At 69.6% G+C, this 55233-nt stretch carries 58 protein-coding genes and 1 tRNA gene (2 of these 59 running past the window's edge); 21 read left to right on the forward strand and 38 right to left on the reverse strand.

Translation table 11 applies throughout. The features are described 5' to 3' along the window. A protein-coding gene (locus AB1K54_RS10255) for a glycogen/starch/alpha-glucan phosphorylase (RefSeq protein WP_371202646.1) crosses the window boundary here: on the reverse strand, positions 1–1672 show its 5' portion. The gene continues 845 nt to the left of window position 1, outside the view; only the first 1672 of its 2517 coding nucleotides appear in the window; the start codon lies at positions 1670–1672; the stop codon falls past the left edge of the window. Between the two features lie 232 nt (positions 1673–1904). Between AB1K54_RS10255 and AB1K54_RS10260 the strand changes: the two genes are divergently transcribed. From AB1K54_RS10260 to panB, 3 genes are read left to right on the forward strand one after another with little or no spacing between them, the layout of a single operon-like run. Continuing rightward, positions 1905–2699, forward strand: a complete 795-nt coding sequence (locus AB1K54_RS10260; protein WP_371202647.1) for a DUF2520 domain-containing protein — start codon at positions 1905–1907, stop codon at positions 2697–2699. Further along, entirely contained in the window at positions 2696–3550 is an 855-nt protein-coding gene (gene panC, locus AB1K54_RS10265; protein WP_371202648.1) for a pantoate--beta-alanine ligase, read from the forward strand. Before AB1K54_RS10260 ends, panC begins: the two co-directional genes overlap by 4 nt. Then, complete coding sequence (gene panB / locus AB1K54_RS10270) at positions 3547–4416, forward strand: 3-methyl-2-oxobutanoate hydroxymethyltransferase (RefSeq protein WP_371202649.1); 870 nt, start codon at positions 3547–3549, stop codon at positions 4414–4416. Before panC ends, panB begins: the two co-directional genes overlap by 4 nt. 42 nt (positions 4417–4458) lie before the next feature. Here the strand turns inward: panB and AB1K54_RS10275 are convergent, their stop codons facing one another. From AB1K54_RS10275 to AB1K54_RS10295, 5 genes are all read right to left on the reverse strand, one after another. Further along, entirely contained in the window at positions 4459–5172 is a 714-nt protein-coding gene (locus AB1K54_RS10275) for an NAD(P)H-hydrate epimerase (protein ID WP_371202650.1), read from the reverse strand. Beyond that, complete coding sequence (locus AB1K54_RS10280; RefSeq protein WP_371202651.1) at positions 5165–6214, reverse strand: YihY/virulence factor BrkB family protein; 1050 nt, start codon at positions 6212–6214, stop codon at positions 5165–5167. Before AB1K54_RS10280 ends, AB1K54_RS10275 begins: the two co-directional genes overlap by 8 nt. Positions 6215–6469: 255 nt before the next feature. Further along, positions 6470–7309, reverse strand: a complete 840-nt coding sequence (locus AB1K54_RS10285) for an A24 family peptidase (RefSeq protein WP_371202652.1) — start codon at positions 7307–7309, stop codon at positions 6470–6472. A gap of 158 nt (positions 7310–7467) precedes the next feature. After that, a complete protein-coding gene (locus AB1K54_RS10290) occupies positions 7468–7755 on the reverse strand; it encodes a DUF1905 domain-containing protein (RefSeq protein ID WP_371202653.1) in 288 nt (95 codons plus the stop codon). Between the two features lie 241 nt (positions 7756–7996). Continuing rightward, positions 7997–8830, reverse strand: coding sequence for a glycosyltransferase family 2 protein (locus tag AB1K54_RS10295; protein WP_371202654.1), 834 nt, complete (start codon positions 8828–8830; stop codon positions 7997–7999). Positions 8831–8925: 95 nt separating this feature from the next. On the opposite strand from AB1K54_RS10295, the gene AB1K54_RS10300 reads away from it, so the two are divergent. Next, positions 8926–9543 (forward strand): GNAT family N-acetyltransferase, encoded by a 618-nt coding sequence (locus AB1K54_RS10300; RefSeq protein ID WP_371202655.1) that lies wholly within the window; start codon positions 8926–8928, stop codon positions 9541–9543. 122 nt (positions 9544–9665) lie between these two features. Here AB1K54_RS10300 and AB1K54_RS10305 read toward each other — a convergent pair whose 3' ends face one another. The 4 genes from AB1K54_RS10305 to AB1K54_RS10320 all read right to left on the reverse strand — a co-directional run bounded on the left by AB1K54_RS10305 (position 9666) and on the right by AB1K54_RS10320 (position 13929). Next, a complete protein-coding gene (locus tag AB1K54_RS10305) occupies positions 9666–9839 on the reverse strand; it encodes a hypothetical protein (protein WP_371202656.1) in 174 nt (57 codons plus the stop codon). A gap of 80 nt (positions 9840–9919) precedes the next feature. After that, the gene (locus AB1K54_RS10310) at positions 9920–10933 is read right to left on the reverse strand and encodes an aldo/keto reductase (RefSeq protein ID WP_371202657.1); all 1014 of its coding nucleotides are present in this window, start codon (positions 10931–10933) and stop codon (positions 9920–9922) included. A gap of 177 nt (positions 10934–11110) precedes the next feature. Next, the gene (locus AB1K54_RS10315) at positions 11111–12010 is read right to left on the reverse strand and encodes an LLM class flavin-dependent oxidoreductase (protein ID WP_371202658.1); all 900 of its coding nucleotides are present in this window, start codon (positions 12008–12010) and stop codon (positions 11111–11113) included. Beyond that, a complete protein-coding gene (locus AB1K54_RS10320; protein ID WP_371202659.1) occupies positions 12007–13929 on the reverse strand; it encodes an LLM class flavin-dependent oxidoreductase in 1923 nt (640 codons plus the stop codon). The genes AB1K54_RS10315 and AB1K54_RS10320 overlap by 4 nt, the downstream gene beginning before the upstream one ends. A 134-nt stretch (positions 13930–14063) precedes the next feature. Between AB1K54_RS10320 and AB1K54_RS10325 the strand changes: the two genes are divergently transcribed. Beyond that, positions 14064–14570, forward strand: coding sequence for a MarR family winged helix-turn-helix transcriptional regulator (locus tag AB1K54_RS10325; RefSeq protein WP_371202660.1), 507 nt, complete (start codon positions 14064–14066; stop codon positions 14568–14570). A gap of 135 nt (positions 14571–14705) precedes the next feature. On the opposite strand, the gene AB1K54_RS10330 is transcribed toward AB1K54_RS10325, so the two are convergent. Beyond that, positions 14706–15653 carry a L,D-transpeptidase gene (locus AB1K54_RS10330; protein WP_371202661.1) on the reverse strand — a complete coding sequence of 316 codons (948 nt, stop codon included), beginning with the start codon at positions 15651–15653 and terminating at the stop codon, positions 14706–14708. Between the two features lie 207 nt (positions 15654–15860). Here AB1K54_RS10330 and AB1K54_RS10335 point away from each other — a divergent pair, with 207 nt between their 5' ends. The 5 genes from AB1K54_RS10335 to AB1K54_RS10355 all read left to right on the forward strand — a co-directional run bounded on the left by AB1K54_RS10335 (position 15861) and on the right by AB1K54_RS10355 (position 22768). Then, the gene (locus tag AB1K54_RS10335) at positions 15861–16895 is read left to right on the forward strand and encodes an LLM class flavin-dependent oxidoreductase (protein WP_371202662.1); all 1035 of its coding nucleotides are present in this window, start codon (positions 15861–15863) and stop codon (positions 16893–16895) included. 264 nt (positions 16896–17159) lie between these two features. Continuing rightward, complete coding sequence (locus tag AB1K54_RS10340) at positions 17160–19793, forward strand: LuxR C-terminal-related transcriptional regulator (protein ID WP_371202663.1); 2634 nt, start codon at positions 17160–17162, stop codon at positions 19791–19793. Positions 19794–19958: 165 nt separating this feature from the next. Beyond that, the gene (locus AB1K54_RS10345; protein WP_371202664.1) at positions 19959–20657 is read left to right on the forward strand and encodes a hypothetical protein; all 699 of its coding nucleotides are present in this window, start codon (positions 19959–19961) and stop codon (positions 20655–20657) included. 87 nt (positions 20658–20744) lie between these two features. Next, positions 20745–21386 (forward strand): signal peptidase I, encoded by a 642-nt coding sequence (locus tag AB1K54_RS10350; protein WP_371202665.1) that lies wholly within the window; start codon positions 20745–20747, stop codon positions 21384–21386. Next, the gene (locus AB1K54_RS10355; protein ID WP_371202666.1) at positions 21383–22768 is read left to right on the forward strand and encodes an RCC1 domain-containing protein; all 1386 of its coding nucleotides are present in this window, start codon (positions 21383–21385) and stop codon (positions 22766–22768) included. The genes AB1K54_RS10350 and AB1K54_RS10355 overlap by 4 nt, the downstream gene beginning before the upstream one ends. A gap of 31 nt (positions 22769–22799) precedes the next feature. Here AB1K54_RS10355 and AB1K54_RS10360 read toward each other — a convergent pair whose 3' ends face one another. Beyond that, complete coding sequence (locus tag AB1K54_RS10360) at positions 22800–23435, reverse strand: TetR/AcrR family transcriptional regulator C-terminal domain-containing protein (RefSeq protein ID WP_371202667.1); 636 nt, start codon at positions 23433–23435, stop codon at positions 22800–22802. Between the two features lie 67 nt (positions 23436–23502). On the opposite strand from AB1K54_RS10360, the gene AB1K54_RS10365 reads away from it, so the two are divergent. Further along, on the forward strand, positions 23503–24462 hold the full coding sequence (locus AB1K54_RS10365; RefSeq protein WP_371202668.1) for a zinc-binding alcohol dehydrogenase family protein: 960 nt from the start codon (positions 23503–23505) through the stop codon (positions 24460–24462). Here the strand turns inward: AB1K54_RS10365 and AB1K54_RS10370 are convergent. The 8 genes from AB1K54_RS10370 to AB1K54_RS10405 all read right to left on the reverse strand — a co-directional run bounded on the left by AB1K54_RS10370 (position 24459) and on the right by AB1K54_RS10405 (position 32044). Then, positions 24459–24908, reverse strand: a complete 450-nt coding sequence (locus AB1K54_RS10370; protein ID WP_371202669.1) for a DUF2809 domain-containing protein — start codon at positions 24906–24908, stop codon at positions 24459–24461. The genes AB1K54_RS10365 and AB1K54_RS10370 overlap by 4 nt on opposite strands. 64 nt (positions 24909–24972) lie before the next feature. Continuing rightward, a complete protein-coding gene (locus AB1K54_RS10375; protein WP_371202670.1) occupies positions 24973–25698 on the reverse strand; it encodes a VIT family protein in 726 nt (241 codons plus the stop codon). A 234-nt stretch (positions 25699–25932) separates the two neighbouring features. Beyond that, positions 25933–26292 carry a MarR family winged helix-turn-helix transcriptional regulator gene (locus tag AB1K54_RS10380; RefSeq protein WP_371202671.1) on the reverse strand — a complete coding sequence of 120 codons (360 nt, stop codon included), beginning with the start codon at positions 26290–26292 and terminating at the stop codon, positions 25933–25935. 203 nt (positions 26293–26495) lie between these two features. Continuing rightward, on the reverse strand, positions 26496–27716 hold the full coding sequence (locus AB1K54_RS10385) for an acyl-CoA dehydrogenase family protein (protein ID WP_371202672.1): 1221 nt from the start codon (positions 27714–27716) through the stop codon (positions 26496–26498). A 19-nt stretch (positions 27717–27735) separates the two neighbouring features. Then, positions 27736–28404 carry a phosphotransferase gene (locus AB1K54_RS10390; protein WP_371202673.1) on the reverse strand — a complete coding sequence of 223 codons (669 nt, stop codon included), beginning with the start codon at positions 28402–28404 and terminating at the stop codon, positions 27736–27738. After that, positions 28401–29177 (reverse strand): SDR family NAD(P)-dependent oxidoreductase, encoded by a 777-nt coding sequence (locus tag AB1K54_RS10395; RefSeq protein WP_371202674.1) that lies wholly within the window; start codon positions 29175–29177, stop codon positions 28401–28403. The genes AB1K54_RS10390 and AB1K54_RS10395 overlap by 4 nt, the downstream gene beginning before the upstream one ends. A 285-nt stretch (positions 29178–29462) precedes the next feature. Continuing rightward, the gene (locus AB1K54_RS10400) at positions 29463–30992 is read right to left on the reverse strand and encodes a class I adenylate-forming enzyme family protein (RefSeq protein ID WP_371202675.1); all 1530 of its coding nucleotides are present in this window, start codon (positions 30990–30992) and stop codon (positions 29463–29465) included. A 5-nt stretch (positions 30993–30997) separates the two neighbouring features. After that, positions 30998–32044 (reverse strand): phosphotriesterase, encoded by a 1047-nt coding sequence (locus AB1K54_RS10405; RefSeq protein ID WP_371202676.1) that lies wholly within the window; start codon positions 32042–32044, stop codon positions 30998–31000. Between the two features lie 35 nt (positions 32045–32079). Between AB1K54_RS10405 and AB1K54_RS10410 the strand changes: the two genes are divergently transcribed. The 5 genes from AB1K54_RS10410 to AB1K54_RS10430 all read left to right on the forward strand — a co-directional run bounded on the left by AB1K54_RS10410 (position 32080) and on the right by AB1K54_RS10430 (position 37431). Next, a complete protein-coding gene (locus AB1K54_RS10410) occupies positions 32080–32718 on the forward strand; it encodes a TetR/AcrR family transcriptional regulator (RefSeq protein WP_371202677.1) in 639 nt (212 codons plus the stop codon). A 260-nt stretch (positions 32719–32978) separates the two neighbouring features. After that, positions 32979–33953, forward strand: coding sequence for an aldo/keto reductase (locus tag AB1K54_RS10415; RefSeq protein ID WP_371202678.1), 975 nt, complete (start codon positions 32979–32981; stop codon positions 33951–33953). 149 nt (positions 33954–34102) lie between these two features. Then, a complete protein-coding gene (locus AB1K54_RS10420) occupies positions 34103–36430 on the forward strand; it encodes an MMPL family transporter (protein ID WP_371202679.1) in 2328 nt (775 codons plus the stop codon). A 109-nt stretch (positions 36431–36539) separates the two neighbouring features. Further along, positions 36540–36995: a MarR family winged helix-turn-helix transcriptional regulator gene (locus tag AB1K54_RS10425; protein WP_371202680.1), complete on the forward strand. Its 456-nt coding sequence runs from the start codon at positions 36540–36542 to the stop codon at positions 36993–36995. 277 nt (positions 36996–37272) lie between these two features. Next, positions 37273–37431 (forward strand): hypothetical protein, encoded by a 159-nt coding sequence (locus tag AB1K54_RS10430; RefSeq protein WP_371202681.1) that lies wholly within the window; start codon positions 37273–37275, stop codon positions 37429–37431. A 230-nt stretch (positions 37432–37661) separates the two neighbouring features. On the opposite strand, the gene AB1K54_RS10435 is transcribed toward AB1K54_RS10430, so the two are convergent. Genes AB1K54_RS10435 through AB1K54_RS10455 form a run of 5 tightly spaced genes read right to left on the reverse strand, consistent with a single transcriptional unit; the run spans position 37662 to position 41114 of the window. Beyond that, entirely contained in the window at positions 37662–38042 is a 381-nt protein-coding gene (locus AB1K54_RS10435; RefSeq protein WP_371202682.1) for a hypothetical protein, read from the reverse strand. A 10-nt stretch (positions 38043–38052) separates the two neighbouring features. Continuing rightward, entirely contained in the window at positions 38053–38778 is a 726-nt protein-coding gene (locus tag AB1K54_RS10440; protein ID WP_371202683.1) for an HNH endonuclease, read from the reverse strand. After that, positions 38778–39671, reverse strand: coding sequence for an NgoMIV family type II restriction endonuclease (locus tag AB1K54_RS10445; RefSeq protein WP_371202684.1), 894 nt, complete (start codon positions 39669–39671; stop codon positions 38778–38780). The genes AB1K54_RS10440 and AB1K54_RS10445 overlap by 1 nt, the downstream gene beginning before the upstream one ends. Beyond that, positions 39668–40636 carry a DNA cytosine methyltransferase gene (locus AB1K54_RS10450; RefSeq protein WP_371202685.1) on the reverse strand — a complete coding sequence of 323 codons (969 nt, stop codon included), beginning with the start codon at positions 40634–40636 and terminating at the stop codon, positions 39668–39670. Before AB1K54_RS10450 ends, AB1K54_RS10445 begins: the two co-directional genes overlap by 4 nt. Before the next feature lie 25 nt (positions 40637–40661). Then, the gene (locus AB1K54_RS10455; RefSeq protein WP_371202686.1) at positions 40662–41114 is read right to left on the reverse strand and encodes a very short patch repair endonuclease; all 453 of its coding nucleotides are present in this window, start codon (positions 41112–41114) and stop codon (positions 40662–40664) included. 302 nt (positions 41115–41416) lie between these two features. Between AB1K54_RS10455 and AB1K54_RS10460 the strand changes: the two genes are divergently transcribed. Further along, the gene (locus tag AB1K54_RS10460; protein ID WP_371202687.1) at positions 41417–41554 is read left to right on the forward strand and encodes a hypothetical protein; all 138 of its coding nucleotides are present in this window, start codon (positions 41417–41419) and stop codon (positions 41552–41554) included. A 94-nt stretch (positions 41555–41648) separates the two neighbouring features. Here the strand turns inward: AB1K54_RS10460 and AB1K54_RS10465 are convergent. Further along, positions 41649–41722: transfer RNA gene (locus tag AB1K54_RS10465), tRNA-Pro, on the reverse strand. 208 nt (positions 41723–41930) lie between these two features. On the opposite strand from AB1K54_RS10465, the gene AB1K54_RS10470 reads away from it, so the two are divergent. From AB1K54_RS10470 to AB1K54_RS10480, 3 genes are read left to right on the forward strand one after another with little or no spacing between them, the layout of a single operon-like run. Beyond that, the gene (locus AB1K54_RS10470) at positions 41931–42512 is read left to right on the forward strand and encodes a GNAT family N-acetyltransferase (protein ID WP_371202688.1); all 582 of its coding nucleotides are present in this window, start codon (positions 41931–41933) and stop codon (positions 42510–42512) included. A gap of 55 nt (positions 42513–42567) precedes the next feature. Then, the gene (locus tag AB1K54_RS10475) at positions 42568–43266 is read left to right on the forward strand and encodes a lysoplasmalogenase family protein (RefSeq protein WP_371202689.1); all 699 of its coding nucleotides are present in this window, start codon (positions 42568–42570) and stop codon (positions 43264–43266) included. After that, entirely contained in the window at positions 43263–43622 is a 360-nt protein-coding gene (locus tag AB1K54_RS10480; protein WP_371202690.1) for an RNA-binding S4 domain-containing protein, read from the forward strand. Before AB1K54_RS10475 ends, AB1K54_RS10480 begins: the two co-directional genes overlap by 4 nt. A gap of 22 nt (positions 43623–43644) precedes the next feature. Here the strand turns inward: AB1K54_RS10480 and AB1K54_RS10485 are convergent, their stop codons facing one another. Further along, positions 43645–44547, reverse strand: a complete 903-nt coding sequence (locus AB1K54_RS10485; RefSeq protein ID WP_371202691.1) for an NUDIX domain-containing protein — start codon at positions 44545–44547, stop codon at positions 43645–43647. A gap of 139 nt (positions 44548–44686) precedes the next feature. On the opposite strand from AB1K54_RS10485, the gene AB1K54_RS10490 reads away from it, so the two are divergent. After that, positions 44687–45136 (forward strand): GNAT family N-acetyltransferase, encoded by a 450-nt coding sequence (locus tag AB1K54_RS10490; protein WP_371202692.1) that lies wholly within the window; start codon positions 44687–44689, stop codon positions 45134–45136. Between the two features lie 20 nt (positions 45137–45156). Here AB1K54_RS10490 and der read toward each other — a convergent pair whose 3' ends face one another. The 11 genes from der to recN form a co-directional block, all read right to left on the reverse strand. Further along, positions 45157–46680, reverse strand: a complete 1524-nt coding sequence (gene der, locus AB1K54_RS10495) for a ribosome biogenesis GTPase Der (protein ID WP_371202693.1) — start codon at positions 46678–46680, stop codon at positions 45157–45159. Next, positions 46670–47431, reverse strand: coding sequence for a (d)CMP kinase (gene cmk, locus AB1K54_RS10500; protein ID WP_371202694.1), 762 nt, complete (start codon positions 47429–47431; stop codon positions 46670–46672). Before cmk ends, der begins: the two co-directional genes overlap by 11 nt. Beyond that, on the reverse strand, positions 47424–48554 hold the full coding sequence (locus AB1K54_RS10505; protein ID WP_371202695.1) for a prephenate dehydrogenase: 1131 nt from the start codon (positions 48552–48554) through the stop codon (positions 47424–47426). The genes cmk and AB1K54_RS10505 overlap by 8 nt, the downstream gene beginning before the upstream one ends. After that, positions 48551–49366: a pseudouridine synthase gene (locus AB1K54_RS10510; protein ID WP_371202696.1), complete on the reverse strand. Its 816-nt coding sequence runs from the start codon at positions 49364–49366 to the stop codon at positions 48551–48553. Before AB1K54_RS10510 ends, AB1K54_RS10505 begins: the two co-directional genes overlap by 4 nt. 79 nt (positions 49367–49445) lie before the next feature. Then, a complete protein-coding gene (scpB, locus tag AB1K54_RS10515; protein ID WP_371202697.1) occupies positions 49446–50060 on the reverse strand; it encodes an SMC-Scp complex subunit ScpB in 615 nt (204 codons plus the stop codon). Continuing rightward, positions 50050–50904, reverse strand: a complete 855-nt coding sequence (locus AB1K54_RS10520) for a ScpA family protein (protein ID WP_371202698.1) — start codon at positions 50902–50904, stop codon at positions 50050–50052. The genes scpB and AB1K54_RS10520 overlap by 11 nt, the downstream gene beginning before the upstream one ends. Then, complete coding sequence (locus tag AB1K54_RS10525; protein WP_371202699.1) at positions 50888–51778, reverse strand: ParA family protein; 891 nt, start codon at positions 51776–51778, stop codon at positions 50888–50890. Before AB1K54_RS10525 ends, AB1K54_RS10520 begins: the two co-directional genes overlap by 17 nt. A gap of 117 nt (positions 51779–51895) precedes the next feature. Then, positions 51896–52819, reverse strand: a complete 924-nt coding sequence (gene xerD, locus AB1K54_RS10530; RefSeq protein ID WP_371202700.1) for a site-specific tyrosine recombinase XerD — start codon at positions 52817–52819, stop codon at positions 51896–51898. Position 52820: 1 nt separating this feature from the next. Then, entirely contained in the window at positions 52821–53399 is a 579-nt protein-coding gene (locus tag AB1K54_RS10535) for an NUDIX domain-containing protein (protein WP_371202701.1), read from the reverse strand. Continuing rightward, positions 53392–55092 (reverse strand): CTP synthase, encoded by a 1701-nt coding sequence (locus AB1K54_RS10540; RefSeq protein ID WP_371202702.1) that lies wholly within the window; start codon positions 55090–55092, stop codon positions 53392–53394. Before AB1K54_RS10540 ends, AB1K54_RS10535 begins: the two co-directional genes overlap by 8 nt. Positions 55093–55109: 17 nt before the next feature. After that, positions 55110–55233, reverse strand: partial view of a DNA repair protein RecN gene (recN, locus tag AB1K54_RS10545; RefSeq protein WP_371202703.1) — the 3' portion only. It continues 1622 nt past the right edge of the window; the window shows 124 of its 1746 coding nt (coding positions 1623–1746); its start codon lies beyond the right edge, outside the window — the gene reads right to left on this strand; it ends in the stop codon at positions 55110–55112.

Genomic DNA, 55233 nt, shown 5'->3' on the forward strand with positions numbered 1-55233 from the left:
CACGCGCGAGCAGCACCTCGGCGAGGCGCTGCTTGTTGTGCGCCTTGACGGCGGCGAACTGTTCACGGAACTCGGGGTCGTCGGCGTACGCCTCGAGCCCGCGCAGGCGCTCGAGGTCGACGGTCCACCCCGCGCCGAGCGACTCGCTGAACAGGGTGGCGAGGTCGGGGTTCGCCAGACGGATGAAGCGCCTGGGCGTGACGCCGTTGGTGACGTTCGTGAACTTTTCGGGCATCATATCGGCGAACTCGTGCAGCAGCTGGTCGCGCAGAAGCTGCGAGTGCAACTCGGCCACGCCGTTGACCTTGGAGCCGGCGACCGTGGCGAGGTAGGCCATGCGCACCGCGCGGTAGGGCTGCTCGGCGATGATCGACATGCTGCGGACGCGGTCGGGGTCGCCTGGGAACCGCTCCCGCACCTGGTCGAGGAACTCGTCGTTGATGCGGAAGATGATCTCGAGGTGCCGCGGCAGGAGCCGCCCGATCAGGTCGACGGGCCACACCTCGAGGGCCTCGGGAAGCAGCGTGTGGCAGGTGTACGCGAAGCACTTCTGGGTGATCGCCCACGCGGCATCCCAGGTCATCTTGCGCTCGTCGACGAGCACGCGCATGAGCTCGGGAACGGCGATGACGGGGTGGGTGTCATTGAGCTGGAAGATCACGCGCTCGTCGAGAGTGTCGAGCGGGTAGTCCGGGGCGAGCACGTTCTCGAGGAAGTCGCCGATCGACGCGGCGACGAAGAAGTACTGCTGCTGCAGGCGCAGCTCCTTGCCCTGCGGGGTCGAGTCTTCGGGGTAGAGCACCTTGGAGATGTTCTCGGCGAACGTCTGGGCGCGCACGGCCTCTTCGTAGTCGCCCGAGTTGAACACGCGCAGGTCGAAGCGGTTGGTCGCGACCGAGCGCCACAGGCGGAGGGTGTTGACGCGGCCGTTGTGGTAACCCGGCACCATGTAGTTGTAGGGCACGGCCAGCACGTCCCAGCTGTGCACCCAGCGCGAGCGCGTCTGGCCGTCGGTGTCGACGTATGTCTCGGTGTGGCCGCCGAAGCGGATGGTCTGGGATGCCTCGGGGTGCGGCATCTCCCACGGCGAGCCCATCGACAGCCACGAGTCGGGCTGCTCGGACTGCTGCCCGTCGACGAAGGTCTGGCGGAAGATGCCGTACTCGTAGCGGATGCCGTACCCGATGCTCGGGATGCTCATCGTCGCGAGCGAGTCGATGAAACACGCGGCCAGGCGCCCGAGGCCGCCGTTGCCGAGGCCGGGCTCGACTTCGAGCTCGCGCAGCTCTTCGAGGTCGAGGCCGCACTGCGCCATCGACTCGGAAGCCACGTCGAACAGGCGCGAAGCGAGCAAGTTGTTGTCGAGCTGGCGACCGAGGAGGTACTCGGCCGACAGGTAGCACACGCCCTTGGCCTGCGTCTCGTGCTGCAGCCGCTGATCGTCGAGCCAGCGGGCCATGAGGTAGTCGCGCACGGTGAGCGCGAGTGCGAAGTACTGGTCGTTCTTGCTCGACGACGACAGGGCGACTCCCCGGTCGAAGTTCAGGTTCTGGAGGAACCTGCGCACGAACCCGGTGACGGATGCCGGCGGGGCGCTGACCGGTGCGATGGCCAGGGGGTGCGTCGCGTCGCGCGGGTGGGTCGGGTCGGAGAATGCAGTGTGATCTTCCACGGTTACGACCGTACCGATTCATCCTGCGGGTTTGGTGCGCTCAGCCCCGTGAACCCCTACGTTTTACACGCCGTTGATCAGCCGGGATGCCCCACGAAACCCGCGCCTTCGCCCCCCGCGCCGGACCTGACCGCGCGGAGGGCGCACACGGGAGTGCGAAGCTCCCGCTCTGCGGCGCGGTAGCGTGGAGGGTCGCGTTCCGCGACGTCACGCACCTCTGCTTCACGCCGACATGTCCGACTCCGCTGCACCTCGCCCCACCGCACCGCTGCCACGACCGATCGGCGGGGCGGTCCTGGTCGTCGGCGCGGGACGCCTGGGCACGGCCGTCGCCGCACGGCTGCGCGAGGCGGGGGTCGGCGTCGACGGACCGGTCGGGCGCGGAGCGACGGGCGACGGCTTCCACGTCGTGCTGCTGGCCGTGCCCGACGCCGCGATCACCGAGGCGGCGCGACTCATCGCCCCAGGCCCCGTCGTCGGCCACCTCTCGGGCGCGACCGGCCTCTCAGCCCTCGGCACCCGCGACGCGTTCAGCCTGCACCCGCTCATGACCGTCGCACGAGCGGATGCCTCGTTCCGGGGCATCCCCGCGGCGATCGCCGGCTCGACTGAGCGGGCGCAGTCCGTGGCGATCACCCTTGCGCACGCCCTGGGCATGACCGTGTTCGAGGTCGCCGAGGCCGACCGCGCCGCATACCACGCGGCCGCATCGATCGCGTCAAACTTCGTCGTGACGCTCGAGGAGGTCGCAGCCGAGTTGGCGGCGACCTGCGGTGTGCCGCGCGAGGCTCTCGTGCCGCTCGTGCGAGCGACCGTCGACAACTGGGCCGAGCGCGGTGCCAGCGCCTTGACCGGGCCGATCGTGCGCGGCGACGACGAGACCGTCGCACGCCAGCGCGCGGCCGTCGCCGACCGCATGCCCGTCCGGCTCGCACTGTTCGACGCGCTCACCGCCGCCACCCGCGAGGTGGCCGCGCGCCCGCCGCGCACCGAACACGCACTGCACGCCGAGGGAGCACTGGGATGAGGACCGTCCGCACCGTCGCGGAACTGCGCGCGCTGCTGAAGCCCGCGCGCCCCGGCAGCATCGGCTTCGTGCCGACGATGGGCGCCCTGCACGAGGGCCACCTCTCGCTCCTGCGCGCCGCGCGAGGCGGAAACGACACCGTCGTGCTCTCGATCTTCGTCAACCCCACGCAGTTCACCGAGGCATCCGATCTCGTGGCCTACCCGCGCGACGAAGCCCGCGACCTCGCGCTCGCCGAGACCGAGGGCGTCGACGTCGTGTTCGCGCCGGATGCGGCCGAGATGTATCCCGACGGCTTCGCCACCACCGTCAGCGTGCGCGGCACGATCGCCGAGTCGCTCGAGGGCGCGCACCGCGGGCGCGCGCACTTCGACGGCGTCGCGACGGTCGTCACGAAGCTGCTGCTGGCGGTGCTCCCCGACGTCGCGTACTTCGGCGCAAAGGACGCACAGCAGGTCGTGGTGGTGCGCCGCGCGGTCGCCGACCTCGGCCTCCCCGTGCGGATCGAGGTGTGCCCGACCTCGCGCGACCACGACGGGCTGGCCCGTTCGAGTCGCAACACGCGCCTGAGCGCGCTCGAACGGACGCGTGCGCTCGCGATCCCGCGGGCGCTGAAGGCGGTGCAGGATGCCGCGGCCGAGGGTGTCGTCGACGCCGACGCCCTGCGGGAGCGGGCACTCGACGGGCTGCCGGGCGACGGGCTTGCCTTCGAGTACGTCGCGATCGTCGACCCGCTCACGTTCGAGCAGGTCGAGACCGTCGAGCGCGAAGCGATCGTCGCCGTCGCGGCCCGCGTCGGCGACGTGCGCCTGATCGACAACATACGCATCGAGCCAGGAGGCAGACGATGACCCGCGCGAAGACGACGATCCCCCGCCTGGGCGAGATGAAGGCGAAGGGCGAGCCGATCGTCATGGTGACGGCGTACGACTACCCGTCGGCACGCGCCGCCGAACGCGCCGAGGTCGACGTCGTGCTGGTCGGCGACTCCGGCGCACAGGTCGTGCTGGGCTACGACTCGACCGTGCAGGTCACCCTCGACGAGATGCTGACCCTCGCGCGCGCGGTGCGGCGGGGCATCCGTCATCCGCTCATCGTGTGCGACGTCCCGTTCGGCTCGACCGAGATCTCCAACGAGCAGGCGGTCGCGACGGCGCTGCGCTTCGTCAAAGAAGCCGGCGCCGATGCCGTGAAGCTCGAGGGCGGCGGACCCGCGCGCCTCAGCCGAATCCGCGCGGTCGTCGACGCCGGTGTGCCGGTCGTCGCGCACGTCGGTCTCACACCGCAGACGGCGGTCGCGCTGGGCGGGTTGCGCGCGCAGGGGCGGACGGCGCAGTCCGCGGCCCGCTTCGTGCGCAAGGCGCTCGCGGTGCAGGATGCCGGAGCCTTCGCCGTCGTCGTCGAGGCGGTGCCGAGCGAGGTCGTCGCGGTCGCGCTTCCCCTGCTGCACATCCCCGTCATCGGCATCGGGGCTGGCCCCGCCGACGGCCAGGTGCTCGTCTTCCACGACCTGCTCGGCATCACCGAGGGCCGCACGGCCGCCTTCGTCAAGCGCTTCGCCGCCGTCGGCGACGCGCAGGTCGCCGGCGTCGCCGCGTACGCCGACGAGGTGCGCCGCGGGGTCTTTCCGGCGCACGAGCACCAGTACAGCGCGGGTGCCGACGCCGTCGAGGCGGCCCGCTCCGCGCTCGACGCCGAGGCGCCGCCGCAGGACTGACGACCTCGTTCGGCACGTGACGCGGACTCCGCTCCCCGCGTCTCAGGTCAACGGGCCGGCGGCGGGCGCGACGATCACCCGGTCGACGGATACCACCGCCCGCATGTCATCGCGCGCGAGACCCGGGCCCAGCCCCAGGTCGACCAGCACGAGCTCGCCGCACAGCTCGGGGCCGCGCCCGCCGACGAGCCCGGCCTTGACGGCGCCGAAGGTCACCGTCACCGACGCCGGAAGCACGACGTCGTCGCCGGTGGCGCCGGTGTCGGGCTGCAGTCCACTCGGCAGGTCGACCGCGATCACGCGCGTCGCGCCGGCGCGTGCCGCCGGCAGCAGCGCCTCGACGACCTCGCGCGCCGCGCCGCGCAGGCTCGGGTCGGCCGACGTGCCGATGCCGAGGATCCCGTCGAGCACGAGATCGGGAACAGACGCCGCCGCCTCGCTCACCGGAACCACGCGCGCACCGGCGGCCTGCGCGGCGGCCAGCCCTTCGGCGTGCCCGGAGCCGCCCGTGAGCACGATGACGACCTCGACGTGCCCGGCGCCGCCGCGCAGCAGGTGGGAGGCGGCGAACAGCGCATCCCCGCCGTTATCCCCGCGGCCTGCGAGCACGAGCACGCGATGCCCGCCCGCGAGCTGCTCGGACGCGACGCCCGCCAGCGCCGCCGACGCGCGCGCCATGAGCGGCTCGCCCGCCGCGAGCAGCGGCAGTTCGGCTGCGCGCACCTCGGCGGCGGTGTAGACCGGGACCTCAGGCATCCGCTCGCTCCTTCGCCGCGTCCTTCGCGGCCTTCTGCCCGGCGCCCGTGCGCTCTTTCCGCTCTGCGTCGCGGGCGAGGTCGAGCTCGGCGGTGGCGACGGCGACGGCGTCCTCGGCGCGCCTGACGCGGCGCTGCGCGAACGTGCCGGCGCCGTACTTCGCGCGCATGCGGTCGGTCGCCTCGGCGACGCCGACGACGATGTAGGCGCTCGCCAGCAGGATGACCTGGGCTGACAGGTTGAACCACAGCAGCAGCGCGATGAGCGACGCGAACGACGCGAGCAGGGGGTTGGTCGCCGCACCGCGCACGAACAGTCCGGACAGCTGCTGCAGCACCGTCAGGCCCACGGCGCCCAGCAGAGCCCCGCTCCACAGGGACCGCACGGGGATCCGCCGCATGCCCGACAGCAGCCGGAACAGCGCCGCGATCACGACCGTGTCGAGCGCGAACACGACCAGAGCGGCAAGCCCCCGCGCGGCGATCTCGATGAGCGGATGCCCCGGCGCCAGCCCGAGCCAGTCGGCGACGGACTCGAGCCCGACGGTGCCGTAGAACGTGATCGCCGCTGACAGCCCCACCGCCGCGCCGAAGCCCAGCGCGATCGCCAGGTTGCGCAGGATCGCCCACCACCAGTCCAGGTCGTCGGCCACCTTGTCGGCGAGCACGTGCAGGGCCGCGCGCAGCGATCCGATCGCACCGATCGCCGCGCCGACGAGTCCGATGAACGACAGCACGCCCGCGAGGGTGAGACCGTACGGCACCGTGATCTCGGCGGTGTCGATGAGGCCGTCGTCTCCGACGAGCCCCGGGATGGCGGCATCCACCGTATCGATCAGCGTCTGCCACGCGACCGGGTTGCCCGCCAGCCACAGGCCGGCCATCGAGAAGCCCAGAAGGACGCCCGCGAAGACGCTGAACAGGGCGCGGTAGGTGATCGAGCCCGCCCACGCCGGCCCGCGATGCTCGGTGTAGTGCAGGAGCGTGCGAACGAGCTTGAGGGTCAGCGCCCACGCGATGATCCGCTGAATCAAGGCCGGCATGCGTCAAAGGTAACGGTGACGGATGCCGCGCCGAGCGCCCTTGCGTGCGGGGGCGCATCTGCGGCGCGCGCGCCGAGTCGCCGACGGCTTGCGAGCCCCGACGTGGCCGGGCAACGGCAGTTCACCAACGACACGAGGGCGGGCGCAGGGCCCATGGTCACCTCGACGGCGCGAACCGCCTCTTCGGCGATCTCGCACCCGGCGATGGTCTTGGCCGCCATGTCAGTGACGCTCGCTCCTGTCATGACCCCTATGTCATGAGCCATAGAGACCTCCGTAGAATCGGCCGACGATCTCGCCGGTGATGATGCCGGTCCAGGCGCCCGCGAGCATCCAGGGGCCGAAGGGGATCGCGGTGCGACGGCTCGCTTTGCGGCTCGCCAGCAGGACGACGCCGTAGACCCCGCCGAGAAGGAACGCCGCGAATGCTCCGACGGCGAGCGCCGCCCACCCGACCCACCCGAGGTAGAGACCGACGACGCCGGCGAGCTTGACATCGCCGCCGCCCATCCCGTCGGGCCGCACGAGACGCAGTACGAAGTAGAAGACGTACATCGCCGCCATGCCGATCCCGGCGCGCAGCAGACCCCACCAGTCCGCGCCGAGCACGCAGGCCAGCGCCAACAGCACCGCCGCAACGGGGTAGCTCGGCAGCACGATCGCGTTCAGCAGGCGATGCGTGTCGAGGTCGATGAGGGTCAGCACGATGCTGATGGCGGCGAAGTAGAGGAAAGCGACGATGACGGCAGCGAGGCTCCACGCCCCGGTCCCGGTCGGTGAGCGGGTCGAACCGTCGCCGGCAACGAAGAACCACGTCACGCCCGCGAACGCCACCCCTGTGATCGCCTCGATGATCGGATACCGCGCCGAGATCGACGCATGGCAGTTCGCACAGCGACCCCGCAGAGCCAGCCACGAAACCACGGGAACGCTCTGCCACCACCGCACCGGGGCATCGCAGTGCGGGCAGCGGCTCTCGCGCATGAGCGAGACGCCCGCCGGCACGCGGTACGCGACGACATAAAGGAACGAGCCGATCACGAGACCGAACAGGCCCGTGACGACGATGAGGTAGATCAGGCCAGAGGTGAGCACATTCAATCTTCCGTCTGAGAGAGCATCACTCCCACCCGCACGAAGCCCTCCTCATGCTCGCCCAGCCGTCTCACCGATATCGAGCGATGCGTGCGGATGCGGCGCCGTCGCGCTCGGCCGGGCCTGGCTCGGCCGGGTCGCGCCAGGCGCAGGCTCAGTCAACCGTCTCGATCCGCACGACGCACACATCCCCCAGTTCCAGGCCCTCGGCATCGCGCACCGCCTTCTTCAGCGGCAGCGAGTACGTGTCGCCCCCCCGGAAAGATCGACGTCGACCACTGCGTCGCCCCGATGCGAGCACGCACGCGCACCGAGCCGAAACCTCGCGGCACGCGCGGAATCTCGCGGATGTCGGCGCTCAGCTCTGCGGGCACCGTGACGAACAGCCATCCGTCGTCGGCGCGCACCTGCCACCGCCAGATCTCGGACTCGAACTCGAACCACATGACGGTCATGCTAACGACGGCGTCCGACACTCGCCGTGCCGGGTGAGATGCCAGTGAGGTGTCGGCGGCATCGGCCAACAGCTTCGAGCTCACCGTCGCCTCCGGCTGCATGACGCCGTACTTCGAGCGCCGTCACCCGTCATGCCCGGCGCGAGTTCGCCGGAGTCGACTCAAAGCCTGAAACAGTCGCTGTCTCCGTCTCCGTCGAGGTGCCCAAGCGGAAGCAACGACTGCCGTTGTCTCAGCGCCCGGCGGCGGCGGCCCAGCCGTCGTCGTCGCGCCAGGCCTCGGCATCGGCCGTCCACGACTCGACCGGCTCGGGCGTCCACACCGCCGTCGCGCTGCGCTGCTCGGCATTGCGATACCAGCGCGTTCCCTCGGGCCAGCTCGTCGCGAAAGTCGGCACGACGCGCCACACGCGCTTCCACAGCCCACGCTGCGTCACCAGCGGGCGCGACGAGACCGGCATGCGCAGCTGCGGGTCGTACCGCACCCCGTCGGACGCGCGCAGCCGGATCGACAGGTCGAGGTCGTCGTGGATGCGCGCGTTCGTGCGATCGACGCGGTCGCGCACGCGCTGCCACACGGCCGCGCGCATCGCGAAGTTCGAGCCGAACACCAGCGGGATGCCGAGGAACTTCTTGATCCAGTAGTGGCCGCCGCCGATGTACCAGTGGTCGCCGAGGTAGTGAACGAGCGGGGTCGATCCGTAGAACTCCGAGCCGCCGGTGAGCACCCCCAGCGTCGGGTCGGCCACGAAGGCCCGCACCAGCCGCGCGATCCAGTCCGGGTGCGGGCGGGAATCGGCGTCGAGCCTCGCGATCAGGTCGGTGCCCTCCATCGCCTCGTCGTAGCCGCGAGCCGCAGCGGGCCACACACCCACGAGCGGCTCGTCGATGACCTCGGCGCCGAAGCGGCGGGCGACGGATGCCGAGGCATCCGTGCTGCCGTTGTCGACGACGATCACGCGGTCGGCGGGATGCGTCTGCACCGCGAGAGCCTTCAGGCACTCCTCGAGGAAGTCCGCATCGTCACGACACGGGACGACGACCGTGACGCGCATCTGGAGGGGCACCCGTTCACCATACTCCCGTTGCCCAGGGCGAAACGGGCGGCGCGCTCGCCCCTCGCGGGAGCCTTCGGCAACAGCCGCCGGTGTACCGTGACGCTATGCGCGAACTGCCTTCCGACCAGCCTATTCCGGGCCAGAGCGCGCTGCGCGTCGTGCCCGCGAACGAGGCGTCGTGGGACGACATGCAGGCGATTCTCACCGGAACCGCCGGCCGGTGCCAGTGCGAGAGGCAGCGCCTCGGCGACCACGATTGGTGGCATATGCCCGAGCGCGAGAGGGGCGACCTCTTGCGGGCCGAAACGCACTGCGGCGACCCGCGCGCGACCGAGACGATCGGCATCGTCGCCTACCTCGGCGACGAGCCGGCCGGCTGGTGCGCGGTCGACCGCCGCAGCGTGTACGGACGTCTGCGCGGCTCGCCGGTGCCGTGGAAGGATCGGCCCCACGAGCGCAAGGACGACGACACCGTGTGGGCGATCGCATGCCTCGTCGTGCGCAAGGGCTTGCGCCACCGGCACCTCACCTACGACCTCGTCGCCGCGGCCGTCGACCACGCCCGCGCGCGGCGCGGCCGCCGTCGAGGGTTACCCGCTCGTCACCGGCGGCAAGGAGGTCATCTGGGACGAGATGAGCGTCGGCGCCGTCGGCCCGTTCGTCGCCGCAGGATTTCAGGAGGTCTCGCATCCGACCAAGCGCCGCCTGGTGATGCGGCTTGAGCTCTGACCCGGGCAGGCGAACGCTCCTAGCTCACGGCGTGCTCTCCGGCGATGATGCGCGCCACGTGCTCCCCTATGAGGACCGCGGTGGCGAACGGGCCCCGCGACGGCACATCCGGCTCTCAGGCCTCCCCCGGCTGCGGAATGCCGTCCATGAGGAATGCCTGCACGATCTCGACGATCACCACCGCCTCGAAGTAGTTGCCGGGGCAGTCCTCGTCGTCGTCGGGACAGCTGCAGGGATAGTTGAGGTCGAGGAACCGGGTGATCGCGCTCAGCAAGCGGTCGTCGGACATGGTGACTCCTTCTCTCGGGACGGCGCGCACGCCGGACCGCCGCACGACGCGGGCTGATCAAGAGAAGAAGCGAGTCGGTGTCACCAGAGCGGGTGGATGGCTTCACGCAGATCGCGGTCGTAGACCCCCCGCACCACCGCGTCGAACGCGGACACGTCGAAGCCGCCGTCGACCTGCGCCGCGGCAGAGTCGAGAAGGGACGCGGCATCGGCATTCGACGCCGCCTGCCGCACGTTGCGCGCGCCCGGGATGACGCTCGTCACGCCCGGCCGCGAGGCGATCCACGCGAGCGTCGCCGCAGGAAGCGCCACCCCGTCGGGCAGGGCGGCAGCGAGTTCGGCGGCCGCGGCGAGGCCCACCTCGTAGTCGACGCCCGAGAACGTCTCTCCGCGGTCGAACGCCTCGCCCTGCCGGTTGTACGAGCGGTGGTCGTCGGCGGCGAAAGCCGTCGCGGGCGTGTACGTGCCGGACAGCAGCCCCGAGGCGAGCGGAACCCGCGCGAAGATCGCGACGCCCGCCGCAGCCGCCGCGGGAAGCACCTCGTCGAGGGGCTTCAGGCGGAATGGGTTGAAGATGATCTGCACGTTCGTCACGTTCGGCCGAGCGATCGCGGCGAGCGCCTGCGCGCACGTCTCGACCGATACGCCGTACGCGGCGATCGCGCCCTCGGCGACGAGGGCGTCGAGTTGGTCGTACGTGGCATCGGCCTCGATCACCGACGTCGGCGGGCAGTGCAGCTGCACGAGGTCGAGGGTGTCGACGCCGAGGTTGCGCCGCGACCGCTCCGACCACGCGCGGAAGTTCTCGCGCGAGTAGTTCTCGTCGGTCTGCGCCAGACGCCTGCCCATCTTGGTGGCGACCGTGATGCCGTGACCCGGGCGCGCCGCCAGGAACCGCCCGATGATCGACTCGCTGCGCCCGTCTCCGTACACGTCGGCGGTGTCGAAGAGGGTCACGCCGTGAGCGACGGATGCCGCGAGCACGGCCGTCGCGTCGTCTTCGGTGACCGCGCCCCAGTCCGCTCCGAGCTGCCAGGTGCCGAGTCCGATCACCGAGACGGCGCCGCCGGTGCGGCCGAGGGGTCGTTGCTGCATGGCATCAAGCATGCCACCTGCAGAACTCCTCCGATCCGGCGCGGGGGGCGGCGAATCGGCCGCGGGCGGGCCCCGCGGGCCCGTTCTGGCGGAGTTCTGCAGGCGCCCGGCGGGGCGGGCGGGGGGCGCGGGGTGGGCGGGGAGGGCGGGGCGGGGCGGGGCGGCCGGCCGGTGGGGTCACGCGCGCTCGCGCGCGACGACCTCCCGCACCGCGGGCGCGACTTCGGCCGCGTACCGTTCGGTCATCGCGACGTCGTCGCCGCCGATGAGGAAGGTGTCGATGCCGTGCGTGAGCGCCATGTCGGACATCTGGTCGATCCACGCCTCGACCGGGCCGTTCAGCAGCCCCCGGGTGGCAGGCGAGAAGTCCACGCGCATGAAGTTGACGAGCCGCTTCACATCGGACGGGTCGCGCCCCGACTCGATCGCGGCTGCGTCGATGCGCGCGTTCATCTCGGGCATGCCCGCCAGCCCTCCCGGCACATACTCGATCGTGGGCAGCCACCCGTCGCCGACCGAGCCGGTGAGCGCCAGCATGCGCGGCTTGTACGCGCCGATCCAGACGGGGATCTCGTGCGCCGGCCGCGGCCCGCGCTTCGCGCCGACCGCCGAGTAGTACTTGCCCTCGATCCGCACGCCGCCGCGCTCGTCGGCATCCCACAGCGCGCGGATGATCTCGATCGCCTCGCGCAGCGCGTCGACGCCCTGGCCCGGCGTCAGGCGGCGCCCGCCCATCGCGACGATGGCGTCCCAGAACGCGCCCGCGCCGATGCCGAGCTCGAACCGTCCGCCGCTGAGGATGTCGACGGATGCCGCCGCTCGCGCCATCACCGCCGGCGGCCGCAGCGGCAGGCTCGCGACGTTGGCGCTGACGTGCACGTTCTCGGTGCGCGCCGCCACGAACGCGAGCAGCGTCGAGGTGTCGAGGAAGGCGGGCTGGTACGGGTGGTCCTGGAACGACACGAGGTCGAGCCCGGAGCGGTCCGTCGCCACCGCCAGGTCGAGCACGTGCCCGGGATTCTGGGCGGACGGCGTGACGAAGGTGCCGAAGCGAAGGTCGTTTCCGTAGTCGGTCATGCGATGGCCTCTCTCGCGATCCCGCGGATGAAGGATGCCCCCGCCGGCGCCCGCGTGAGGGTGTCGTCGTCGGGGTCGATGTTGAAGTTGTCACGGAACACGTTGGCCGGATCGTACCGGCGCTTGAGCTCGTGCAGGCGCCGCAGCACCGGCGCGGGGAACGCCTCGCGCAGCTTCTCGGGCGTGCGCTCGGTCTCGAAGCTGAGGTAGAGGCCGTCGAAGTGGCGCTGCAGCGGATCCCACACGCGGTCGAGCCGCGCGTCGTCGCCGCCCATCGCGGCCACCTGGAACGCCGGCGACCGGTGGCTGTACGCCATCTCGCCCGGATCGACATCGCCGATCGCCCCGCCCATCGCGCGCAGCTCGAAGAAGTAGACGGCGCCGGTCTGCAGCATCCGTGCCGCATCGCGCGCGAACTCGGGGGTGAGCTCGAGCACGAACGCCGAGCGCGAATGGGGCTCGCCGAACCCGTGCTGCCCTTCGGGCCCGATGTCGGCGGCGCTGCCCATGACGCCCGCGTACGAGGTCATGACGACCTGCTGGCGGGTGAGCATGCCGAGCTCGAGGAACGGCGTGAGCCGCTCGACGACGGTGTCGGCATCGGGATCGTCGACGATCGCGAACAGCTGGAGGCTGTACATGCCCTGCTGCGGCTGACCGGTCACGAGGAACACCGTCGTGTCGCGCGGCGCCGCGCTCGCCAGCTCGCCGTAGCGCAGCAGCGACTGCTCGAGGTCACCCGTCGCGAACGACAGCTGCGCCCAGCCGACCTCGCCCACCTCGTCGACCTCGAACTCGAACGCGGTCGCGATGCCGAAGTTGGCGCCCGCCCCGCGCACCGCCCAGAACAGGTCGGGGTGCTCGGTCGCTGTCGCCCGCACGAGGCTGCCGTCGGCGAGCACGACCTCGACGGCGCGCAGGTGGTCGATCGTGAGGCCATGGTGCCGTGAGAGCAGCCCGATGCCGCCAGCGGTCGCGAGTCCGCCCACGCCCACTCCCCCGTAGTCGCCCGAGCCGAGCGCCCATCCGTAGGGCGTGAGGGCCTCGGCGACCCGCTTCCACGTCGCACCGGGCCCGATCCGCACGAGCCGCCGCGCGGCGTCGAGCACCTCGATGGCGTCCATCGCGCCCACGTCGATCACGATGCCGCCGTGGTTGGTCGAGCGCCCGCTGATGCCGTGGCCGGCGCTGCGGATGCCGAGCTCGACCTCGGGATGCCGCCGTGCGAACGCGAGCGCGTCGGCGACCTCGGCCGGCGTGCGCGGCCGCAGCACGAGGCCCGGCGCGCCGCCGCGCAGGTACGTCGACGAGACGCTGCGGTGCTCGTGGTCGCCCGGCTCGACAGCGCGGCCCGCGAGCGAGGCGGGCACGCCGTCGTAGTCGATCCCCGCGACGCGCTTCGCGCGCACCGCTGCGGGCCGGCGCCGGCCGGCACCGACGCGCTCGGGCACGAACGCGGCCACGCGGTCGACGTCGGCGATCGTCTCGACCGGCACGACGACGGGGCGGGTCGTGTGCGGGGCCACAGGCTGAGCGGATGCCGCAGCCAGCGCCTCGACCTCGGCGGGGCCTGCGCCGCGCGGCGCGAGGACCCAGGCCGAGGCATCCGTCATCATGCGGCCTCGCGAGAGCGCGTCGATGCTGTCGAGCGCCTTCGCGCGGACGGCCGGATAGGGCGCCTCGACGTCGGTGGGGTCGGGATCGGGCACCGCGGGGGTGGCGAGCCCGATCGCGATGCGGCTGGTCGCGCCGGCGAGCCACGCGGCGAGCGTCCACGGGTCGAGGGCGGTGCCGCCCGTGCCCTGCACGACCACGAGGTCGAGTCCGCGCTCTTCGGCGCGCTGCGCGAGCGCGGTCGCCTCACGCGGGTGCCGCTGGGCGATGGCCGTGTCCACGGCGATGCCGAGTTCGATGTCCATGGGTCCCTTCCGCCCGCGCTCCGCGCGCGGGCCGCGTCGACTGCTGGCGACGCACCAGGGTTATAACGTGGTTGTGAAGATCGTATTCCCGACAGATCAGTTCTGGCACAACCGATCTGGCGTACCATGGACTCATGACCGCCCTGTCGTCCTCCGCTGCCGCACCGCGGCAGCCGCACCCCACCGAGGATTTCGGGTGGGCGCTGGGCGTGCTGCTGCGCGAGTACCGCGACCGCGTCGCGCCGATCCTGGCCGACTTCCCGCAGGGCGAGCGCGGCTACCAGACGCTCTCCGAGGTCGTCGTTCACGGCGACCAGCCGAGCCAGCTCGCGCTCGCCAACCGCCTGGGCATCGACCGCACCGTGATGACGTACCTCGTCGACGACCTCGAAGACGCCGGCCTCGTCGCCCGCCGCGCCAACCCCGAAGACCGCCGCCAACGGCGCATCGTGCCCACCGGGCAGGGGCACGACACGCTCGCCGAGCTGTGCGTGCGGGTTGTGGGCGCCGAGGCGCTGACCCTCGCGTCGCTGACCCCCGACGAGCGCGTCGTGTTCCGCCGCCTGCTCATCAAGGCCGCGTCCGGCGGCGATCCGTCGCTCGACCCGTGCGAGGTCGCCGACGAGCTCGCGCCGCGCTGACCCCCGCCCGCCTGCAGAACTCCTTCGATCTGAAGAGCCAGCGGGTCTACGACGCCTGAACCCCTCCGCTTCGGCGCCGATCTGGAGGAGTTCTGCAGGAGGCCGCGCGCGCCAGGCGACCGCGCGCCGCCGCGGCTACGGGTTCACGATGATCGGCGTGCCGAGCGGAAGCTGTGCGAGCGTGTCGATCGCGGCGGCGTCAAGCCGCAGGCATCCGTTCGAGATCGGCCCCGAGTGGTCGTCGTGGTAGTGGAACGCAGTGATCGCGACATCCGCTCCGCCGAAGCCGTCGAGGGTCGGCGACTGCACGCCGAAGTACACGATCGGATGCCCGCGCGTGTAGGCGAACTCGGGCACCACGGCGGTGTACATGATGAACGTGCGGCCGAGCGGGGTCGGCGTCTCGGACGTGCCCCATGCGAAGTCCGTCGAGACGAGCTGGCGGTCGGCGCCCCGCACGATCTCGATCGTGTGCGCCGAGATGCTCACCTCGACACGTGCGTCGGATGCCGCAGTCTCGACGTCCTGCACGCGCAGCCATCCGGCGGCCTGCGCCGGATTGCCCTGGGACGGCACCGCCTGACGGCCGGTGAGGAGCACCTTGACCCAGTTGTCCTGCCGCTCCACGACCGGAAGCGTCGTGCCCTCGTAGGGGAACTCGCGCGGCACATACCCGACCGGGGCGCCCGCGGGGTCGGCGAACACCGGGGCGCCGATGCCCGTCGCCCGCACCGTCTCCCCCGCGAACGCGCCGAACGGGGCGTCGTCGACCAGAAGCGCCGGCAGCACGGTGAACACGTTCACCTGCGGCAGGGTCTGCACGTCGTAGGCCGTCGTGTTCGCCGGGTAGCCGAACACGGTCGGGGTGGGTGTCGGCGTGGGGGCCGGGGCCGCAGTGCGCGTCGGGGCGACCGTCGCGGTGGGGGTCGGCGCCGCGAGCGGCGGCGTCGTGCGGATCCACACGGTGAGCACCACAGCGCACAGCACCGCCGCGATCGCGATCGCGATCCACGCCTGCAGGCTCAGTCGCCACGGCGCGCCGCCCGGCTCCGCCGGGGCGGGCTCGTCGCGCGGATCAGCCATGTCTCCATGGTCGGTGCGCGCTGCGGATGACGCAACTTCGGGCCCCGCCCGCGCGGGTCGGCCGCGACCGCCCCTGCCCCCGCGCGCGGCGCGATACTGGGTGTTGCGGCCGAGGCCGGGCCCACGCGCCCCAAGGATCCACGCAACGCGTCAGCGATGCCAGGAGTGGGCGTGGGGACCGCTCGTCGCCATCACGAGAGGAACCCCATGACCGGCATCGAGTTCGGGCTGGACACCTTCGGCGACGTGCCCGAGGACGACCGCGGCGGCATGCTGTCGTACGGCGCAGCGATCCGGCAGGTGGTCGACGAGGCTGTGCTGGCGGACCAGCTCGGCGTCGACGTGTTCCTCGTGGGCGAGCATCACCGGCCCGAATACGCGATCTCGACCCCCGAGACGGTGCTCGCGGGGATCGCGACGCGCACGTCGCGCATCCGCCTCGGGTCGGGTGTCACCGTGCTCAGCTCGGACGACCCCGTGCGCGTGTTCCAGCGCTTCGCGACGCTCGACGCCCTCTCGAACGGCCGCGCCGAGGTGATCCTCGGGCGGGGGTCGTTCACCGAGTCGTTCCCGCTGTTCGGCTACGACCTGCGCGACTACGAGGTGCTGTTCGAGGAGAAGATCGCGCTGTTCGCCGAGCTGCTCAACGAGACGCCGGTCACCTGGCAGGGCACGACCCGCGCCGCGCTCACCGACGCCGACGTGTTTCCCAAGACCGACTCCGGACGCCTGCGCACGTGGGTCGGCGTGGGCGGATCGCCCGAGTCGGTCGTGCGCACCGCGCGCTACGGATTCGAGCTGATGCTCGCCGTCATCGGCGGCGCCCCCGACCGCTTCGCGCCGTACATCGACCTCTACCGCCGAGCCGCGGAGCAGTTCGGCACGACCGCGCACCCGGTGGGACTGCACTCCCCCGGGTTCGTCGCCGACACCGACGAGGAGGCGAAAGAGACCGTGTGGCCGCGGTTCAAGGTCATGCGCGACCGCATCGGGTCCCTCCGCGGCTGGCCGCCTGTCACGCGCCTCGAGTACGACCGCGAGGTCGCCGGCGGCTCGATGTACGTCGGCTCGCCCGAGACCGTCGCCCGCCGCATCGCCCGCGCCGTCCGCACGCTCGGCGTCGGCCGGTTCGACATGATCTACACGAGCGGCACGGTCCCGGTGTCGGCGCGGCTTCGCGCGGTCGAGCTGTACGGCACCAAGGTGATCCCGATGGTGCGCGAGCTGCTCGCCGAGGGATGAGAGCACCAGCGCGCACCTCGTCGTCGGCGAGGCGCAGGAGCTCCCCGCGCGTGCGCCTGCCCACGCCCGCGCGCGCAAAAGGGGGTCGAGTTCGACCTCGCCGCGCTCGTGGATCCTGACGCGCTCGGCACCTCCACAGAGGGCGCCGCCGACCACTGCGCGCCGATGACACCTGCAACGCGCAGCTCGCGATCCCGATGAGTGGGAGTCGGGCAGTGCCGTCAAGACAGTGACTGCGGGCAAGGCACGGGATAGGTTGGCACCGTGGAGTCGTTCTCTCGGAGTCGGCTGAGCACCGACGCGCTCGAGTATCTGCGCGCCGGAACGAGTGTGAACGTGCGCGGGTTGCCCGGCTCTGGCCGCACGGCGGCTCTGACTCAAATTGCCGCTTCCCTCGAGGCGGTCGGCTGGACCGTCGTGCGATTGCGCGGCATTGCGGCGCTGTCGGATCGGCCGCTCGAGGTGATCGCCTTCGCGGGGCTGCTGGGGCAACCGGCCGCGCGCCAGACCACGGCACTGACACAGGCGATCACGGGGCTGCAGGCGGCCCTCAACGGCCCGCGGTGCGTGGTCGCCATCGACGACTGCGATCTGCTCGACGCCGCCTCGATCAGCGCGGTGGGAACCGCGCTCGACGGCCGCTCCATTCCCTTGCTGTCGTCGGCGTCGACGGCGCGGGCGGCGCAGGACATGTCGCTCGATGCGATCGTGCGGCCCGGAGTGCGGCTGGTCATGCCGCCGCTCGGATTCGACGCCTCGTACGAGATCGTGCAAGAGATCTGCGACCACGGTTCGGTGTCCACCGACACGGTCGCCCGCATCCACTCACGCGGCGGCGGGCTTCCTGGTCTGGTCCACGCGATCGCCGACATCGGCGTGCATGAGGGGCTGCTCACCCAGGACAACGGCGTGTGGAGTGCAGGAACGCGGCTGTGGTCGCCCCGGCTCGCCTTCGCCGTCGAGCCCTTCCTGCAGGGCTTGGGCCCCGAAACGCTCAGCGGGCTGATCAAGCTCTCGCTCGTCGGCGCGATCGACGTCTCGGTCGCGAAAAGCCTCGTCGGCTGGTCAGAGCTGGAAGAGCTCGACGATCGCGGACTGCTGACGTTCCTCACCGGCGCAGACCAGGTGTCGATGAGCGTCTACCCCCCGCTGCTGGCCGAGCACCTGCGCAACGAACGGGCCGGCGCACGTCGGTTGCGAATCCTCGACGAGATCAACGAGGCGCTCGCAAGGTCCGAGTTCACCTCCGGTGAGCTCGGTCGCCAGCTGCCCGACCTGCACCGCGCGGCCGCACCTCTCACGTCGATCCGGGACCGGGGCGCCTTCATGACCAGCAGCGGCGGCGATCCGCACGATCTCGAAAACCGAGCGGCCGCCGAAGCAGTGCTGAACCGCCTCGTTCACGAGAAGCTCCTCAGCGAGACCCTCGACCGCCGCGCCGCGCTCGAGCGGGACCGCGACGCGAAATCCGCGCTGGAGTACGTGACCCTGCTGATGGTGCAAGGCGCTGACGTCGAGGCGATCGACGCCGTCCTCGCCGAGGCGATGCGGGGAACGACTCCTCAGGATCGCGTCAGGCTCACGGCGGCGCGCGCGCTGCTGTGGGCGCTCGGCGCGCTCGACCCCGACAAGGCCTCCGAGTTGCTCGACGCGCAGCTGCCGCTCGCCGGAGCGTGGGCACCCGCTCTCGAAGCGCGTCGCGCACAGATCCGGCTGCAGTTCACCGGCGCCCCCGCCGCACCCCATCCGCTCCCCCAAGCCATCGTCAGCCCGCTCGTGCTCGACGAGGTTCGACTGACGCGCGCCCAAGAGCTCATCGCGATCGGCCGCCCACGTGCCGCGATCGCCGAGCTCGACCTCGTGCGAACCGACGCGGCGCGCGTGGCGACGCGGGTAAGCGTCTTCCACGCCGTCGCACTCGCGGTCGCAGGCGACCTCGACGGCGCCGAGGCGGCCGCGCGCCGGAACTACGACGACGCGCTCGCCCGCCTCGACCTCGCGCTGCTGACCGGGCATGGCTACGTCATCGCGCTCGTGCACTCCCTGCGCGGCGATGACGCGCGGCTGCGCGACCACCTCTTGCCGCTGCTTTCCTTGGGGTTCGCGCCCCTTTGCTTCCTGCCGTTCCAGCTCGGCATCATCGTCTCCGCCACGCGCTTCGCCGCCCGCCTCGGCCAGCCGGCCACCGCGCGCTCCCTGGCCGATCAGGCCGAGGCGCTGGGGCTGCACCTCGGGCCGCACCCGGGGATGCTCGCCGCCCAGGCCCGGGCCCACGCCGAGGTCGCCGGCGGCGGCGATCCGTCGGCCGCGGCCGACGCGCTCTGGACCGCCGCAGAAGACGCGTACGAGCGGCGCTATCTGATCACCGCGCTGCTGGCCGGCGTCCAGTCGATCAAGCTCGACGCCGTCCCCCAGCGCGCGGAAGCGATGGTGCGCTGGGCCGAGGATGCCGAACCCGACGGTCTTGCTGCGATGCTCGCCGATTTCGCCGCTGCGACCGTCGCCTCCGATCCGTATGCGCGGCTGGCCAGCGCGAGCAGACTGCGACGCAGGGGCTTTGCCGGATTGGCGCTCTCCCTGCAGGTCGCCGCCGCCACCGACCTCGCCGACCGCGACCCCGAGCGCGCCAACGTCGAGATACGCCGCGCCTGCACCCTCGCCACCCAGCTGGGGGGCGAATATCCCCGCTACACCGCGGCGCTCACAAGCCGAGCTCTGCTCACCGGCCGCGAGCGTCAGGTCGCGGAGTTGGCAGTCGCAGGGCTCACCAACGGCGAGATCGCCGGCCGCCTCCAGCTCAGCGTCCGCACGGTCGAGAGCCACCTGTATCGGGTCTTTCGCAAGCTCGGCGTTCAGGACAGGCATGACCTCGCCGCCGCGCTGCACTCGCTGACATAGCGAATCCACACTGAGGGCGGCGCATCCGCTCTTAATCCGGTGCGGGGCGCCACCCAAGCCCCGCACTGAGAGGCGCGCTCTACGGCTCACCAGGTGAATCCTGGGGAGGCGTCATCAGACGCAACCCACCGACCCGGTGGTTCCGTTGCGAGAGAGCGTGAAGCAATGCCCGACAACACCACGCAGACCAGCCCCGTCATCATAGAGGAGCCGCGTCGGCGCCGACGCGCCGCCGCATTCCTGGGGATCGGGGCTCTGGGCGCCATGGCACTCATCGGCGTGACCATGGCCTCGTTCACCGACGCGGAGTACGCGGCCCTCAACGGCTCAGGCGACGGCTACGCAGTCGCGGCATGGAACATCCAGATCAGTGCCGACGGCAACGCCTGGGTCGACACGACCTCCCCCAGCACCCCCGGACAGCCCGACAACCTGCCGATAGACGTTCAAGCTCCCATCGACTTGGCCATCGCCGGCGCCGACGCCCTCGTGCCCGGCGACGCGGCAACGAACGTGACTGCGACGCTGTACGTGCGCAATGAGGACACCAGCGCGCGCAATGCGCAGCTCCTCAAGTTCCGGCTCCTTGAAGACTCGACCGCGACCGACACCGCACTGCGCGACGCTCTGCGCTTCACCGTCTCGGACGGCCAGTCGACCTTCGCTAGCCTCAGTTATTCGGCGCTCTCGACGGGAGTCGCGCTGTCCCAGCCGGTCATCGCACCCGGCAGCGTGGTGACCTATACGATCACCGTGTCGCTTCCCGATCAGGGCTCCGCGACCCAGAACGCCGCGCTGCAGGGGCTGCGCGCGAATCTGCTGGCCGCCATCGACGGCGTCTCGACCGTCGCAGCCGCAACCTGATCGATGGCGGCCGGACCGCGCCCTCGGGCGTGGTCCGGCCGCCATCGTGTGCTCCATAGGCCAACCGTGCGCGCAAAGGATCCCGCAATGCCCGTCATACGTCGCCTGCAGGACACCCTCTGCATCGCCGTCGCCGTCGTCGGGGCCGCATCGATCGTGGTCATCGCCGTCTTCCTCGTCTTGGGTCTGCAGCCCGCCCTGGTGGTCTCGGGGTCGATGGAGCCCGCGCTCCCCGTCGGCGCGATCGTGGTGACTCGGGAGGTCCCCGCCTCGCAGTTGCACGTCGGGGACATCATCCAGGTGCCGCGGACCAGCGACGCCAGCGTCGTGACTCATCGCATTCACTCCATCGAGCGCTCCGGCACGGGCTACGCCGTCGTTCTCAAGGGCGATGCGAACGAACTCGCGGACGTCGAGCCGTATGTCATCGAGTCGGCCCGTCTTTATCGCACGCACATCCCTCTCGTGGGCTACGCGGTGGCCTGGGTCAAGGAGTACCCGCTCGTCTGCGGCCTCCTGCTGGTCGGGGTCCTCGTGCTCTGCTTCTGGGGCCGAGGACACCGGGTGAGTGTTCGCACCCCAGACGGCGAGACGAACCACGGACTGACCCGGCGCGAGGCAGACGAGATGGTCGCCGCCTTTCAGGCCGAGCAGGACGGTGCGGTCGCTCCCCAGCACGGATCCGCCGACGCGCCCGGCGGATCACCCGGCGACCTCGTGCGCCCATGAGCAACCCGACAACCTTCAGGGTACGCCTGAGCGTCGCCGTCTCGGCGGCGATCGGGGCGCTCGGCGCGGCTCTGTTGAGCGCGGCGGTCCTCGTTCCCCTGACGAACGCCGCCTATGCCGACGCCGAATACGCGCGACTGGATCTCGTCGTCGGCGCGGTGCCCATTGACGACGTCGAGATCGTCAAGCTCGCCGGCGGATCCGATCACGTGCTCGCGCTTGCCGCGGACGGCACCGTGTACAGCTGGGGATACAACACCTCCGGACAACTGGGACTCGGCGACACGACGATCCGCACGACCGCCCAGAAGGTCACCGCGCTGTCGGGGAGGCAGATCGTCGACATCGCCGCCGGCGCGTACAACTCGTTCTTCCTCGACAGCGACGGGACTGTTCATGCCGTCGGCCAAGGGACATACGGATCGCTGGGTCAGGGCAACCAGGCCATCAGCTTGACGATCGTCACCGTGCCGATTCCCGAACCGGTCGCCTCGCTCGCCGCCTACCGTAACGTCGCCGGGGCCGTCACCAGGAGCGGCAATGTGTGGGCGTGGGGCGAGAACTTCAACGGCGCAGCCGGCTACACCAACGGTGCCACCTTCAGCAGCACACCGTTGAAGCTGAATGTCGAACACGTCCGGCAGGTGTCCTTCGGCTACCACTCCGGCATCGCCGTGACCGAGGACGGCCGCGTCTACACCTGGGGCCGCAACACCGACGGCGAACTCGGTGCGGGCTTCAGCGGGGCCGGCACGTCCGCCGTCGAGGGGTCGACGGGAGCACACATCGTCGCCAACGGCAATCAGCCGGGGTTCTACGCCATCGCCCCCGGCGCTGCCGCCGTCGGCGGCGTCTTCCCCGCTGTGACGGGTGTCCGAGCGGTGAACGCGGGCTTCACGACGATGTCGCTCATTCTGGACGACGGCAGGCTGTACACCTGGGGGCGGGAGGACTCGGGCGAACTCGGCAACGGCGGCGTCGCCAACGAGGTAGGACCGAATCGCCCCACCCGCATCGCCCTCAACATCACGAACGCCCTTCGGTACCTCGGCACCGGCTTCAACAACTGGGGCGTCCTGACAGAAGACGGACACATCTTCATGTGGGGCAACCCGCAGAGCAACGGCGGCAACGCCGAAGGAAGCGACGCGGGCACCGTCCTGGTCGCTCCGACGGCCTCAACCGTGCTGCTCGGCCCGTACCGCGAGGCGCTGAACGTGCAGCGCGAAGGCACTTCCAACGCCGTGCTCGCCGTCAGCGCCGACGGCACCATCGTGTCAGGGGTCGGCTCGCGCCAGTACGGCAAGCTCGCCGACGGGCACACGAGCCCGCCCGCCACGACGAGCCCCGCGGTCTGGACCAAGCCCAATCCGGCGGGCTGAGGATCGCGATCGTCTGAGCGACCGCGCGGCGTCAGGCGTCCGCGCCCGATCCGGCCTCGTCGAGCGGGATGCCGAGGGTCAGCCGCACTCCGTCGCGATAGAGGTCGTCGACCGTGCGGCCCGCGGCGAAGTACTCGGTGACGCCCTGGATGGTCGTCGGGAACCGGCGGCGAAGCTCGTCCAGGTCGAGCTCCGGCTGCGCAGAGGAGGCGTTCGTGCTCTGCTCTTCGAGGACGAAGCCGACGGTGTAGCGCTCGATGGTGAGCACGGTGAGGCGCGCGCGGTGCAGACCGACGCCGTGCGCGACGAGCCTCGACATCGCCCGCTCCGAGAAGTCGGCGCGGCGCAGCGAGTCGCGTGACGCCGACACGATGCGGGCGCCGTCGCGATGGGCGAGCATCGCCCGCCGCAGCTGCGCGGCCGCAGAGAGCAGCCACTCCCGCCAGTGGCCGCCGGCGTCCGCGACGGTGGTCGTCGAGAGCGCGTCATCCATGATGGCGTCCGCGAGCGCGTCGAGCAGCTCGGCCTTGCTCTGCACATGCCAGTACAGCGTCGGCGCCTGGACGCCGAGTCGCGTTGCGAGCTTTCGCAGGCTCAGTGCGTCGAGCCCATCCGTGTCTACGAGGCGAAGGGCCTCGTCGATCACCTGCTGCCGATTCAGTGGCATCCGTCTCCTCGCATTGCGCGACACGACCTAAACTAGCCCTCTAACAGCGTTAGAGAAGGAGTGTGCGATGAAAGCAGCAGTCGTCGATCGAGCGGGGGGAATCCCTCAGCTTCGCGATCTGCCCGACCCCGTACCGCGCGAAGGCGAGGTGCTGATCGCCGTCGAGGCCGTCGCCGTAGAAAACGTCGACCGCGCGATCGTCGCCGGCACCCACTACACGGCCGCGGCGTTCCAGGCCGCGCTCCCCGCGATCCCGTGCTTCGACGGCGTCGGGCGCCTGCCCGACGGAACCCTGGTCGGGTTCGGCGGCCTGCAGCCTCCGCACGGAGCACTGGCCCAGTTCGTCACGGTGCCGGCCGCCTACGCGCCCCCGATCCCGGAAGGAATCGAGCCGACCGCCGCGGTCGTCCTCGCGTCGGCGATCAGCGCGATGTGCATGCGGGTCGCAGCCGGGCTGGAGGAGGGCGAGACCGTGCTCGTGCAGGGCGCGACCGGCGTCGCGGGGCGGCTCGCCGTCCAAGTGGCGCGGCTGCTCGGGGCCGGGCGGATCGTCGCCACCGGCCGCGACGACGCCGCGCTCGCCGACCTCCAGCGGCTGGGCGCCGACGAGGTCATCAGCACCGCCGTCACCGACGACGAACTCGTCGACGCCTATCGCCGGCACCGCGGCGACGGCTACGACGTGGTCGTGGACTACCTGTGGGGCAGGCCGACCGAGATGCTCGCCCGAGCCCTCACCCCCGAGAGCTTCGTCATGCCCAAGCCCACGCGCCTCGTCCACGTCGGCGAGTCGGCGGGATCGAGCATCCGACTCTCCGGCGACGCCCTGCGCACGTCGGGCCTGGAGATCTACGGCGCCGCACGCAACCTGGCGACCGGCATGCAGGCCGCGTACGCGCAGGTCGTGGAGTGGATCCGCTCCGGCGACCTCGTCATCGACGTCACCACGATGCCGCTCAGTCGCATCAGCGAAGCCTGGCAGCGCACCGATCTGCGCGGCTCGCGCCTGGTGATCGTGCCCGACTAGAGAGGGGCGGATGCCTCGTGCTCGTCGACGCGGGAGCGCCGGATCCTGCGCCGCCACGCGCCGATCGCCGCGTCGGCTGCCACGAGCAGTCCGACAGTGACCACGTACACGACGAGATCGCGCGCGTCGAACGCGGTGCCGAGCACGAGGAGCACGGGCGGGAACACCGCACCGAATGCGAGCGGCATGCCCGTGAGCTGCAGCAGTTCGATCCCCACGCACCACGCCGCTGCGATCGCACCCGCAGCGAGCGCTGTCAGGCGCGGCCTGATCACGACCGCCACCGCGTACGCGGCCGCGGCGTACAGCGCGTCCCCCGCGATGTCGCTCGCGGACCCGCCGGGAACGACAGCATGCACGCTCAGACCGGCCGTCACCACAAGCGCGAGCGCGACGAGCGCCGTCGCGCGACGGGCGATCCGATGCCGCACCCTCGTTGTCGCCATCCCCCCAGTCTCGCGCCTCGGGGCGGCCATCAGAGCATCGCGGCTCGCCGGCGAGGCGAAGGACTCAGCCGAACCCCGTCCCGAACAGGGACCCCACCAGGAACGTGGCCCCCAATGCCAGAGCGCCGCCGATCGTGGTGCGCACGACGGCCCTCCAGCGGGACGAGCCTCCGATCCACGCCGCCGTGTACCCGGCGACCGCCAGTGCCGCCAGCACCGCCACGAACGTCCACACGATGCGCACGGGGTGCGGCAGCAGCAGGATCGTCAGCATCGGCAGGACGGCGCCGATGGTGAACGCGAGCGCCGACGCGAGCGCCGCGTGCCAGGGGCTCACGACATCGTCCTGGTTGATGTTCAGCTCGATCGACAAGTGCGCCTTGAGCGCGTCGTGCTGGGTCAACTCGAGCGCGACCTGCCGCGCCGTGTCGGGCTGCAGCCCTTGAGCCCGGTAGAGCCCCACCAGCTCTTCGAACTCGCCGTCGGGATCGACCTTGAGCTCACCGCGCTCCTTCTCGATGAGCGCCTTCTCGCCGTCGCGCTGGCTGGACACCGACACGTACTCGCCGAGCGCCATCGAGATCGCGCCGCCCACGAGCGCGGCAGCCCCCGCGAGAAACACAGGCGGCACTGCCGCGGTGGCCCCCGCGACGCCGACGACGACCGCGGCAGTCGACACGATGCCGTCGTTGGCCCCCAGCACGCCGGCTCGCAGCCAGTTCAGACGCTGCGCGAGTCCACCCGCGTGCGGCTCGACCAGGCGCGCCCCGCTCTGCTGTGCTCCCGTCATGTCTCCACGCTAGGTCGCAAAGCGCGGGTCCGCCAGCAAGGCAAGGCGATGCGAAGCGACGCGACGCCTCTGGGACGAAGCGGATTCTCGCAGAAGCAGATCACGGCCAGGCTCAGCCGGCGCACACGGCGAACGGCTCGATCCTGTCCGGCGCCGAAGCCGGACGTCCCCTCGCGCACCGTGGGCGAGGCGTTGAACAAGCCATGGCAGCGAGACCCAACGCTCCCGCGCTCCTCAGCGGTCCATGTGCGCGAGATGATCGAAGAGAGGCAGCGGCAGGCGCGAATGCGGTCCGAAGAATCCCTCATCCGCCGCCTCGACGGCGCTGTTTGCGGCCTGCGCCTTCTCAATGCCCGCAGCAGTTGCCATCACGCGACGGGCGCGACCATCGGCGGGGTCGACGTGTCTGTCGACGAGGCCCTTCTTTTCGAGCGTGCACACGTTCGCGAAGATCGACCCTCTTTCCGAGGAGACGGAGATGTACAGCGCCGACACGCCGGGGGTGCCAGCCGCGAACTCAAGGCCCAGCGACACCCAGGAGGAAACGAGATCGTGAAGGATCGCTTGTTCGCTCATCGCGATGTCATCTCCCATCGGTTCAGCAGCAACGTGTCAATTCGGCTAGCCGAGGTCGCCGTGGGCCGTGGCGAACCGACGGGTCGGAGCACCGAGAAGCCGCATGGTCGGCATCGTGACAGTCAACTCGACGGGTCGAACTCGAGTCCAGAGTCATTTGTTGCAGGCGATGGCCGGGTTGTGTGGTGGGGGCCGGTCGCGGTTTGCGCACGACACCAGCGTCACGCTCTGGCGACTCGGCGGATCTCGGCACGGCCGAGCGCATGAAGGTGGACTTCGTCGGGGCCGTCGGCAAGACGCAGGGTCCGGATGGCCGCGTAGTCGCGGGCAAGCGGAAAGTCCTGAGAGACGCCCGCGCCGCCGTAGGTCTGGATCGCTTTGTCGAGGATCCACTGGACAGTGCTGGGCGTGGCGATCTTGATGGCCTGGATCTCGGTGTGCGCACCCCGGTTGCCGACGGTGTCCATGAGCCAGGCGGTCTTGAGCACGAGCAGGCGGAGCTGCTCGATCCGCACGCGCGACTGCGCGATCCATTCGCGCACGACGCCCTGCTCTGCGAGGGCTTTGCCGAACGCCACGCGGGAGGCGGCGCGCTCGGACATGAGTTCGATGGCCCGTTCGGCGACGCCGATGGAGCGCATGCAGTGATGGATGCGCCCGGGTCCGAGGCGCGCCTGAGCGATCGCGAAGCCGGCCCCCTCCTTACCGATGAGATTGGTGACGGGAACGCGAACGTCTTTCAGCTCGATCTCGGCGTGGCCGCCGTGCTCGTGATCGTCGTATCCGAAGACCTCCATCGCCCGCTTTACGGTGAGGCCTGGCGTGCCGCGGGGAACGAGCACCATCGACTGCTGGCGATGCCGGTCGGCCGAGGGGTCGGTCTTGCCCATCACGATGAAGATGGCGGCGTTGGGATTCATGGCGCCGGTGGTCCACCACTTGCGTCCGTTGATGACGTATTCATCGCCGTCACGGACGATGCTCGTCTCGATGTTGGTGGCATCGGAGGAGGCGACGTCGGGCTCGGTCATGGCGAAGCCGCTGCGGATCGCGCCGTCGAGCAGCGGGTCGAGCCACGTCCTTTTCTGTTCGGGGTTGCCGAACTCAGCCAGCACCTCCATGTTGCCGGTGTCGGGCGCCGCGCAGTTGAAGGCAGCGGCGGTGAGCGGACCGGCATATCCGGTCATCTCGGCAAGCGGTGCATACTGCAGATTGGTCAGACCGGCACCGCGCTCGCCGGGGAGAAAGAGATTCCACAGACCGCGCCGTCGAGCCTCGGCTTTGAGCTGGACGAACGCAGGCACGGTGTCCCACGCCCAGCGGTCGTCCTGGGCGTCGAGCTGTTCCTCGAAAGCGGCGGTTGCGGGTGCGACGAACTCGTCAGCGAAGGCGCGGACCTCCGCGATGAGCTGCTCGGTCTTGTCGTCGTGTGCGAAGTGCATCTGGCGGACCTCTCTCGTGTTACTGGTCGAGCGCGGACAGACCCGCGTCGAGCATGGGATGGATGGCCTCGCCGATCCCTTCGAAGCCCGTTCCCACGGTCTCGCCCCGCAGGTGGCGGAAGCGGATGCCTTCGATGATGCCGGCGAGTTCTAATGCGGCCAGGCCGAGGTAGAAGCCGAGTGGGTCAGGTCGCGTCGGCTGGCATCTTCGTATCGCGCGACGATCTCGGCCTCGGTGAGCCAGCCGGGGGCGTTCGCGACATCCGTCACCGTTTCGACGTCTGTCCAGTCGGCCATGCGCTGATAGGTCAGCATGAGTCCTGCCACGGCGGGGTCGATGGCGTGAAGATGCGCCATCACGTCGATGAACTGCTCCGAAAGGGCTCTCGTGCGGTCGGCGCCGAGGGGCGCGAGCCCGGCCGCCCGTCGCATGCAGCGCCGACATCGTGCGGTACTCGCGTGCCATGTCGTGGGCCGTCGCGAGGACATGGCCGAGCGGAGGGCGACGCAGCACCCAGGACGATGCGCCGTCGCTGCTCTCGGAGGTGAGGTTGGACTTGCCTCCGGCCAGACGCCGGGCAGTGAGATCTGCACCGGATCCGACGTGCTCGGTCAGCCAGGGCGCCAGTCGGTCGAGGTCAAGGCCCGGCAGACCGTGGCGCTGAGTGGCGCTCGTCGTGCCTCTCATGCGGTGTCGATCCTCTGCTGCAGCCGGTTCATCTGCGTGAGCCAGAGGTCGGTGTCGGAGGCGCGAGCCGTGTAGTAGCCGGCGACCTCGGGGTGCGGCAGGATCAGGAACCGATCATCGAGCAGCCCCTGCCACACGGCCTCAGCCACGTCCTCGGTGGCAAGCGCGGAGTCGCGAGTGAGCAACTCCTGCAGCGGACCGGCCTGCTCGAGCATCGCGGTGCGCACGCCTTGGGGGCAGATAGCCTGCACCACGAGTCCACGGTGACGGTACGTGGCAGAGAGCCACTCCGCGAACGCAAGAGCGGCGTGCTTCGAGACGGAGTACGTCGCCGAACCGAGCATTGTCAGCAGCCCCGCCGCCGAGGCTGTGACGACGAACCGGCCCACGCCGTTTTCGAGCCACGACGGCACGAGCAGGCGCGCTGCCCTGACGTGCGCCATGACGTTGACCTCCATGACGGCCTTCCAGTCGTCCTCCGTCGCATCCAGGCCGACGCCGCGTTCTATGCCCGCATTGCCGAACCAGATGTCGATGTGCCCCAGCTGAGCGCGAGCCGCGCTCACGAGCTGTGCCACCCCGTCCTCGGAGGCGGCATCCGCGACGACGGCGTGCCCCGAGACAGCATCGGCGACGGCCCGCACCTCGTCATCGAGCAGATCGGCGACGACGACGCGCGCCCCTTCCGCGGCCAGGCGCTCTGCGAGTGCACGACCGATACCGCGTGCGGCACCGGTGACGACGACGCCCTTGCCCTCGACGGGATTCTTCATGTCACACTCCCTGCGTCAGGGTCAGACCACCGTGGATGGGCACCGTCTGCCCGGTGATACAGTCGGCCTCGCCGGAGAGCAGGAAGACGGCTCCCGCGTCGTCCTCCGGGACTCCGAGACGCTTGGATCGATGATCGCGCCGCAGGACGAGCGATCCCGGCCCGGCCGATGCCGCGGGTGGCTCCCGCCACCACGGCGGTCTTGTCTTCGAACGCGCCCGGCATGGATCCTCCTCTTATCGTGGTCGGGGTGGTCGGGGTGGTCGAGGTGGTCGGTCGACTGGGGTCAACGACGCGGGAGGCCCCAGTGGATGCCGTCCCGCAGCCGGTGCTTGAGGACCTTGCCGCCGGCGTTCCGCGGCAGCGGCCCGGTGTGCACCGCGACGTACTGCGGGACCTTGTAGTCCGCCAGGCGCGTTCCGAGATCGGACAGCACCTTCTCCACGTCGAGGTCGTCGCCGGCGGGCACGATCACGGCGCCGACCTTCTCGCCCATCACCTCGTCGGGGACGCCGAGGACGGCGGCTTCGAGGACTCCGGGCGTGCCGAGCAGTGCGGCTTCGACCTCGACGCTGGCGACGTTTTCCCCGCCGCGGTTGATGAGGTCCTTGACGCGGTCGACGAGCCGGATGCGTCCTTCCTCGTCGACCGTGACGACGTCGCCGGTGCGGAACCAGCCGTCGGTCAGTGCGGGATCGGCACTGCCCCAGTATCCGGCGAGCACATTCGGGCCGCGGACGAGCAGCTCGCCGTGGTCGGTCCCGCCGACGGGATCCAGCGCGATGTCGATGACCGGGACGGGGAAGCCGATCGAGTCCGCGTGCTCCGCGGCGTCGCGGTCGGGGAGCACGCTGATGAGCGATGCCGTCTCCGTCATGCCGAAGCCGTTGAACACCCGCGCCCACGTGAACGTCGCACGCAGCGCCTCCACCAGGCTGGCGGCGATCGGCGCGCCGCCGTATCCCACCAGACTCACGCCGCTGACGTCGGCCGGGCTGTTGGCGAGCCGCCGCACGAGCAGGTTGTAGACGGCCGGAACCGTGACGATGAACGTGATCCGCTCCGACGTCAGCGCCGCGAGGAAGGCGTCCAGATCGAGCCCTGGGAGGATGACCGACGTGCCTCCCAGATAGGCCGCGGTGAGCAGCTGCGAGTTGCACCCGGTGACGTGGAACAGCGGAACGGAGATCAGGGTGCGCAGGTCTCCGCTCTTGTCACGCGGGATGTCGAGGGCCCGCACCATGGTCTCGGCGTTGCTGAGGAACGCGTGGTGGGTGGTGGGTGCCGCCTTCGGGTGACCGGTCGTGCCGGACGTGTAGAAGATCGCGGCCACGTCATCCGGCCTGGCTCCCGCGTGCACGTAAGGCTCTCCCGAAGGAAGCGGAGCTGTGGGTCCGAGCACGATCCGCACGTCGGCGATCCGCAGCGCGTAGTCGACCTCTGGCTCGGCGAAGCGCGTGTTCACCGCCACCGCGATGCCTCCGGCGAGCAGGGTCCCCCAGAACCCGACCACCCAGTCCACGCCGGCGGCATACCGCAATGCGACGCGGTCGCCCGGCTCGAGGCCGACGGCGAGCAGCCCGCCGGCGACGCGAGATGCCCTGTCGAGGAGCCCGGCGTAGCTGAGCCTCTCGCCGCCGAGCTCGACGACGGCCTCGACGTCGGGGGTCGCGGCGGCCCAGTGCGTGAGCACGTCGATCAGGCTGGCCGGCAGGTCATCGTAGTGGCGGATGCCGTCGGCGTCCTCGTGGGTGTCTTCGAGGCCGAACGGGTTGAGCGGGCTGCGCGGCAGCGGCCGGATCGCGGTCGAGGTCATCGCCCTCACTCCCCTACCAGGTATCGCCGCGGGTTCTCAACGAGCATCGTGGCGATCGCGTGTTCGCCGACCCCCTGCTCGCGCAGCATCGGCAGCACGTCGTCGTGGATGTGCGTGTAGTGCCAGTTGGGCAGCGCCGCCTCCCGGGTCCCCGGGGGGAGCCAGTCGATGTGGCAGGACGCGTCCTGAGACAGCATCAAACGGTCGGCGTATCCCTCGTCGACGAGCGTGGCCACGGTGGCGATGCGCTGATCGTCGGGCAGGAAGATGTCCAGACCGAACCGATCCATTCCCAGATACGAGCCGCCGTCGATCACCCGATGCAGGTAGTCGAGGTCGGCAGTGTCGCCGCAGTGGCCGATCACGAGCTTCGCCGGGTCTATGCCGGCCCGAGTGAACCATTCCTGAGCGACCAGGCCGGTGCCGTGCGGCGCGCTCGAGTGGACGGTGATGGGTGCGCCGGTCTGCAGACTGGCCTCGGCGACGGCGGCGAAGATCCGCTCCACCCCCGGGGTGAGGGTGTCGTCGATCGCGCACTTCAGGAACCCCGCCTTGACAGCCGTGCCCGCGATGCCCTCGGTGAGGTCTTTGACGAACATGTCCACCATCGCCTCGGGACCACCCAGCAGCGTGCCCGGTCCGTGGAAGTGGAAGAAGAGCGGCACGTCGTTGTACGTGTAGATGCCGGTCGCCGCGACGATGTTGATATCCACCTGGCTGTTGATCTCGATGACGCGCCGGATGTCCCGGCCGTGGCCGATGACGGTCGGATCAAGGATCGAGTCGACTCCCTTCTCCTTGAGCGCCCTGAGACGGGCAACGGCATCGGTGACGCGGCTCGCCTCGTCCCACAGTTCCGGATAGTTGCTCTCGATCTCTTCGTCACGCACGAACACGTGCTCATGAACGAGCGTCGCGCCGAGGCCGTCTGCTTCGATCGGCCCGCGCACTGTCTCGATTCCACTCATGGAAGTCCTCCTGACATCATTGGCAGATGAGACACATTGAGCATCTGTCTCACATCTTGAGAGTAAATGCGTCGCGCCCGACATGCAAATCTGGACTCGGTCTGGGGGCGAACGGGCGCATGGCGGACTCGAACGACGAGGTGCCCAAGTGCGCGTTCTTCGCCGCGGGAACAGCGACAATGAGTACCGTGCCCTCGCCGAAACACCAACTCCGCGTCACCGATGACGAGATCGTCGACCGTGCTACCGCGCTCTATCTGGCTGCGCGCCCGATCGACATGTCCTCACTCGCGGCAGACCTGGGGCTTTCACGCGCCACCCTCTACCGCCGCGTCGGAAACCACGAGGATCTGCTCGGCACGGTGCTGTCCGCCCAGACCGAGGCGACGTTCCGTAGCGTGAGGCGGCCGCGGGACGTGCACGGGTTGACGGCCGTCACCACCACGCTCGAGGCGTTCATCCACGCGATCATGGCGTCGGCGCCTGTCCGCTCGCTCATCGAGCGGGACGCTGCGCTGTTCATTCGCGTCGTGATGGGCCGCGGTCCCGTGGAGGACAGTGCCTCCCGGATGATCGCCGAACTGCTCGAGGAAGAATTGAGCGGTCAGCTGGACGCTGACCCTGCACTGCTCGCGCGTGCGATCGTCCGGCTGTCGGACGCGATGATCTACACGCATCTGCTCGGCGACAGCGAGCCGGAAGTGGACGAGGCGGTGACCCTCGTGAGGATGCTGCTCGACGCCGCCGTGGGCCGTTAGTCAGTCGAACAGGTCGGGATCGGTGCGGGAGATCTGTGCGCGCGGTTGGCCTCTCGTGGATATGACGGCGTTGGGCAACGGAGTCTTGCCGCCGCAGGCCGTGCTCACTTGAAGCGCTACTTGGGGTTGCCTAGGCAGTAGGAGCCTTGACCTCTGACTCGATCGGACTCGAACCTCAAGAACGGACGAGCATGCGCTCGGACGCGGCAGGTCAGAACGGCTCCGTTTGTTTAAACAGAGCTCTGGTATATCATCGAACTATGCTTCATGAAGAAAACGCGGCCTCTCGCCACCTTGGGTCATTGGCCGTCTCCGCAGTGGGATTAGGCTGCATGCCACTGACCATGAGCTACGGAGCCAGCCATCGACGGCATGCGGGTTCCGTCATCGGCGGGGCCCTTGACCTTGGCGTGACGCACTTCGACACCTCCGACATGTATGGCTCGGGTGCGAACGAGCGCGTCGTCGGCGCGGCCTTGGGTGGCGACCGACGCAACGTGACGCTTGCAACGAAGACCGGCATCAGGGCTATCGCCGGAATTCCCTACCGCGTGACGGGAAGCCCGAAGTACATTCGCCGAGCGGTGGAACGAAGCCTGCGCCGTCTTCGGACCGACTGGATCGATCTGTATTACCTGCATCGCGTCGACCCTCAGGTGCCGATCGAGGAGAGCATTGGGGCGATGAGCGAGCTTGTCCGAGCCGGCCTGGTTCGCGAGGTCGGGGTCAGCGAGGTGGACGGCGATCAGCTTCGACGGGCTCATGCAGTGCATCCGCTTGCGGCGGTGCAAATGGAATGGTCACTGTTCGAGCGCGGTCTGGAGCGAGAGTTGCTTCCCGCCGCTCGCGATCTCGGCGTAGCGGTCACGGCCTACGCGCCGCTCGGGCGCGGCATGTTGACCTCGACGGTATCGAATCCAGCGCGCCTGGGCACATTCGACATCCGCAGAACTCTTCCCCGCTGGCGAGGCGCGAGCCTGCCCCGTCACCTCACTGCTGCCACGGAGATCAATCGCATCGCGCAGACGTTCGGGGCCTCCTCGGGTCAGCTCGCGCTCGCATGGCTCCTCGCGCAGGGCGACGATGTTGTACCCATTCCAGGGACTACGAATCCGGTTCATGTCGAACAGAACGTTCGGGCTACGCAACTGCGCATCGACTCCGCAACCCTGCGACAAGTCGCGGACATCGCTGCTGATGCGAGCCACGGAAACACGCGACTCGATCATCGATGACCGGCGCGCGCTCTTCATCTGCGCGGGAGCGGGGTTCACCATTTCCTGCCTCTGCGTCGAGATGCCCGACCCCGCACACGCCGCGGGCTCTTTTACGACGCTAGAGAACGTCTCCTTCCCCATGACTACAAAGGCATCCAACTAGAACCATGTCGAAAACTACCTCGACCTCGTCTCCAGCCCGCCGAGGTTTCGGCCGCGTCGCCGCTGCTCTGATCGCCACGTTCTGGGTCGTGCTCACGATCGTCGGCGCTCTGGGAGCCTCAAAGATCGAAGATACCCTCGGCGACGTGGGGTGGGCACCCCACGGCGCACAGTCAGAGATTGTCACCGAAGGAACCAAAGAGGGGTTTGTCGGAACAGGCCTGACTTCCCTGACAGCAGTTGTCACCGATGTGGAGCACACCTCGGATGACCCTGTTTTCGAGCAGCGATCAGCAGACGTAGCAGCTTTCATCGATACGGAGCTCGAGCTCGACGTATCCTCGCACATCGGCTATGCCACCGCGGGCTCTGGTCGTGACGGGTTCCTGGGGAAGGATGGGCGCACCTCCCTCATCCAGTTGGGCTCGATGCTCGATGCGGACACGATGGCGAGCCGAGTGCTCGAAGCGCAGAGCAAGCTCGATGACCACTTCCAGGCGAAGGGCCTGCGCGTCGAACTGGTGGGCACCCAAGCGTTCCTCACCGAGATGAGCACCGCAAGCATGACAGGGTTGGGGCAAGCCGAGATGCTTGCATTCCCGCTGATCATCGTGGTCCTGCTACTGCTGTACCGAAGTGTCGCCGCCACCCTCACGTCGCTTGTCGCAACAGGAACCACGATCATGCTGACCCTGGGGATCATCAACTGGATCGGCACGAACTGGTTCGACATGTCGGAGTTCACGCTCAACTCCGTGACCATGCTCGGCCTAGGCATCTGCGTCGACTACACGCTATTCATCGTCCGCCGGTTCCAAACCGAGCTGCAAGAGGGGCAGAGTGTCTCCGACGCTCTCCGAACGACGATGCGTACCTCGGGAGAGGCCGTAATCGCGTCCGGCGTCACCGTCGCCTTGGCAATGTCTGCACTGTTCTTCATCGACTCCGCCGTCATCCGCTCCATCGCGATCGGCGTCGTCGTGGTCGTCATCGTCTCCATTCTCGCGGCCACCGTCCTGACTCCGGCACTACTTCGACTGCTCGGAACGCGAATCAGCTGGGGGCGCATCCCGTTCCCCAAGCGGAAGAACCGACGAGAGCCACGCCCGAACTTTGCAACCAGACTCGCGCAGCGACGCCCGTGGCTCGTGGTCATCGCATCGGTCGCTGTGCTCGGAGCACTCATCGTCCCCGCAACCCACATCGCCGTCGGCAGCGCAGACGCCTCCGTGGCTCGGGAAGACGCGCCCGTGCGGCAGGGCTTCGAACGAATCACAGAGCAGTTCTCCGTCGGAGCCACTGCCCCGATCCAGGTGCTCGTCGACGCCGGAACCGACGGCATCTCCAGCCTCGACACTGCAGAACTACGCGGACTCATCGAGGCCATCGAAGACAGCGCCCATGTCGAAACGGTCGCTGAGCCACTGACCGCCCTCACCGCGATCCGCCCTGACCAGCCGCTCGCCGCTGCAGACAAGAGCACTCTGAAGCATCTACCGAACGGAGAGCAGCACGCACTCGGAACGATGCTCTCCGATGATGGGCAGCGCATCCTCATCACCGCGCTCCCGAAGGGGTCAGCAACGAGCGAAACAGCCCGACAAGCACTCTTCGACATCCGAAACGCGGTTGCCGATCAAGCCGTGAACGGGGCGAGTGTCAGTGTTGGCGGCGAGACCCAGATCAACGAGGAAGCCACAGAAGTCATCGCCCAATGGCTACCCACCGTGATCGCCATCATGCTGACGATAATCCTCCTGCTCATGATCGTGACGTTCCGGTCGATTCTCATCCCGCTCCTCACCGTTACCCTGAACATCCTCAGCGTTGGCGCGACATTCGGCATCATGGTGCTGGCCTTCCAAGACGGCATCGCCGCCTCGCCGCTCGGGTTCACGCAACTGGGCCACCTCATTAACTGGGTGCCCGTGCTTCTCATCGCGTTGCTGGTGAGCCTCGCCACCGACTACCAGGTGTTCATCCTCACTCGCATCCGCGAATACGTGCGCACCCCGGGAACGACAACACAGGAGGCCATCGCCAGGGGTATGCGAGAGACCGGACCGCTCATCACCGGTGCCGCTCTCCTCATGGTCGTCGTCTTCGGGGCATTCGCATTCACCGGCGTCGTGCCCATCCAGCAGTTCGGATTCGGCCTGGCGATCGGCGTCGCCTTCGACGCCACGATCGTACGCATGTTCCTCGTCCCGGCATGCCTCACCCTGCTCGGCAAGGCTGCGTGGTGGCCAGGAATCCGCACCCAGAGCGGTATGGCCGCCTCGGATGTGCGGATAGTTGCACAGGAACCGGAGACCTCTCCTGTGAGACAGTAGTAGATGACGGCGCGGTGCGCGGCGACCTCGAACAGGAGTTCCGTGCACCGCGCCACAGGAGACATCGCCAGCGGTCCTAGCAGGAGCCGCGCAGGGGGAAGGGGTCAACGTGGTAGCGGAGGTTCCGGACCATATCGCCAACAGAATCGGCAGCTACTTGAAGCTGGCCGACAACGCGCTGACAGGCGCGAAAACAAAGGCATTGCGACCCCACGGGGTAACAGTCCCTCAGTACGTGACCCTCATGGCCCTGCACATTCTCCCCGGACAGTCCATCGCCCAACTCGCGCGTACCGCTTCTCTCACTCCGCAGACAATGTCCACGATTCTCGGGAATCTCGAGAACAAGAAACTGGTCACCCGGGACCACTCGCCTTCGCACACCAGGATCGTGCTCCTCAATCTCACCGACGAAGGCCACCGCGTCGCGCTCGCCGCCGACGAAGCCGCCCACGAAATCGAGCAACAAATCACCGACGCATTCCCCCCTCAAGAACTCGAACAGACGCGAACCGTGCTCGGCAAGATTGTCGAGATCCTTCGAACGAGCACAGACGAAAGCTGAACGCCCGTGGTCCGGTGGGCGAACCGCTACAACACCCGCAGGCGCCACTCCGCGATCGGCCACGTGAGCCCGAAAAACCACGAGATGCCAGCGCAGCCGCGAGATCAGCTAGCCTCGCGGACGCGCCACAACCGAACCGACACCGTGTCCACGATCGAGGGTCAAGGCCCGAGGCTGGCGCAGTCGGCATCGGCCATGCCGCCGCCGCGCTCGGCCCGGCGATGAGCGCGTGAGCCGGGCGCGGACTCCCGCGGAGCGCTTCGATGAGGCGTGGGAGATGAGCAACGTGCTCGCCGGCGGCTTCGATGACGTGCCCACGACGGCGGGCGATCCGCCGCGCGTCGTCGCGCCGCCCGTGACGCCTCCCGAGCAGCCCGCGGGAGGGCGTCTGAGGCAATCCACCCGCTGTGTGCGCAATCCGTGTGCGGTGCCCTGAAACGACGAATCCCCGGTGAGCTATTTCTAGTCTCACCGGGGATTCTTCCGTCGGGATGACAGGATTTGAACCTGCGACCCCTTGACCCCCAGTGCGACGGATTAGTGCTGTCTCATTCGTCCTCCCGCGGTTTCATGCGGGAGTCCGTTCTGCTCGTGCTCTCTCGTCCGCTCACAGAACCGATGGTCCGGTGCCGTCTGTGTGCGCGTTGTGTGCGCCCACAGATCGGCTCAGATGTTGCCCGACGACCAGCCGGTGACCTCGGAGAGCGCGCCGCGCCACAGCGGCATCGTGAGTGTCGTCCCGCCCGCGAGAATCGACGCGTCGCGCATGTGCAGGAATCCCTCGGAGAGCGCCGCCAGGCGGTCAGGCCCCAGCTCCATAAACGACTGCGCGAGCGAATGGGCCACAACGTCGCCGCCCTCGCCCGCCCCGTCCATGAGGTCCAGCAGTCCGTCGAACCACTCGCGCGATCCGATGGCGATGCCTGAGACGGTCGCGCCGCCGACGTGGACCGTCAGGCCCCAGCGCCCGCCCAGCTCCGTGATGCCCTTGACCAGGCCGTAGAGCAGCAGATCCTTCTGCTCAGCCTTCGCGCTGTCGTCGTCCATTGGCAGCTCCCTACGCGTTAGCCGTTTTGTGCATCGACTCCACAAGCTGCCGCACTTCCACGGGAGTGATCAACGCCCCGCGGTGACACATGCGATGACAGTTCGCGCAGAGCAACGCAAGGTCGCTCAACGACGTCGTAGTAGGTCCGGACACGTGCAACGGCACGACGTGGTGCACCTCCACGTACCCAGCGCCCCGCTCGCCGTAGACCGCGCCGAAGTCGAAGCCACACGCCTCACAGCTCAGCGCTCCCCCGGCAAGCTGGACGGCCCGGATCTTGTCCGCGCGGATGCCCCGATCCCGCTCGCGCTTTCGAGCCAGGTACTCCAGAATGCCGCCCTCACCGGCGGTCACGTCGTCCAGCCAGAACTCATCGCTATTGCCGGGCAGGGCCTCGCCTGACTCCAGCGCGGCGCGGATCGCGGCGGCGCGTGCCTTCATCTCGTCCGGCCGCTCGCGGAACGCGACAGCGATCTGCTCGTCGTACGGACCGTGCCGCGTCGGCTTGCCGCTGTAGGACGGATCTGCCGTCATGATGTCGTAGGTCTTGCGCTGGATGCTCGACGGGCTGCGGAAGTTCTCGGGCAGGGACTCCCCGGGATGCAGTTGACCGTCGCGGAGCAGATTCGAGAGCTTCACCGCGACCGGATTGGTGGCGCGGACACCGACCCAGCCGTTCTGAGCGAGCAGGTCGGCAGCCAGGATCAGCTCGTCATAGGTCCAGTTCGCGACCATCAGACCGCGAGGTCCAACGGAAGGTCGGCGATGTCTCGGAGACGCCGTCCATCGACAAGGGTGTCCAGCATCTGCACCGCGTCGGGGTCGCCTGACCGCTTGGTCGCGGCGAGCAATTCAGGGAGCGCGAAGTGGTAAACCGTGTCGAGATCGCCCGTGCCCAGTGCCAGCGAAGCCAGCCTGAACGGAGTTGGCTCAGCGGTAACGACTGCGATGTGCGGGGTCCGCCCCTTCCGGTTGCGAATAATGTTCAGCGCCTCACTGCGCGCATTTTGAGCACGGTCGCTCCGAAGCGTCCACTTGCAGGAGATAACGGCGTGCACGATGCCATGGGGCTGATTCGCCGAACGGAGCGGAGCCAGGTTGGCAGCCGATCCGTCCACAAGGTTATCGACGGAATTGATCGTCGCGTCCGCCTCGGGGTTTCGGATAACAATCACATCGGGCGAGATCTCGTAGGAATTGCCTAGCACGCTCGCAAGAGTCGGATCTCTGTCGATGGCCTTGGCGAGGTCGTCGAGATGGCGATACGGATCGTACTTCGCGAGGTGGTGAACCTTGTTCCGCGCTCCGCCAACGTTATTCACTTGCCAGTCTCCGGGGCGGAGCGTCGAGAGCCGCGGAAACGTGCTCGCGAGGAACGACTGCACTGCCCGCTCAAACTGCGTACCTGCGGACTGCCCTACATGGCGTGCCTGGGCGTGCGGTACGCCGAGCTGGCTCGCGATATCGAGCCCAAGCCGCACCGACAGGGGCGATGATGCGTCGGCGAACGTCGCAGAGTCAAACGGCGCGGGTGCGTTCTTCGGCTTTACCTGTGCGACGACGAGGGTGCCGCTCGCGATCAGGCCCTGGTGGAATGCCGCTCGCTCGTCAGTGATCAGCGCGCTCATGCGGCGACTGACACGCCGCCCGCTGCTGCCAGCGCGGTTGCGATCTGGACGCCGACAGCTTTCGCCACAGGCGGCGGGAATGCGTTGCCCACCTGGCGGTACGCGTTAGTCTTTGCGCCGGTGATCTGCCAATCGTCCGGGAACCCCTGGACGCGAGCCGCCATCCGGACCGTGAGGCGGGGATCGCCCTCGAAGCCCGGTTCTGGTGCCCGTTCGGCGATGGTCGAGCCGTTCACGCCAAGTTCTGCCCACGCGCGGCGCGCACGTGTAGGCCCGAGATCCGGTCCCCCATGCTTCTTCGAGCCGCCCACGAGTGTCGGGGCGATGCGGTCCGCACGATCAGCCCAGGCGTCCGCCCCCTCCCATCCCTCCGCACTCATCAGATCGCGGAGCAGTTCGCCGACGGTCGCCGTCTTCTCGGGCGCTGGCTCTGGGTACGTGAATGTGCCGCCTACGCCCTTCCGCACACCAACTGCAATGACGCGCGGACGGAGCTGGGAGACGCCGTAGTCGGATGCCTGAAGCAGCTTCCACTGCATCGAGTACCCAAGCGCGCGGAGCTTCTCCGTGACACTCTCGCGGTAGTCATCGAAGACGGGATCGAGCAGCCCCCGCACGTTCTCGATCATCACTGCTTTCGGCCTGGTGATACGCACGAGATCGATCATCGCGGGAAAAAGGTCACGTTCATCCGCCGCGCCGAGTTGCTTCCCGGCTTTGGAGAATGGCGGGCAGGGCACGCCTCCCGCAACTAGATCAACGCCTTCGTACTCGGCAGCGTGATCCTTTATCCAGCGCACGACATCGCCCTCAAACACGTTCCACTCAGGACGGTTCTCGCGAAGCGTGTTGCACGCGTGCCTGTCGATCTCGACTGCCGCGACATGCTCAAACCCGGCCTGTTCGAGTCCGAGCGCCTGTCCGCCGGCGCCCGCGCAGATCTCGACTGAAGTCAGTCCTATCACTGTCCGCCCTTCCTCCCAACAGAGATTAGCCGGACCCCTCCGACACCAGCGGAGGCGCACCGAACACTGCGGCCGTCACAGCCGCCTCGATCGCATCGGCGACGTTTCCCGCAGGTTCATGTGCCCAGAATCTGAGCACTGTCCACCCGGCCGCTGTCAGCATCGCGGTGGTCTGAGCGTCGCGCCGCTGGTTCCCTTCGATCTTCGGCACCCAGTATTCGAGGTTGGACTTGGGCATCACGAAGTGATCGGCGCAGCCGTGCCAATAGCAACCGTCGATGAACACGGCGATCCTGCGGCGGGTGAACACAATATCGGCGGTCCGTCGGACACCGGCCACGGGCCGGAAGTTCGTCCGGTAGCGCATCCCGCGGGCATGAAGGATCGACCTGACCGCAAGTTCAGGCGCTGTGTCCCGGGAGCGAATCGCACTCATGTTGCGGCTACGTTGCTCGCTGACCGGCGATGGCTCCTCCATCCCGGCAGGCTAGATGACGTCGATCCATGCGCCAACCCCAGCGGCGAACGGACCTCAGCGCCTGCGGATGACTCGGCGGGGATCGTTGGCCGTGCCGGGCAGCAGCAGTGCGCCGCCGGGGATGCGTGGCCCGCTTCTCGCCGCCTCCTGAGCGGCGAGCAGAGGCGGGAGCTGCGGGCGTGCATCCCTCAGTGTGCGGACGGCCCGCACGCCGGATGCGCCGGGAATCGTGATGTAGCCGTGGCCCACCTCCCCGCGCTCCTCATGAGGAGCCGACCGCGCTCCGGGTAGGAGCCGCGTCCGTGTGCGCTGAGCCGGGCTGTGGCAAGCCCGCGAAACAGTACGGGCGCTGCGCACAGCACGCCGCGGAGCTGTTCGAACGCGCGTGGGACTACTCCACGGACGCGGTGCGCGACATGCCGCCGACGGAGGGCGGCTGAGGCGTTCCGCGGCCTGTGTGCGCAATCTGTGTGCGCTCGCCGGAAATGACGAATCCCCGGCGAGGCTTTCTCAGCCTCACCGGGGATTTCTCTGTCGGGATGACAGGATTTGAACCTGCGACCCCCTGACCCCCAGTCAGGTGCGCTACCAAGCTGCGCCACATCCCGTTGTTCACTTTTTCGGGCTGCTGGAGGTTGAACCCACTTAACCCCCAGTCAAGTGCGCTACCAAGCTGCGCCACATCCCGATGCCCCCGCCGTGGCGCGGACAACTCCCCTATCCTACCCGGTTCGCGAGGCGGTCGCGAACCGAGCGCGGCCCGGGCGTGGCATCCGCCTCTGTCGCATGTCGGATGCCCCGGCTACCGTCGCTCGTATGCCTCAGATCGAGATCGTCCCGGCCACAGCCGACCGCTTCGACGCCACTGAGAGCGTGCTGCGCGGGGGCGGCGACGGGCGCAGCTGCCAATGCCAGTGGTGGATGCTGACCGCCAGCGCGTTCGACGCGTCGACGCAGGCCGAGCGCGAAGCGATGCTGCGAGAGCAGCACGCCGAACAGCTTGCGCCGGGACTCATCGCGTACGTCGACGGCGAGCCCGCCGGCTGGGTGAAGGTCGCCCCGCGCACTCGCCAACCGCGCCTGGCTCGCACGCGCGCGTTCGCGGCGCAGTCGCCTGAGCCGTTCGACGATCCCGCTGTGTGGGCGGTCAGCTGCTTCTCGGTGCGGCGCGAATACCGCGGGCAGGGTCTCAACTCCGCGCTTCTGGGCGCCGCCGTCGCCCACGCGAAGAAGCACGGGGCGCGCTACATCGAGGGCTATGCGATCGACACCGAGGCCGCCCAGAAGGTGTCGTCGAACGACCTGTATCACGGCGCGCTGTCCACGTTCGAGTCGGCCGGGTTCCATGAGATCTCCCGCGACAAGCCCACGCGGGTCGTCGTCGGCCTGACCGTATGAAACTGATTCCCGGGCGTGCGACGATGGAGCGTCCGTCGTCTCGATGAGGAGAGCAATGAAGCACCCCTGGATCGCCTTCGTCCCATATGCCGCCGTGTCGATCGTGCACGTCGGCGCGCTCGCCGTCGGGGCCGACGCAGTGGCCGGGCCCACGAAGCTCGCGCTGATGCCGCTGCTCGCGCTCGGCGTCGTGCTCGTCGTGGGGCGCGCAGGGCGGCGGGGCCTCGTCCTTGCCCTCCTGCTGACGGCGATCGCGCTGTCGTGGCTCGGCGACGGGGCCGCGGTGTTCTTCCCCTTCGCGCCGACGCTGCCGATGATGCTGCTGTGCTTCGGGCTTGCGCACCTCTGCTACATCTGGCTGTTCGGGCGCCGCCTGGCCGTGCGCCGCGTGCCATGGTGGGCGCTCGTCTACGCGGTGTGGTGGGTCGGCGTCCTCGTCGTGCTGTGGCCGCACCTCGGCGACCTGTCGATCGCCGTCGCCGTCTACGGCCTCGTGCTCGGCGGCACGGCGGTCGCGGCATCCCGCTGCCACCCGCTCATCGCATGGGGCGGCGCGGTGTTTCTCAGCTCCGACACGATCCTCGCGTTCCGCATCTTCCTTCCCGACGCCATGCCCGACTGGACGAGCCCGCTCGTCATGGTCACCTACACGGTCGGCCAGTGCCTGCTCGCGGTCGGCGCGATCATCGCCCTGCGCGCGGCCGCCGCGCGCTCCGCCGACGAGAGCGCGCCCGTCGCCGCCACGATCGCATGAGCGGCACGGCACGCGTCGACGCCTGGCTCTGGGCGATCCGCGTGTACAAGACCCGCACCGCGGCGACCGACGCATGCCGCGCGGGGCATGTGCGCGTGAACGGCGAACGGGCAAAGCCCGCGCAACCGGTCCGACCGGGCGACGAACTGCGGGTGCGCATCCACGGGTTCGACCGCATCCTCGTCGTCCGGCAGCCGATCGCGAAGCGGGTCGGGGCGGCGCTGGTCGCGGCATCCGTCGAAGATCGCACGCCCGAGCGCGATCCCACCCCCGTGATCGCGCAGCGCGACCGCGGCGCCGGGCGCCCCACCAAGCGCGAACGCCGCGAGATCGATCGCTTCCGCGGGCGGGAGTGACCGCGGGGCGAGCCGAACGCAGCTACGGCAGCAGGTCGAGCAGCCAGCGCGCGCCGCGGGCGGTGGCTCGGGCATCCGTCACTCGCTGCGCCAGTTCGCGATCGCTCGTGACGACGGTCACCGCGCGCCCTGCGGCCACGAGGCGCCTCGCCTCGTGGACGATGCGATCGTCGCCGGATGCCTCGGCCCGCACGACCTCGACACCGTCGCCGCCGTCCGCCACGGCCTTCGCCTGCCCCTCCACTACGACCGTCCACTCGGGGAACCACGTGTCGGCTCCGAGGCCGAGCGCCGAGGCGGCAACCCCCGCCGCACCCCGCGCACGCACCCGGTCGATCAGTCGCTGCGCCGCGCCCGCTCGATCCTTCCACCAGCCGTCGGGCACCGACCCGACGACGTTTGCGGCGTCGACGATGACGGCGGGGCGCACCTCGAGCAATCCGCGAAGCTGCTCCCACGACGCGGCGAACCCCGGGTGGAGCGCGAAGGACCCGATCTCGTCGACGGGCACCCACGCGAGCTCGACGCTCTCGGGGTCCGAGATCATCGGCTCGAACGGCTCGACGACCTCGCCCACGAGGGTCGTGTACGACCAGTAGCCGAGATCGAACACGCTCGCGAAGCGGGCCCGCACCGCGGCATCCGGAACCCCCGCCTCTTCGGCGGCCTCGCGCAGCGCGCCGTCGCGGGCGGACTCGCCTTCGTGCCGCGCACCTCCGGGCAGCGCCCACGTGCCCCCGAAGTGGCTCCACGACACGCGGTGCTGCAGCAGCACGCCGCGTGCGGGATCGAACGCGAGCAGCCCCGCCGCGCCGAACCGGCCCCAGTAGCGTTCGCCGGTCGGCGCCACCACCCACGCGTCGCCCGGGTCGCGTGGACCGAACGGGCGCCGCGGCTCTTCAGGTGCGGGAGGTTCGATCGTCACCCGCCCAGCCTTGCACACACCCCCGCGGTGCCCGGCGAACCGCTCCGCTTCGTGACACACGACGAGACAGAGCCGCTGGCCGGACGGTGGCCTGCTCCCCCGCCGCGCACGGTCGCGCCGTGCCTGGCACGATGACCCGATGGAGTACGAACTCGACGACGATCCGGCCCGCATCCAGCCCGACGTCGTGTGGAACTGGCTGTCGACCGATGCCTACTGGGGCCGCTGGCGCACGCGTGCCGACGTCGAGGCCCAGCTCGCCTCGGCCTGGCGCGTGGTCGGCGCGTACCGCGCAGACACCGGCGCGCAGGTCGGCTTCGCCCGCGCGGTCTCAGACGGCGTGGGCTTCGCGCACCTCGCCGACGTCTTTGTGCTCGCAGAGCACCGCGGAGCCGCGCTCGGCAAGCGGCTCATCCGCCGCATGATCGACGAAGGCCCCGGCCGCGGGTTTCGGTGGGTGCTGTTCACCGCCGACGCGCACGGGCTGTATCGACAGTTCGGGTTCGCAGAGCCCGATGCCACGGCGATGGTCCGGCCTGCGGCCGCCGGATCGAGTGCCGCCGGAGGCGGTGTGTCGAGATCATCCTGAACCGGCAGCCGCCGAGTGGACTACCGCTGCTTGCGCTCGCGCACCCGCATGTTGATGACGATCGGCGTGCCCTCGAAGCCGAACAGCTCGCGCAGGCGCCGCTGGATGAACCGGCGGTAGCCCGGGTCGAGGAATCCGGTCGTGAACAGCACGAAGGTCGGCGGACGCGTCGCCGCCTGCGTGCCGAACAGGATGCGCGGCTGCTTGCCGCCGCGCACCGGGTGCGGGTGCTCGGCGACCAGTTCGGACAGGAACGCGTTGAACTTTCCGGTCGGAATCCGCTGATCCCACGATGCGAGCGCGGTCTCTAGCGCGGGCACGAGCTTGTCGAGGTGACGGCCCGTGCGCGCCGAGATGTTGACGCGCGGCGCCCACGCGACGTGCGCGAGGTCCTGCTCGATCTCGCGCTCGAGGTAGCGGCGGCGGTCCATTCCGTCCATGTCGGGGTCGTTCAGGCGATCCCACTTGTTGAACGCGAGCACGAGCGCGCGCCCGGATTCGAGCACGAGGTCGATGATCCGCACGTCCTGCTCGCTGATCGGCTCGCTCACGTCGAGCACGACGACGGCGACCTCGGCCTTCTCGAGCGCGGTCGAGGTGCGCAGTGACGCGTAGAAGTCGGCGCCCTGCTGCAGATGCACGCGGCGACGGATGCCGGCGGTGTCGACGAACCGCCACAGCTTGCCGCCGACCTCCACGACCTCGTCGACCGGGTCACGGGTGGTGCCGGCCAGTTCGTTGACGACGACGCGCTCCTGGCCGGCGGCCTTGTTCAGCAGCGACGACTTGCCCACGTTCGGCCGACCCAGGATCGCGACGCGACGCGGTCCGCCGATCTCCTGCTTGGCGACGGCCGACACCTCGGGCAGCACCTTCATGATCTCGTCCAGCAGGTCCGCGACTCCGCGGCCGTGGATCGCCGACACCGGGTACGGCTCGCCCAGACCCAGATTCCACAGCGCCGCAGCCTCGGGCTCCTGCCGCGAGTCGTCGATCTTGTTCGCCACGACGAACACGGGCTTGCCGCTCTTGCGCAGCAGCCTCACGACGTGCTCGTCGGTGGAGGTCGCGCCCACCATCGCGTCCACGACGAACAGCACGACATCCGACAGGTCGATCGCGACCTCGGCCTGCAGCGCCACCGAGCGGTCGATGCCCTTGGCGTCGGGCTCCCATCCGCCGGTGTCCACGAGCGAGAAGCGGCGATCCATCCACTCGGCCTTGTATGTGACACGGTCGCGCGTGACACCGGGGGTGTCTTCGACGACGGCCTCGCGGCGCCCCAGAATGCGGTTCACCAGCGCCGACTTGCCCACGTTCGGCCGCCCGACGATCGCGACCACCGGCAGCGCCGGAAGATACTCGACGCCGTCTTCGCCGAGCCCGAGCCCCTCGAGCAGTTCGGCGTCCTCGGCATCCAGGTCGTAGTCGGCCAGCGACGCGCGGAGCGTCGACGCTCGCTGCTCGGCGAGCTGCTCATCGATTCCCGCCATCTTCTCGGCGAGCTGGTCAGGACCGCCCTCGTACTCGTCCTCAGCGCCCATCGCGGGCCCCCTTCACGGTTTCGCCTCGTTCGGCGGGCGCACAGCCCGCTCCTGCGGGCTGTGCGCCCGCGAGTTCTGCGTGCACGACGTCGAGCACAGCCTCGACGGTCTGTGCGAAGTCGAGGTCGGTCGAGTCGACGACGGTGACCCCCGGCGCGGCCGACAGGAAGTCGACCACTTTCGAATCGGATGCGTCGCGCCTGCGCAGGGCGTCGGCGACGGATGCCGCATCCTCGCTCGTCAGCTCCGCGCTGCGTCGCGCGGCCCGCACCTCGGGCGCCGCCGTCAGCAGGATCCGCACCGGCGCATCCGGCGCGACCACCGTCGTGATGTCGCGGCCCTCGACGACGACCCCGGGCCGGCCGGATCCTGTCACCAGCGCCCGGAACAGGGCGTTGACCGACTGACGCACGGCGGGAACGCGGGCGACGCCGGACACAGCATCCGACACCCGCGGCTCACGGATCGCGGCCGTGACATCCGTCTGGCCCACGCGCACCCAGAAGCCATCGGGGTCGAGCGAGATCGCATAGTCGAAGTCGTCCAGGCCCGCCTCGACAGCAGCGGCGTCGGCGGTCGAGCCGCCGCGGGAGAGCACGTGCCACGCCAGTGCGCGGTAGGCCGCGCCGGTGTCGAGGAATCCGAAGCCGAGGCGGCGTGCGGCCTCCTTCGAGACGCTCGACTTGCCGCTTCCGGCGGGCCCGTCGATCGCGACGATCACAGTCTCGGGGTTCGTCGACGGGTCAGTCATTGGTGGTGCTCGCAATCTTCCAGCCGCGGGTCTCGAGGCCCTCCACGGCACGAACCACCGCGCCGGGCACGACACTGATCTCGGCGAGCCCGAACTGGGCGCCGGGCGAGTGCTCCAGACGCAGGTCCTCGACGTTCACGTCCAGCTCCCCGAGCTCGCCGAACAGGCGCCCGAGCTGGCCCGGGGTGTCGTCGACCATCACGACGACCTGCTCGAACCGGCGGTTCTGCCCGTGCTTGCCGGGCAGGCGCTCCACCCCGACGTTGCCGCGGCGGATCGTGTCGGCGACGGCGCGTCGGGCGCCGGGCGCCTCCGGGGCGCGCAACGCGCTGGCAACCGACGACAGGTCGGCCGCGAGCGCGTCGAGCACGTCGACCACGGGATCGGCGTTCGCGCCGAGGATCTGCACCCACAGCTCGGGGGCCGATGCCGCGATGCGCGTCGTGTCGCGCACCCCCTGCCCCGCAAGGCGCATCGCACCGTCGGGCGCGTCGACGAAACGCGCGGCGAGCAGGCTCGCGACCAGCTGCGGCACGTGCGAGACGAGCGCGACACCGCGGTCGTGGTCGTCGGGGGTCATCTCGATCGGGGTGGCGCCGAGGTCGAGCGCGAGGTCTTCGACGATCGCGAGGTCGGCTGCGGGTGTGTCGCCGTCGCGGCAGATGACCCACGGGCGCCCCACGAAGATGTCGGATCGCGCCGAGATCGCTCCCCCGCGCTCGCGCCCGGCCAGCGGGTGCGAGCCGATGTAGTGGGTTCGGTCGACGCCGCGCTCCTGAAGGATGCGCAGCGGCTCGAGCTTGACGCTCGCCACGTCGGTGACGGTCGCACGCGGGTGGCTGGCCAGTTCGTGCTGGATGACGTCGGCCGTGACATCCGGCGGCACGGCCACGACCACCAGGACCGGGTCGTCATCGACGCGGCAGGCGCGCCCGGCGCCGTAGTCGATCGCGAGGCGCAGCTGCGACGGCGACGCGTCGTGCAGGGCGACGTCCACGCCGAGCGCGGTCAGCGCGTGGCCGATGCTCGAACCGAGCAGGCCTGCGCCGACGATGCGCACGGTGCCCTGTACGCGGGCCGCGAGGGTCGCGCCCGCACGCGTCGATCCAACGGAATCGGTCACTCGATCTCCTGAGTATTCCGCGCCCCTGGGTTCTGGTCTGGGGCCGGATCTGAACGGCGCGCGAGAGTCAGAAGCGCACCACGTTCCACTTTAGTCAACTCGCGCGCCGCTCCGACTGGGAGGGTTCCCAGGTGCAGCGGGCCGAACTGCCGCCGCACGAGCTCTGTGACCGGATGCCCCACCCCGGCCATCATCCGCCGCACGATGCGGTTGCGGCCCGAGTGCAGGGTCAGCTCGACGAGCGAGCTTCCGGCCCCGCGGCCGCCTGCGGCCGAGGCATCCAGCAGCCGGGCCTTGTCGGCCGCGATCGGGCCGTCCTCCAGTTCGATCCCCCGCGTCAGCTTCGCGATGGTCTGCGGCGTGACGCGCCCGTCGACCTTCGCGATGTACACCTTCGTGACGCCGAACGACGGGTGGGCGAGCACATGCGCGAGCTCGCCGTCGTTCGTGAGCACGAGCAGGCCGCTGGTGTCGGCGTCCAGTCGCCCCACGTTGTACAGGCGCTCGGGCCAGTCCTTCGTGAAGCGCCGCAGGTCGGGGCGTCCGCGTTCGTCGCTCATCGTGCTGACGACACCGGTCGGCTTGTTGAGCATGACGTAGCGCTTGGACTGGTCCAGCTGGATGGCGGTGCCGTCGACGTCGATGAGGTCGACGGCGGGGTCGACGCGCGAGCCCAGTTCGGTGACGACTTCGCCGTTCACCCGCACGCGGCCCTCGACGATGTACTGCTCTGCCACGCGCCGCGAGGCGACTCCCGCGTTCGCGAGCGCCTTCTGCAGACGCACGGTGCTGCTCTGGTCGGCGTCGGTCATGTCTGCTCCCTTCCGGGCATCGTCCACGGCCGCGCACCACCCGGCTGCACCGCAGCACGGGAGCTGACCTGCGCTCCTGTCATCGCACTCCTCCTCCGAGTCCGTCCGCCCCGCCCACCTCGTCGGCGCCGTCGAGCAGCGGCGAGATGAGCGGCAGCTCGTCGAGCGAGTTGATCCCGAGGTTGACCAGCAGAGCGTCGGTCGTGCCGTAGTTGATCGCGCCGGTCTCGGCATCGGTGAACAGCTCCGTGATCAGCCCCCGAGACAACAGCGTGCGCACCACGGAGTCGACATTGACGGCGCGGATGGATGCCACCTGCCCGCGCGTGATGGGCTGCTTGTACGCGATGACCGCCAGCGTCTCGAGCGCCGCCTGGGACAGCCGCGACGGCGCCTGACTGTTCACGAACTCGCTCACGACGTCGTCGTGCTCCTCGCGCACGTACAGCCGCCATCCGCCGCCGACCTCGCGCAGCTCGAACCCGCGGCGGGGGCCGCCCGCGAGCCCGTCGTAGTCCTCCACCAGCCCCTCGATGGCCTGACGCACCGCCGCCACCGGCGCCGCGACCGCCGCCGCGAGGCTCACCAGGCTCTGCGGCTCGTCGACGATGAGCAGGATCGCCTCCAGGCGGCGCGCGACATCCGTCGTCGACGGCGGCGCATCGGATGCCACGGGCACACGGTCATCGGTCATAGTCGGCCCCCAGGGTCGCAAGGTTCTCATCGGACCACCGCTCGGCGGTCCAGCGCAGGGTCAGTTCGCCCAGTGGCTCGAGCTGCTCGAACGACAGCGCGGCGTGGCGGTACAGCTCGAGCACCGAGAGAAATCGCGCCACCACCACCCCCGGCTGCCCCGCCCCCGCGATCAGCTCGCGGAAGGTCAGGCTGCCGGCATCCCGCAGCACAGTCACCACGATCGCAGCCTGCTCGCGAATGCTCACCAGGGGCGCGTGCAGGTGGTCGAGTCCGACGTGCGGGATCTCCTTCGGCGTCATCGCGATCACCGCGAGCGCGGCGAAGTCTTCGGCGCTGAGCGTCCACACCAGCTCCGGCACGGCCCGGCGGTACTTTTCGTCGAGCCGCACCGACCGCGTGTGCCGCGTGTCCTCCCGCCGGATCGACCGCTCGAACCACGCCGAGACCTCTTTGAACGCGCGGTACTGCAGCAGCCGCGCGAAAAGCAGGTCGCGCGCCTCGAGGAGCGCCACCGACTCGGCATCCACCAGTTCGCCCTGCGGCAGGAGTCCCGCGACCTTCATGTCGAGCAGGGTCGCAGCCACCACCAGGAACTCGGATGCCTCGTCCAGCTCCTCATCCGGGCCGAGCTCACGCAGATACGCGATGAAGTCGTTCGTCACCAGCGACAGCGCGATCTCGGTGATGTCGAGCTCGTGCTTCGAGATGAGCGTCAGGAGCAGATCGAACGGCCCGTCGAAGTTCGACAGCGAGACGCGGAAACCCGCCTCTGCGTCGACCGCAGGCGTCTGGTCGCGCAGCGTTCGAGGGACGACCGACTGCTCGTCAGGCGACGGCACCACGCGCGACCAGCTCCCGCGCCAGCCGCAGGTACGCCTGTGCGGCCGCGTGCTCGGGCGCGAACTCGGTGATGGGAACGCCCGAGACGGAGGCATCCGGGAACTTCACCGTACGGCCGATCACGGTCTCGAGCACATCGTCGCCGAATGCGTCGACCACGCGCTCGAGCACCTCGCGCGAGTGGAGCGTGCGCGGGTCGTACATCGTCGCGAGCAGGCCGTCGAGCGTGATCGTGGGATTCAGCCGGTCGCGCACCTTGTCGATCGTCTCGATGAGCAGGGCGACGCCGCGCAGCGCGAAGAACTCGCACTCGAGCGGAATCACCACGCCGTGGCTCGCCGTGAGCGCGTTGACCGTCAGAAGGCCCAGCGACGGCTGGCAGTCGATCAGGATGACGTCGTACTCGGCCGACACCTTGCGCAGCACCCGCGCGAGGGTCTGCTCGCGGGCGACCTCGTTCACGAGATGCACCTCGGCGGCAGACAGGTCGATGTTGGCCGGCAGCAGGTCCAGGTTCTCGGTGCCGGTGGGCACGATCACCTCACGCGGATCGGTGCGGATGTCCAGCAGCAGGTCGTAGATCGTGGGGATCTCGTGCGTCTGCACGCCGAGGCCCGCCGACAGCGCCCCCTGCGGGTCGAAGTCGACGGCGAGCACCTTGCGCCCGTAGCCGGCCAATGCTGCGGCGAGGTTGATCGTGGTGGTCGTCTTACCGACGCCGCCCTTCTGGTTGCACAGCGAGATGATGCGGGCGGGACCGTGTTCGTCGAGCGCAGGCGGCGTCGGGAACCCGTGATAAGGACGACCGGTCGGGCCGATCGGCTCCCCGTCTGCCTGCGGGGCCTTCGCCGTGCCCTTCGTCGCGCTGCCAGCCACCGAGTCTCCTGCTCTCACACGTTGCTTGCTCGATTGTAGCCACCGCGCGCGGGGACGAAAGGATGCCGCGCCCCGGGTCGGCCCCTTGCGGGTCCGGGCGCTTGGCCGGCCCGCGCCTCACAGCGCGCGCGGATGCGACGTCGCGTACACGTCGCGCAGCGCCTCGATCGACACGTGCGTGTAGATCTGGGTCGTGGCGACCGAGGCGTGGCCGAGCAGCTCCTGCACCACCCGCACGTCAGCGCCGCCCTGCAGCAGATGCGTCGCGAAGGAGTGCCGCAGCGTGTGCGGCGAGACGTGGGCGGTCAGCTGCGCGCGCTCGGCGGCGCGCTGGATCACCAGCCATGCGCTCTGCCGCGACAGCGGCGCGCCCCGCACGCCCAGGAACAGCTTCGACGTCGCACGCCCGCGCCGCGAGAGCTCGGGCCTGGCCCGGATGAGATACGCGTCCACGGCCGTCCGCGCGTAGGAGCCGACGGGAACGATCCTCTCCTTGGCGCCCTTCCCGCGCACCCGCAGCAGGTCGCCCTGCACGACGTCGTCGACATCCAGCCCGACCGCCTCCGACACGCGGGCCCCGGTGGCGTAGAGCAGCTCCAGCAGCGCGCGGTCGCGCAGCGGCACGAGGTCGGCGTCGCTCGCGGCGCCGGGGGCCGGCCCCGCGGCATCCAGCAGCGATTCGACCTGCTCGATCGTGAGCGCCTTCGGCAGCCGCCTGGACGCCTTCGGCGGCCGCAGCCGCCCGCTCGGGTCGTCGGCCTCGATGCCCTCCCGCGCGAGAAAGCGGTGCAGACCCCGCACCGACGACTGCAGCCGTGCCAGACTCGCCGCCGCCGGCGCGGGCACCGCGGCGGCGCGCTCGGCCGCGAAGGCGGTCACGAGCTCCTGCGTGACGTCTGCAGAATCACGGATGCCGCGTCCCGCGAGCCAGGCGAGGTAGGTGGCCAGGTCGCGGCGATACGCCCCGACGGTGTGCTCCGACAGGCCGCGCTCCACCGAGATGTGACGCAGGTACACGTCGACGGCCCGGTCGAGTCTCACCTCACGATTGTGACCGTCGCAGACGCTCGGCGGCGGCCAGCACGCCGATCGCGAGGATGCCGTTGCGCAGGCGCCCCTCGAGCACCCCGGTCACCGCATCCGCCAGCGGCACCCACTCCACGCGGATGTCGGCCTCCTCGGCCTCGCGCTCGTGCGCGTGCGCGAGCGGTGTGAGACCGCGGGCCAGGAACAGGTGCACGACTTCGTCGTTGCCGCCCGGCGTCGTGAAGGCGCTCACCAGAGGCACCCATTCGGATGCCTCGAGGTCGGCCTCTTCGGCCAGTTCGCGGCGCGCGGCCTCGAGCGGCGACTCGCCCTCGACGTCGAGCAGCCCCGCGGGGATCTCCCAGTCGCGGCAGCGGATCGGATGCCGGTACTGCTGGATCAGCAGCACGCGTTCCTCCTCGTCCAGCGCGACGATCGCCGAGGCGCCGGGGTGGTCGACGTACTGACGCTGGAGCTCGGCGGCGCCGTAGCGGAAGGTGTCGTTGCGCACATCCCACACGCGCCCCTGGTACACCAGGTCGGTGGCGACGACCTCTGGTGCGAACGGCTCGTCGCGCAGCATCCCCTCAGTCATTCTCGACGTCGAACAGCTCGCTGGAGCGGTGACGCTCGATCGCCGCGCCGATCAGCCCGCGAAAGAGCGGGTGCGGCGCGGTCGGGCGCGAGCGCAGCTCGGGGTGGGCCTGGGTCGCGATGTAGAACGGGTGCACATCGCGCGGCAGCTCGACGTACTCGACCAGGTTGCGGTCGGGCGACAGGCCCGAGAAGACCAGGCCCGCCTCGGCCAGCTGGTCGCGATAGCGGTTGTTGACCTCGTAGCGGTGCCGGTGGCGCTCGGAGGCCGACGCCGAGCCGTACAGCTCGGCGGCGAGCGACCCCTCGGCCAGGTCGGCCTGGTACAGGCCCAGGCGCATGGTGCCACCCAGGTCGCCGTGGTCGAGGATGTCGACCTGCTCGGCCATCGTCGCGACCACGGGGAACTCGGTGTCGGGGTCGAACTCGCTCGAGGACGCCCCGGCCAGGCCCGCCTTCTGCCGCGCGTACTCGATGACCATGCACTGCAGGCCCAGGCAGATGCCCAGCGTCGGGATGCCCTGCTCGCGGGCGAAGCGGAGTGCGCCGAGTTTGCCCTCGATGCCTCGGATGCCGAAGCCGCCCGGAACCACGATGCCGTCGATCTCGCCGAGCGCCTTCGCCGCGCCTTCAGGCGTCTCGCACACGTCGGACGGGATCCACGTCACAGTGACCTTCGCCTCGTGTGCGAACCCGCCTGCCTTGAGCGCCTCAGTGACGCTCAGGTACGCGTCGGGCAGGTCGATGTACTTGCCGACCAGGCCGATCGTGACCTCGTGCTTGGGGTTGTGCACGGCCTGGAGCACTTTTGACCAGCGGGACCAGTCGACTCCGGCGGCCTTCGCGATGCCGAGCGTGCGCACGATGTACGCGTCGAGGCCCTGCTCGTTGAGCATCGTCGGAATGTCGTAGATGCTCGGCACGTCGATCGCGTTGACGACGGCGTCCTCGTCGACGTCGCACATCAGCGCGATCTTGCGCTTGTTCGACTCGGTGACGGGACGGTCGCTGCGCAGCACGAGAGCGTCGGGCTGGATGCCGATCGACCGCAGCGCGGCGACGGAGTGCTGCGTGGGCTTTGTCTTCTGCTCGCCCGACGCGCCCATGTACGGCACGAGCGACACGTGCACGAAGAACACGTTCGTTCGGCCGAGTTCGTGACGGATCTGACGCGCGGCCTCGATGAAGGGCTGCGACTCGATGTCGCCGACCGTGCCGCCGATCTCGGTGATGATGACGTCGGGACGCGGTTCCTCGGTGGCCTGCAGGCGCATGCGTCGCTTGATCTCGTCGGTGATGTGCGGGATGACCTGCACGGTGTCGCCGAGGTACTCGCCGCGGCGCTCGCGGGCGATCACCTGCGAATAGATCTGCCCCGTGGTGACGTTGGCGGCCTGGCTCAGCTCGATGTCGAGGAAGCGCTCGTAGTGACCGATGTCGAGATCGGTCTCGGCGCCGTCGTCCGTGACGAAGACCTCGCCGTGCTGGAACGGGTTCATCGTGCCCGGATCGACGTTGAGATACGGGTCGAGCTTCTGCATGACCACGCGAAGTCCTCGCGCGGTGAGCAGGTTGCCGAGGCTTGCGGCGGTCAGACCCTTGCCCAACGAAGAAACGACACCGCCGGTCACGAAGATGTGCTTGGTGGTGTCGTTCGAAGTGGTTCCGTAAGCGTCTGAGTCAGAAGTCTGCATCACGGGCTTCAATCCTATCAGCGGGTTCGTGCGGCCGGCTGGGAACTGGCACCGCCGCGGCGCGTTGCGCCGTCGGCGGCGATCTCGAGGAGCTCGCGTGCGTGCGCGAGGGCGTGCTCGGAGTCGCCGAGCCCGGACAGC

Origin of the sequence: Microbacterium sp. BWT-B31 (assembly GCF_041379855.1) — a bacterium.
Lineage (GTDB): Bacteria > Actinomycetota > Actinomycetes > Actinomycetales > Microbacteriaceae > Microbacterium.

What these genes read in the sequence shown, in the direction of transcription:
- AB1K54_RS10405 (WP_371202676.1), bottom strand. Translation starts at nt 32,044, where the DNA reads ATGTCGGGCGCGACGCATTTACTCTCAAGATGTGAGACAGATGCTCAA.
- AB1K54_RS10420 (WP_371202679.1), top strand. Translation starts at nt 34,103, where the DNA reads ATGTCGAAAACTACCTCGACCTCGTCTCCAGCCCGCCGAGGTTTCGGC.
- AB1K54_RS10330 (WP_371202661.1), bottom strand. Translation starts at nt 15,653, where the DNA reads ATGGCTGATCCGCGCGACGAGCCCGCCCCGGCGGAGCCGGGCGGCGCG.
- AB1K54_RS10365 (WP_371202668.1), top strand. Translation starts at nt 23,503, where the DNA reads ATGAAAGCAGCAGTCGTCGATCGAGCGGGGGGAATCCCTCAGCTTCGC.
- AB1K54_RS10305 (WP_371202656.1), bottom strand. Translation starts at nt 9,839, where the DNA reads ATGTCCGACGACCGCTTGCTGAGCGCGATCACCCGGTTCCTCGACCTC.
- AB1K54_RS10415 (WP_371202678.1), top strand. Translation starts at nt 32,979, where the DNA reads ATGCTTCATGAAGAAAACGCGGCCTCTCGCCACCTTGGGTCATTGGCC.
- AB1K54_RS10490 (WP_371202692.1), top strand. Translation starts at nt 44,687, where the DNA reads ATGGAGTACGAACTCGACGACGATCCGGCCCGCATCCAGCCCGACGTC.
- AB1K54_RS10280 (WP_371202651.1), bottom strand. Translation starts at nt 6,214, where the DNA reads ATGCCGGCCTTGATTCAGCGGATCATCGCGTGGGCGCTGACCCTCAAG.
- AB1K54_RS10510 (WP_371202696.1), bottom strand. Translation starts at nt 49,366, where the DNA reads ATGACCGACGCCGACCAGAGCAGCACCGTGCGTCTGCAGAAGGCGCTC.
- AB1K54_RS10385 (WP_371202672.1), bottom strand. Translation starts at nt 27,716, where the DNA reads ATGCACTTCGCACACGACGACAAGACCGAGCAGCTCATCGCGGAGGTC.
- AB1K54_RS10380 (WP_371202671.1), bottom strand. Translation starts at nt 26,292, where the DNA reads ATGGGAGATGACATCGCGATGAGCGAACAAGCGATCCTTCACGATCTC.
- AB1K54_RS10360 (WP_371202667.1), bottom strand. Translation starts at nt 23,435, where the DNA reads ATGCCACTGAATCGGCAGCAGGTGATCGACGAGGCCCTTCGCCTCGTA.
- AB1K54_RS10475 (WP_371202689.1), top strand. Translation starts at nt 42,568, where the DNA reads ATGAAGCACCCCTGGATCGCCTTCGTCCCATATGCCGCCGTGTCGATC.
- AB1K54_RS10400 (WP_371202675.1), bottom strand. Translation starts at nt 30,992, where the DNA reads ATGACCTCGACCGCGATCCGGCCGCTGCCGCGCAGCCCGCTCAACCCG.
- AB1K54_RS10540 (WP_371202702.1), bottom strand. Translation starts at nt 55,092, where the DNA reads ATGCAGACTTCTGACTCAGACGCTTACGGAACCACTTCGAACGACACC.
- AB1K54_RS10260 (WP_371202647.1), top strand. Translation starts at nt 1,905, where the DNA reads ATGTCCGACTCCGCTGCACCTCGCCCCACCGCACCGCTGCCACGACCG.
- AB1K54_RS10335 (WP_371202662.1), top strand. Translation starts at nt 15,861, where the DNA reads ATGACCGGCATCGAGTTCGGGCTGGACACCTTCGGCGACGTGCCCGAG.
- AB1K54_RS10355 (WP_371202666.1), top strand. Translation starts at nt 21,383, where the DNA reads ATGAGCAACCCGACAACCTTCAGGGTACGCCTGAGCGTCGCCGTCTCG.
- AB1K54_RS10445 (WP_371202684.1), bottom strand. Translation starts at nt 39,671, where the DNA reads ATGAGCGCGCTGATCACTGACGAGCGAGCGGCATTCCACCAGGGCCTG.
- AB1K54_RS10325 (WP_371202660.1), top strand. Translation starts at nt 14,064, where the DNA reads ATGACCGCCCTGTCGTCCTCCGCTGCCGCACCGCGGCAGCCGCACCCC.
- AB1K54_RS10395 (WP_371202674.1), bottom strand. Translation starts at nt 29,177, where the DNA reads ATGAAGAATCCCGTCGAGGGCAAGGGCGTCGTCGTCACCGGTGCCGCA.
- cmk (WP_371202694.1), bottom strand. Translation starts at nt 47,431, where the DNA reads ATGACTGACCCGTCGACGAACCCCGAGACTGTGATCGTCGCGATCGAC.
- AB1K54_RS10455 (WP_371202686.1), bottom strand. Translation starts at nt 41,114, where the DNA reads ATGGAGGAGCCATCGCCGGTCAGCGAGCAACGTAGCCGCAACATGAGT.
- AB1K54_RS10345 (WP_371202664.1), top strand. Translation starts at nt 19,959, where the DNA reads ATGCCCGACAACACCACGCAGACCAGCCCCGTCATCATAGAGGAGCCG.
- AB1K54_RS10315 (WP_371202658.1), bottom strand. Translation starts at nt 12,010, where the DNA reads ATGACCGACTACGGAAACGACCTTCGCTTCGGCACCTTCGTCACGCCG.
- AB1K54_RS10535 (WP_371202701.1), bottom strand. Translation starts at nt 53,399, where the DNA reads ATGACTGAGGGGATGCTGCGCGACGAGCCGTTCGCACCAGAGGTCGTC.
- AB1K54_RS10430 (WP_371202681.1), top strand. Translation starts at nt 37,273, where the DNA reads ATGAGCAACGTGCTCGCCGGCGGCTTCGATGACGTGCCCACGACGGCG.
- AB1K54_RS10390 (WP_371202673.1), bottom strand. Translation starts at nt 28,404, where the DNA reads ATGAGAGGCACGACGAGCGCCACTCAGCGCCACGGTCTGCCGGGCCTT.
- AB1K54_RS10375 (WP_371202670.1), bottom strand. Translation starts at nt 25,698, where the DNA reads ATGACGGGAGCACAGCAGAGCGGGGCGCGCCTGGTCGAGCCGCACGCG.
- panC (WP_371202648.1), top strand. Translation starts at nt 2,696, where the DNA reads ATGAGGACCGTCCGCACCGTCGCGGAACTGCGCGCGCTGCTGAAGCCC.
- AB1K54_RS10300 (WP_371202655.1), top strand. Translation starts at nt 8,926, where the DNA reads ATGCGCGAACTGCCTTCCGACCAGCCTATTCCGGGCCAGAGCGCGCTG.
- AB1K54_RS10410 (WP_371202677.1), top strand. Translation starts at nt 32,080, where the DNA reads ATGGCGGACTCGAACGACGAGGTGCCCAAGTGCGCGTTCTTCGCCGCG.
- AB1K54_RS10290 (WP_371202653.1), bottom strand. Translation starts at nt 7,755, where the DNA reads ATGTGGTTCGAGTTCGAGTCCGAGATCTGGCGGTGGCAGGTGCGCGCC.
- AB1K54_RS10350 (WP_371202665.1), top strand. Translation starts at nt 20,745, where the DNA reads ATGCCCGTCATACGTCGCCTGCAGGACACCCTCTGCATCGCCGTCGCC.
- der (WP_371202693.1), bottom strand. Translation starts at nt 46,680, where the DNA reads ATGGGCGCTGAGGACGAGTACGAGGGCGGTCCTGACCAGCTCGCCGAG.
- AB1K54_RS10310 (WP_371202657.1), bottom strand. Translation starts at nt 10,933, where the DNA reads ATGCAGCAACGACCCCTCGGCCGCACCGGCGGCGCCGTCTCGGTGATC.
- AB1K54_RS10435 (WP_371202682.1), bottom strand. Translation starts at nt 38,042, where the DNA reads ATGGACGACGACAGCGCGAAGGCTGAGCAGAAGGATCTGCTGCTCTAC.
- AB1K54_RS10320 (WP_371202659.1), bottom strand. Translation starts at nt 13,929, where the DNA reads ATGGACATCGAACTCGGCATCGCCGTGGACACGGCCATCGCCCAGCGG.
- AB1K54_RS10370 (WP_371202669.1), bottom strand. Translation starts at nt 24,908, where the DNA reads ATGGCGACAACGAGGGTGCGGCATCGGATCGCCCGTCGCGCGACGGCG.
- panB (WP_371202649.1), top strand. Translation starts at nt 3,547, where the DNA reads ATGACCCGCGCGAAGACGACGATCCCCCGCCTGGGCGAGATGAAGGCG.
- scpB (WP_371202697.1), bottom strand. Translation starts at nt 50,060, where the DNA reads ATGACCGATGACCGTGTGCCCGTGGCATCCGATGCGCCGCCGTCGACG.
- AB1K54_RS10470 (WP_371202688.1), top strand. Translation starts at nt 41,931, where the DNA reads ATGCCTCAGATCGAGATCGTCCCGGCCACAGCCGACCGCTTCGACGCC.
- AB1K54_RS10275 (WP_371202650.1), bottom strand. Translation starts at nt 5,172, where the DNA reads ATGCCTGAGGTCCCGGTCTACACCGCCGCCGAGGTGCGCGCAGCCGAA.
- AB1K54_RS10480 (WP_371202690.1), top strand. Translation starts at nt 43,263, where the DNA reads ATGAGCGGCACGGCACGCGTCGACGCCTGGCTCTGGGCGATCCGCGTG.
- AB1K54_RS10440 (WP_371202683.1), bottom strand. Translation starts at nt 38,778, where the DNA reads ATGGTCGCGAACTGGACCTATGACGAGCTGATCCTGGCTGCCGACCTG.